The 57,671-nt window shown below is 63.9% G+C and carries 50 protein-coding genes (2 of these 50 cut by a window edge); 26 read left to right on the top strand and 24 right to left on the bottom strand.

Annotated elements, in window-relative coordinates; all coding sequences use genetic code 11:
- On the bottom strand, positions 1-1,024 hold the 5' portion of the coding sequence (locus tag LB564_RS08430; RefSeq protein WP_224536553.1) for a sarcosine oxidase subunit beta family protein. 230 nt of this gene lie to the left of the window's left edge; only the first 1,024 of its 1,254 coding nucleotides appear in the window; it begins with the start codon at positions 1,022-1,024; the stop codon falls past the left edge of the window.
- Between the two features lie 91 nt (positions 1,025-1,115).
- Complete coding sequence (locus tag LB564_RS08425) at positions 1,116-1,775, bottom strand: TetR/AcrR family transcriptional regulator (protein ID WP_224536719.1); 660 nt, start codon at positions 1,773-1,775, stop codon at positions 1,116-1,118.
- 273 nt (positions 1,776-2,048) lie between these two features.
- Here LB564_RS08425 and LB564_RS08420 point away from each other — a divergent pair, with 273 nt between their 5' ends.
- The 3 genes from LB564_RS08420 to LB564_RS08410 all read left to right on the top strand — a co-directional run bounded on the left by LB564_RS08420 (position 2,049) and on the right by LB564_RS08410 (position 5,202).
- Entirely contained in the window at positions 2,049-3,488 is a 1,440-nt protein-coding gene (locus tag LB564_RS08420; RefSeq protein ID WP_224536551.1) for an aldehyde dehydrogenase family protein, read from the top strand.
- Positions 3,489-3,548: 60 nt separating this feature from the next.
- The gene (locus LB564_RS08415) at positions 3,549-4,124 is read left to right on the top strand and encodes a DUF1349 domain-containing protein (protein ID WP_224536718.1); all 576 of its coding nucleotides are present in this window, start codon (positions 3,549-3,551) and stop codon (positions 4,122-4,124) included.
- A 79-nt stretch (positions 4,125-4,203) separates the two neighbouring features.
- The gene (locus LB564_RS08410) at positions 4,204-5,202 is read left to right on the top strand and encodes a hypothetical protein (RefSeq protein ID WP_224536550.1); all 999 of its coding nucleotides are present in this window, start codon (positions 4,204-4,206) and stop codon (positions 5,200-5,202) included.
- Here LB564_RS08410 and LB564_RS08405 read toward each other — a convergent pair.
- The 7 genes from LB564_RS08405 to LB564_RS08375 all read right to left on the bottom strand — a co-directional run bounded on the left by LB564_RS08405 (position 5,185) and on the right by LB564_RS08375 (position 14,276).
- Complete coding sequence (locus LB564_RS08405) at positions 5,185-6,759, bottom strand: glycosyltransferase (protein WP_224536548.1); 1,575 nt, start codon at positions 6,757-6,759, stop codon at positions 5,185-5,187. The genes LB564_RS08410 and LB564_RS08405 overlap by 18 nt on opposite strands.
- Positions 6,760-6,766: 7 nt before the next feature.
- Positions 6,767-8,026, bottom strand: coding sequence for a glycosyltransferase family 4 protein (locus LB564_RS08400; protein ID WP_224536545.1), 1,260 nt, complete (start codon positions 8,024-8,026; stop codon positions 6,767-6,769).
- Between the two features lie 173 nt (positions 8,027-8,199).
- Positions 8,200-9,729, bottom strand: coding sequence for a mercuric reductase (locus LB564_RS08395; protein WP_224536543.1), 1,530 nt, complete (start codon positions 9,727-9,729; stop codon positions 8,200-8,202).
- Complete coding sequence (locus LB564_RS08390; protein WP_224536541.1) at positions 9,719-11,059, bottom strand: glucoamylase family protein; 1,341 nt, start codon at positions 11,057-11,059, stop codon at positions 9,719-9,721. Before LB564_RS08390 ends, LB564_RS08395 begins: the two co-directional genes overlap by 11 nt.
- Entirely contained in the window at positions 11,052-12,530 is a 1,479-nt protein-coding gene (locus tag LB564_RS08385) for a GH39 family glycosyl hydrolase (protein ID WP_224536539.1), read from the bottom strand. Before LB564_RS08385 ends, LB564_RS08390 begins: the two co-directional genes overlap by 8 nt.
- A gap of 60 nt (positions 12,531-12,590) precedes the next feature.
- Positions 12,591-13,343, bottom strand: a complete 753-nt coding sequence (locus tag LB564_RS08380) for an SDR family NAD(P)-dependent oxidoreductase (protein ID WP_224536537.1) — start codon at positions 13,341-13,343, stop codon at positions 12,591-12,593.
- Positions 13,344-13,466: 123 nt separating this feature from the next.
- Positions 13,467-14,276: an IclR family transcriptional regulator gene (locus LB564_RS08375; protein WP_224536535.1), complete on the bottom strand. Its 810-nt coding sequence runs from the start codon at positions 14,274-14,276 to the stop codon at positions 13,467-13,469.
- 186 nt (positions 14,277-14,462) lie between these two features.
- Between LB564_RS08375 and LB564_RS08370 the strand changes: the two genes are divergently transcribed.
- From LB564_RS08370 to LB564_RS08345, 6 genes are read left to right on the top strand one after another with little or no spacing between them, the layout of a single operon-like run.
- The gene (locus LB564_RS08370; protein WP_140709429.1) at positions 14,463-15,476 is read left to right on the top strand and encodes an ABC transporter permease; all 1,014 of its coding nucleotides are present in this window, start codon (positions 14,463-14,465) and stop codon (positions 15,474-15,476) included.
- Positions 15,477-15,480: 4 nt separating this feature from the next.
- On the top strand, positions 15,481-16,323 hold the full coding sequence (locus LB564_RS08365; protein WP_224536533.1) for an ABC transporter permease: 843 nt from the start codon (positions 15,481-15,483) through the stop codon (positions 16,321-16,323).
- A gap of 3 nt (positions 16,324-16,326) precedes the next feature.
- Positions 16,327-17,397, top strand: a complete 1,071-nt coding sequence (locus LB564_RS08360; protein ID WP_224536531.1) for an ABC transporter ATP-binding protein — start codon at positions 16,327-16,329, stop codon at positions 17,395-17,397.
- Positions 17,394-18,431, top strand: a complete 1,038-nt coding sequence (locus LB564_RS08355) for an ABC transporter ATP-binding protein (RefSeq protein WP_224536529.1) — start codon at positions 17,394-17,396, stop codon at positions 18,429-18,431. Before LB564_RS08360 ends, LB564_RS08355 begins: the two co-directional genes overlap by 4 nt.
- A 50-nt stretch (positions 18,432-18,481) precedes the next feature.
- The gene (locus tag LB564_RS08350; protein ID WP_224536527.1) at positions 18,482-19,753 is read left to right on the top strand and encodes a CaiB/BaiF CoA transferase family protein; all 1,272 of its coding nucleotides are present in this window, start codon (positions 18,482-18,484) and stop codon (positions 19,751-19,753) included.
- Between the two features lie 18 nt (positions 19,754-19,771).
- Positions 19,772-21,208: an NAD-dependent succinate-semialdehyde dehydrogenase gene (locus LB564_RS08345; protein ID WP_224536525.1), complete on the top strand. Its 1,437-nt coding sequence runs from the start codon at positions 19,772-19,774 to the stop codon at positions 21,206-21,208.
- 24 nt (positions 21,209-21,232) lie between these two features.
- On the opposite strand, the gene LB564_RS08340 is transcribed toward LB564_RS08345, so the two are convergent.
- Positions 21,233-21,871, bottom strand: coding sequence for a class II aldolase/adducin family protein (locus LB564_RS08340; RefSeq protein WP_224536523.1), 639 nt, complete (start codon positions 21,869-21,871; stop codon positions 21,233-21,235).
- Positions 21,871-23,235, bottom strand: a complete 1,365-nt coding sequence (gene otnK / locus LB564_RS08335) for a 3-oxo-tetronate kinase (protein ID WP_224536521.1) — start codon at positions 23,233-23,235, stop codon at positions 21,871-21,873. Before otnK ends, LB564_RS08340 begins: the two co-directional genes overlap by 1 nt.
- A 149-nt stretch (positions 23,236-23,384) precedes the next feature.
- On the opposite strand from otnK, the gene LB564_RS08330 reads away from it, so the two are divergent.
- Positions 23,385-24,122 (top strand): GntR family transcriptional regulator, encoded by a 738-nt coding sequence (locus LB564_RS08330; protein ID WP_224536518.1) that lies wholly within the window; start codon positions 23,385-23,387, stop codon positions 24,120-24,122.
- A 32-nt stretch (positions 24,123-24,154) separates the two neighbouring features.
- Here the strand turns inward: LB564_RS08330 and LB564_RS08325 are convergent, their stop codons facing one another.
- The 3 genes from LB564_RS08325 to LB564_RS08315 form a co-directional block, all read right to left on the bottom strand.
- Positions 24,155-25,384 carry an aminotransferase class III-fold pyridoxal phosphate-dependent enzyme gene (locus LB564_RS08325; protein ID WP_224536515.1) on the bottom strand — a complete coding sequence of 410 codons (1,230 nt, stop codon included), beginning with the start codon at positions 25,382-25,384 and terminating at the stop codon, positions 24,155-24,157.
- A gap of 118 nt (positions 25,385-25,502) precedes the next feature.
- Positions 25,503-27,065, bottom strand: coding sequence for an ABC transporter substrate-binding protein (locus LB564_RS08320; protein ID WP_411910166.1), 1,563 nt, complete (start codon positions 27,063-27,065; stop codon positions 25,503-25,505).
- Positions 27,066-27,149: 84 nt separating this feature from the next.
- Complete coding sequence (locus LB564_RS08315; RefSeq protein WP_140709450.1) at positions 27,150-29,324, bottom strand: dehydrogenase E1 component subunit alpha/beta; 2,175 nt, start codon at positions 29,322-29,324, stop codon at positions 27,150-27,152.
- A 464-nt stretch (positions 29,325-29,788) separates the two neighbouring features.
- Between LB564_RS08315 and LB564_RS08310 the strand changes: the two genes are divergently transcribed.
- Positions 29,789-31,087, top strand: coding sequence for an O-antigen ligase family protein (locus LB564_RS08310; RefSeq protein ID WP_140709452.1), 1,299 nt, complete (start codon positions 29,789-29,791; stop codon positions 31,085-31,087).
- A gap of 188 nt (positions 31,088-31,275) precedes the next feature.
- On the opposite strand, the gene LB564_RS08305 is transcribed toward LB564_RS08310, so the two are convergent.
- Complete coding sequence (locus LB564_RS08305; RefSeq protein WP_224536510.1) at positions 31,276-32,532, bottom strand: polysaccharide biosynthesis/export family protein; 1,257 nt, start codon at positions 32,530-32,532, stop codon at positions 31,276-31,278.
- Positions 32,533-32,619: 87 nt separating this feature from the next.
- Positions 32,620-33,297: a sugar transferase gene (locus LB564_RS08300; protein WP_140709456.1), complete on the bottom strand. Its 678-nt coding sequence runs from the start codon at positions 33,295-33,297 to the stop codon at positions 32,620-32,622.
- A gap of 598 nt (positions 33,298-33,895) precedes the next feature.
- Here LB564_RS08300 and LB564_RS08295 point away from each other — a divergent pair.
- Positions 33,896-34,171, top strand: coding sequence for an exopolysaccharide production repressor exox (locus LB564_RS08295; RefSeq protein WP_140709458.1), 276 nt, complete (start codon positions 33,896-33,898; stop codon positions 34,169-34,171).
- 16 nt (positions 34,172-34,187) lie between these two features.
- Here LB564_RS08295 and LB564_RS08290 read toward each other — a convergent pair whose 3' ends face one another.
- The 6 genes from LB564_RS08290 to LB564_RS08265 all read right to left on the bottom strand — a co-directional run bounded on the left by LB564_RS08290 (position 34,188) and on the right by LB564_RS08265 (position 40,002).
- On the bottom strand, positions 34,188-36,029 hold the full coding sequence (locus LB564_RS08290; protein ID WP_224536509.1) for an ABC transporter ATP-binding protein: 1,842 nt from the start codon (positions 36,027-36,029) through the stop codon (positions 34,188-34,190).
- Positions 36,022-36,999 carry a serine kinase gene (locus LB564_RS08285; RefSeq protein WP_140709462.1) on the bottom strand — a complete coding sequence of 326 codons (978 nt, stop codon included), beginning with the start codon at positions 36,997-36,999 and terminating at the stop codon, positions 36,022-36,024. The genes LB564_RS08290 and LB564_RS08285 overlap by 8 nt, the downstream gene beginning before the upstream one ends.
- Positions 36,996-38,918, bottom strand: a complete 1,923-nt coding sequence (locus LB564_RS08280; protein ID WP_224536506.1) for a lasso peptide isopeptide bond-forming cyclase — start codon at positions 38,916-38,918, stop codon at positions 36,996-36,998. The genes LB564_RS08285 and LB564_RS08280 overlap by 4 nt, the downstream gene beginning before the upstream one ends.
- Positions 38,915-39,307 (bottom strand): lasso peptide biosynthesis B2 protein, encoded by a 393-nt coding sequence (locus LB564_RS08275; RefSeq protein ID WP_224536503.1) that lies wholly within the window; start codon positions 39,305-39,307, stop codon positions 38,915-38,917. Before LB564_RS08275 ends, LB564_RS08280 begins: the two co-directional genes overlap by 4 nt.
- 109 nt (positions 39,308-39,416) lie before the next feature.
- The gene (locus LB564_RS08270) at positions 39,417-39,716 is read right to left on the bottom strand and encodes a PqqD family protein (RefSeq protein WP_140709468.1); all 300 of its coding nucleotides are present in this window, start codon (positions 39,714-39,716) and stop codon (positions 39,417-39,419) included.
- Positions 39,717-39,849: 133 nt separating this feature from the next.
- Complete coding sequence (locus LB564_RS08265) at positions 39,850-40,002, bottom strand: lasso peptide (protein ID WP_140709470.1); 153 nt, start codon at positions 40,000-40,002, stop codon at positions 39,850-39,852.
- A gap of 517 nt (positions 40,003-40,519) precedes the next feature.
- On the opposite strand from LB564_RS08265, the gene LB564_RS08260 reads away from it, so the two are divergent.
- The 8 genes from LB564_RS08260 to LB564_RS08225 all read left to right on the top strand — a co-directional run bounded on the left by LB564_RS08260 (position 40,520) and on the right by LB564_RS08225 (position 48,953).
- Positions 40,520-41,650 carry a nucleotidyltransferase family protein gene (locus LB564_RS08260; protein WP_224536501.1) on the top strand — a complete coding sequence of 377 codons (1,131 nt, stop codon included), beginning with the start codon at positions 40,520-40,522 and terminating at the stop codon, positions 41,648-41,650.
- 65 nt (positions 41,651-41,715) lie between these two features.
- Entirely contained in the window at positions 41,716-42,738 is a 1,023-nt protein-coding gene (locus LB564_RS08255; protein ID WP_140709474.1) for a glycosyltransferase family 2 protein, read from the top strand.
- 287 nt (positions 42,739-43,025) lie between these two features.
- Entirely contained in the window at positions 43,026-43,421 is a 396-nt protein-coding gene (locus tag LB564_RS08250) for a hypothetical protein (protein ID WP_224536499.1), read from the top strand.
- Between the two features lie 144 nt (positions 43,422-43,565).
- A complete protein-coding gene (locus LB564_RS08245; protein ID WP_224536497.1) occupies positions 43,566-44,432 on the top strand; it encodes a glycoside hydrolase family 16 protein in 867 nt (288 codons plus the stop codon).
- Positions 44,433-44,481: 49 nt separating this feature from the next.
- Complete coding sequence (locus LB564_RS08240) at positions 44,482-45,813, top strand: UDP-glucose dehydrogenase family protein (RefSeq protein WP_224536496.1); 1,332 nt, start codon at positions 44,482-44,484, stop codon at positions 45,811-45,813.
- Positions 45,814-45,895: 82 nt separating this feature from the next.
- Positions 45,896-47,338: a GMC oxidoreductase gene (locus LB564_RS08235; RefSeq protein WP_224536494.1), complete on the top strand. Its 1,443-nt coding sequence runs from the start codon at positions 45,896-45,898 to the stop codon at positions 47,336-47,338.
- 17 nt (positions 47,339-47,355) lie between these two features.
- On the top strand, positions 47,356-47,805 hold the full coding sequence (locus tag LB564_RS08230; RefSeq protein ID WP_224536492.1) for a hypothetical protein: 450 nt from the start codon (positions 47,356-47,358) through the stop codon (positions 47,803-47,805).
- Between the two features lie 68 nt (positions 47,806-47,873).
- A complete protein-coding gene (locus LB564_RS08225; RefSeq protein ID WP_224536490.1) occupies positions 47,874-48,953 on the top strand; it encodes a glycosyltransferase in 1,080 nt (359 codons plus the stop codon).
- A gap of 8 nt (positions 48,954-48,961) precedes the next feature.
- On the opposite strand, the gene LB564_RS08220 is transcribed toward LB564_RS08225, so the two are convergent.
- Positions 48,962-49,984: a phosphoribosyltransferase family protein gene (locus LB564_RS08220; RefSeq protein ID WP_224536488.1), complete on the bottom strand. Its 1,023-nt coding sequence runs from the start codon at positions 49,982-49,984 to the stop codon at positions 48,962-48,964.
- A 52-nt stretch (positions 49,985-50,036) separates the two neighbouring features.
- Entirely contained in the window at positions 50,037-51,533 is a 1,497-nt protein-coding gene (locus tag LB564_RS08215; protein ID WP_140709489.1) for a lipopolysaccharide biosynthesis protein, read from the bottom strand.
- A gap of 184 nt (positions 51,534-51,717) precedes the next feature.
- Between LB564_RS08215 and LB564_RS08210 the strand changes: the two genes are divergently transcribed.
- The 6 genes from LB564_RS08210 to LB564_RS08185 form a co-directional block, all read left to right on the top strand.
- The gene (locus LB564_RS08210) at positions 51,718-52,890 is read left to right on the top strand and encodes a glycosyl transferase family 1 (RefSeq protein WP_224536485.1); all 1,173 of its coding nucleotides are present in this window, start codon (positions 51,718-51,720) and stop codon (positions 52,888-52,890) included.
- A gap of 15 nt (positions 52,891-52,905) precedes the next feature.
- A complete protein-coding gene (locus LB564_RS08205) occupies positions 52,906-53,895 on the top strand; it encodes a glycosyltransferase family 2 protein (RefSeq protein WP_224536483.1) in 990 nt (329 codons plus the stop codon).
- Positions 53,895-54,845, top strand: a complete 951-nt coding sequence (locus LB564_RS08200; protein ID WP_224536481.1) for a glycosyltransferase — start codon at positions 53,895-53,897, stop codon at positions 54,843-54,845. The genes LB564_RS08205 and LB564_RS08200 overlap by 1 nt, the downstream gene beginning before the upstream one ends.
- Positions 54,835-55,803: a glycosyltransferase family 2 protein gene (locus LB564_RS08195; protein ID WP_224536479.1), complete on the top strand. Its 969-nt coding sequence runs from the start codon at positions 54,835-54,837 to the stop codon at positions 55,801-55,803. Before LB564_RS08200 ends, LB564_RS08195 begins: the two co-directional genes overlap by 11 nt.
- A gap of 74 nt (positions 55,804-55,877) precedes the next feature.
- The gene (locus LB564_RS08190) at positions 55,878-56,774 is read left to right on the top strand and encodes a UTP--glucose-1-phosphate uridylyltransferase (RefSeq protein WP_140709499.1); all 897 of its coding nucleotides are present in this window, start codon (positions 55,878-55,880) and stop codon (positions 56,772-56,774) included.
- Between the two features lie 234 nt (positions 56,775-57,008).
- On the top strand, positions 57,009-57,671 hold the 5' end (the start) of the coding sequence (locus tag LB564_RS08185) for a polysaccharide biosynthesis tyrosine autokinase (protein WP_224536477.1). Its footprint extends 1,728 nt past the window's final position; the window shows 663 of its 2,391 coding nt (coding positions 1-663); it begins with the start codon at positions 57,009-57,011; its stop codon lies off the right edge, out of view.

Here is a 57,671-nt window from a genome sequence, read left to right as displayed (position 1 = left end):
CGACAATGCCCGCCCATTGCCGCATCAGCTTCAACTGGCCGAAGATCGGGAACATTTCCAACAGGCCTGATATGACTGTCTCCAGCGTCGGCAAATTGCCGCGCTGTGCATAGGAAGGGATGCGGTCGAGGCCGCCGCCAATGACGATCTCGCCCTTGTCCGACTGGCTGACATAGACGCCGGTGCCGGGCGACAGGACCACCGTGTCGAGGACCGGCTTGACCGGCTCGGACACGCAGGCCTGCAGCGCGTAGGAATTGATAGGCAGCCGGAAGCCGGCCTTTGCAGCCAGCACCGAGGAATGCCCGGCGATAGCCATGCCGATGCGCTCGGCACGGATCGCGCCACGCGTCGTCTGGACGCCGCGGCAACGGCCGCCCTCAATGATGAAATCGGTGATCTCGCAATTCTGGATGATGTCGACGCCGAGCCGGCTCGCCGCCCGCGCATAACCCCAGGCAACGGCGTCATGGCGCGCGGTGCCGGCGCGGCCCTGCCAGATGCCGCCGAACACCGGGAAACGCGCATCCGGGGAGAAATTGTAGATCGGTGCCACCCGGCGCACATCCTCGGGCGAAAACAGCTCCGCATCGATGCCGTTGATCTGCATGGCGTTGACGGTGCGTGCGCCGATCTCCATCTCGGCGATCGAGTGGCACAGATTGACCATGCCGCGCTGCGACAGCATGACATTGTAGTTCAGGTCCTTCGACAGGCCCTCGTAGAGCCGGTGCGCCAGACCGTAGAGTTCGACGCTTTCGGGATAATAATAGTTGGAGCGCACCACGGTGGTGTTGCGGCCGGTATTACCGCCGCCGATCCAGCCTTTTTCAAGCACGGCCACCCGGGCGATGCCGTGATTCCTGGCCAGATAATAGGCCGTCGCCAGCCCATGACCACCGCCGCCGATGATGATGGCGTCGTAGGATGCTTTCGGCTCGGGCGAGCGCCAGGCTTGCTTCCAGCCGGTCTGGCCGGTGAGGCCCTCCTTGAACAGCGACAAAGCGGAATAGATTCGGGTCATGGCGCGCGCGAAAGGCCTGGTTGGTCAGGGGTAGCGTAATGGCAATGTACACATATGTCTAGTTATCACGCGGGGGCCGCGGCTGCCGGCCCTAACGGTTGCGCGAAATCGTTTCCTCGACATAGCGCGAAAAGTCCTCGACATCCCCAGCCGAAGGCTCCTGACCGGTGAAGCTGCGCAGATACGCGGCGACATGCGGCAGGCGGCTGCTCATCGGCTCGTCGAGTTCCAGCGAGTAATAGCCGATCTGCATGAAATAGAGCACGCGGGCGCGCACGAACGCGTCTTCCTCATCATAGCCATGGCGCATGAACATGCCGCGGATCGCATTGACGCGTTCTTCGTCGGCCTCGTCGAGCGCGCGCCGGATGGCGGGCGAGCGGCGAGCCCAGGCCCGGATCGCGAAATCAAGCCGGGGATCGAACAGCCTTTCGTCCACCCAGCATTCGAAAATGCTCATCACCCCGCGTATGACCGTCGCGGAGGGGCGCTCGGCGCGTTCGACGATGAAGCGGGTATTGGTCTGTCGCCAGTGGTCCACCAACTGGTCGAGCAGGTCCTGGCGGCTCTTGAAATACCAGTAGAAGCTAGAGCGCGAGACGTCGAGCTGCTGGCCAAGCGTCAGCACACGGACGCGTTCGACGCCGTCCGAGATCAGGGTTTCAAGCGCGAGCTTCAGCCAGTCTTCGCGCGTGGCCTTGATATTGCCGGTGGCGCCGGCGCGCTGGGGTGTCGTGTCGGTGACTGCCATTGCACGACGCATGACACGCTGTCCCGGGCAAATCAAGGCCATGTACATATGTGTACATGGAGCCATGCAAACGAAACTGGACGATATCGGTTGAACTGAGCCGGATCAGCAGTCGATGTGTCACGATACCGGTCGTCATCCTCGGCGTGGAAGCAGGGAGGATTTTGTCGCGGCGAGCGAGCCCAGACTTTGCTTCCCCGCAAGGCATTTGTCTGGCAAATACCAATCCGACCGAATGCCGCCGCGCGGCCAAGCAGCAAGAAAGAGACCGACATGACCCTGTTTCGAAAGAACCTCATCGATGGCGAATGGACCGGGGATGCCGGCTCCCGCAACATCAACCCTTCCGATACGGGCGACGTTGTCGGCGAGTACGCCTCGGCCGATGTGGAGCAAACCAGGCAGGCGATCGCCGCGGCCAAGGCAGCGTTCCCCGCATGGTCCCGTTCGGGGCCGCTGGCGCGCCATGCGGTGCTGAAGAAGGCCTCGGACGAGATCCTGGCGCGCAAGGACGAGATTGGCCGCAACCTGGCGCGCGAGGAAGGCAAGACTCTGGCCGAAGGTATTGGCGAGACCATTCGCGCCGCGCAGATCTTCGACTTTTTCGCCGGTGAGACCTTGCGCCTCTCGGGCGAGGTCGTGCCGAGCGTGCGGCCGGGCGTCGGCGTCGAGATGACCCGCGAAGCGGTTGGCGTGGTCGGCATCATCACGCCGTGGAATTTCCCGATCGCCATCCCCGCCTGGAAGATCGCTCCGGCATTGGCCCATGGCAACACCGTCGTCTTCAAGCCGGCCGAGCTCGTTCCCGAAAGCGCCTGGTCCATCGTCGACATCCTGCATCGCGCCGGCCTGCCCAAGGGCGTGCTCAACCTCGTCATGGGCAAGGGCTCGGTGGTCGGCCAGGCAATGCTCGACAGCCCCGAGGTCAACGCCATCTCCTTCACCGGCTCGGTCGGCACCGGCAAGCGCGTCGCCGCGGCAAGCGTGGAGCACATGCGCAAGTTCCAGCTCGAAATGGGCGGCAAGAATCCGCTGGTCGTGCTCGACGATGCCGATCTCGCTGTCGCTGTCGATTGCGCGCTGAACGGCGCCTTCTTCTCGACCGGCCAGCGCTGCACGGCCTCGTCGCGTTTGATCGTCACCAGCGGCATCCACGACCGTTTCGTCGGCGCGCTCAAGGAACGCATGGATAAGCTGGTGATCGGCGACGCGCTCGACGCACAGACCCAGATCGGGCCCGTGGTCGACGCGACCCAGCTCAAGCAGGACGAAGACTATATTGCCATCGGTGTCCGCGAAGGCGCCACGCTCGCCTTCGGCGGCGAACGGCTCGACCGCAAGGCGCCGGGTTTCTATCTGAAGCCGGCGCTGCTGACCGAGGCCACCAACGACATGCGCAGTTCGCGCGAGGAGATTTTCGGGCCCGTCGCCAGCGTCATCCGCGTCAAGGACTTTGACGAGGCGCTTGCCGTCGCCAACGATACGCCGTTCGGCCTGACGTCGGGCATCTGCACCACGAGCCTCAAGCACGCCACGCATTTCAAGCGCAACTCCGAAGCCGGCATGGTGATGGTCAATTTGCCGACGGCGGGCGTCGACTTCCACGTTCCCTTTGGCGGCCGCAAGGGGTCGAGCTATGGTCCGCGCGAACAGGGCCGCTATGCCATGGAATTCTACACCACGGTAAAGACCGCCTATACGTTCGCGGGATGACCAGGCGCCGGCTGACGGGCCGGCGAACTGTCACCTCTCCGAAATCGACCGGTGCAAATGATGACATTGCAGGATCTGACCTGGCTCAACCCGCCACCGCATCACGCCATCGACGGTGATGTCGTGCGCGTGCGCACCGGCAAGGAGACCGATTTCTGGCGCGAGACCTTCTACGGGTTCTGGCGCGACAACGGTCATTTCCTGTATCGGCCGGTCGAGGGCGATTTCACCGCCGAGGCCACCGTCAAGGGCGACTACAAGGTGCTTTACGATCAGGCCGGGCTGATGGTGCGGCTGAGCGAAACCCACTGGATCAAGGCCGGTATCGAATACACCGACGGCCTTGCCTATGTCTCCGTCGTCGTCACCAACGACACCTCGGACTGGTCGCTGGTGGCCATAGCGGCCGGCCCGGATGGCGTCAGCATCCGCCTGACCCGCCACGGCGAGGCGATCCGCGTCCAGTATCTCGACGCTTCCGATGGTCGTTGGAAGCCGGTGCGGCTCGCCTATTTCCCGGTCTCGAAGGCGGTCGATGTGGGCATGATGTGCTGTTCGCCGCAGCGTGAGGGTTTCGAGGTCGCATTCACCGGCTTTTCCGTCGGTCCGCCGATCGCGCGCGACCTGCACGACTGAGGCCATGAGCCCGTATGGCCTGTGCGAACAGGTCGGCAGGACGTTGCGGCCCTGACGGCGTCTGGGCTAAGCGTTGTCCATGGGCATGTCGCGTTGGCGGGCAACACTGAAAAAAGCCGTCCGTTCCAGGGCGCTGCGGTTTCTCAGCGTCCCGTCGGTGCTTTGGTCACAAGGGATCGGGCGTTTCTGCGATTTCGCCGGGCCCGGCTGGTACCGCTGGGCGCCCACCGAATCCACGCAAAGCGAGGCTTTTTTCCGCGACCACTACAGCGGCGCGCATGGCATCGTCTGGGTGCGCTTGAGCACCTTGGCCAGGATCCCCAGAAATTGCGATCTCGATACATTCGCCAGGGTAGCCTTGCCGACCATCAAGGCTCCTTTCGTCCTGATCACGACCGACGGTGATTCCTCGGTGCCTTCGGATCTGGCCAGGGAGACTGTCGAGCGCCTTCTCGCCAACCCCTATCTGGTCTCCTGGTACAGCCAGAATTGCGATGGCGGTCATCCCAGGATCAAGCCGTTCCCGATCGGGCTGGATCTCCACACGCCACGTTCCCTGGCGACGCCTGCCGGGTTGGTGCGACAGCTGAAAACACTACGCGGCCGGCAGGGGAACGCGGATCGGCGTCCACCCAGGATATTCTGCGACTTCAGCATCAGCAATGGCTCCAGCCAGCGTCGGGAGTTGCTCGATGCCCTGGACGGATGCCCGCACGTCGACTTCTTGAAGAAACGCGTGTCGCAGCGCGCGATATGGGAGCTGTATTCGCAATACCCGCTTGTGCTGTCGACCGTCGGAAACGGCCTCGACTGTCACCGGACATGGGAGTTGCTTTATCTCGGCTGCATCGTGGTGACCAAGACCTCGCCGCTCGATCCGCTCTACGACGGCCTGCCCGTCATCATCGTCGAGGATTGGGGCGAGGTGCGGGACCCCGATGCACCGGAACGCTGGATCAGACAGGCCGCACATTTGACGGACCGCAATTACGTGTGGGAGCGTCTGCGCCCGCAAACCTATCTGAAACCTCTGCGCGAGGAGCTTCGGCAGGCAGCCGCCTCACCACGGGACGTGTAGAATTTCCAGCTTGGGCAAGCCGACAGGCTGGATGCCGAGGTCGTTGGCAAGAAGGCCAAAGGCTTCCGTCTCGATCAGATCGCGGTAGGGGATTTCGGGAAAGCGAAGGCCGCCGCGATGCAGGGCGGCATCGACCAGGAGCATGGTTCCGCCCACCGCATCGAGGCCGATCATGTCGAGATGCCTGACATCGCTCAGATGATACCGGCTTGGCGTTTGCACGGGTGGCTGATGAAGGCCGCCGCGTATCTCGCGGTAATAGCGATAGTCCTTGGTCTGCCGCCTGATGACAAAGCTGTTGAGGTCGAAACTGGCGCCACCGGCGATCTTCACGCAGTTGGGCACCGCGATGCGATGCCCCGTGGCGATCAGGCGGTTCAGCGCGTCACCGGGAAAGCGCCAGACGTCGATGTCGATCCACAGTGCCCAGTCGTCGTCCCTGTCCAGCCCGTGATCGATCAGGTAGTTGCGAACCTTGGCGATCGCGCCGCGCCTGACGCGCTGCATCCTGGGCTTCGCCCGTTTTGCCCTGTCGAGGCGGGTGCCGACCTGTCTCTGCAAGAGGACGATGTCACGATATTTGCCGGCCAACCCAGCGGTTGCGGCCTGCAGCCGCTCCCAGCTTCCGTCGAGGCTGTCGCCTTCGCAGAAGACCAGCTTGATCCTGTCCTTGGGGTAGTCGAGTCCGTCCAGCGCATCGAGGAACGGCTGGATGAGGTCGGCGGCATCGCGAAGCGGCACCAGGACGGCGACGTTTCGGCCCGACGGCGGTGGCGCTGACAGTACCGCCCTGTCGACGCCGGCTTTCGCCTCCGCTTCATCCAGATACGTGCCGCGCGACAAGTGATATCGGAGCCGGTAGGCCCAGTTGCGAAGCCTGGTGCCCCATTTTGGCGGCGGTTCCGGGGTCCACCATGTGCCGGCCCAGTGATGGATCGAAAGCGACGCCGTGTCGTCGCCGGCGTCGCGCTCCGTGCTCCCGGCCGACGTCACCGGCACGAACAGGCCGGAAGGATGAATGGCGAGGGCTGCCTGGTCACGGTACCCGCGCTGCGCGGAAGTGAGCAGGCAAGGGCCGGTCGCGTCGAGCACGTCCTTGGCGGCGGCGAGCCCGGGCATCATCGACAGGAGATGGATCCAGAAGGGATGACGGGGCGGGCTGGCTATCGTTCCATTGAACAGGAGGTAGGGCAGGCCTCGGAAATCCGCCTGGACGGCCGCATGCGAAGCCGGCTCCTTGCACATCACGACCCGGGTCTCGTTCATGATCGCGTCGAAGGGCGCGACGCATTCGCAGTCTATGTCGGCATAGACCCCGCCAAAGTGATGTAAAAGCATGTAGCGAGCCGCATCCGACCGCTGCACGCCATTGGTGTAACCACAGAACATCGGTAAGAAATCGGGATAGTGCTCGGCGACGAATTCGAGCAGCATCCGGTCGCTCCAGAACATGACCGTCCAGTGTGGATTGTGCCGTTTCCAGCTCTCGGCGTACGCCTGGAAGCGTACGGGAACGCTGTCGGTCTTCCATGTCTGGTGCAGGATCGGCGGGATCATTGGCGGCTCATGGGGTGACGGGAGATGGCTGGTCGTCATTGCCGTCATTGTCCAGTGCAAGCCCGGCGCGGACGGCATCGCGGATCGCTTGCGGGCCAAATCTTGCCCATACGGCCTGATGCGCACGCAGGCGCTGCCGTGTCCGGCGCTCGGCGTCGAGACAAAGGTCGACGGCCATGTCGGCCAGTCTCTCGTCGCTGTCCGACAGCAGCACCTGGTCATTCTCGATCAGGCCCAGGCCCTCGGCCGCTAGCGGTGTCGCGATCACCGGCACTCCCCAGGCCATCGCCTCCAGAATCTTGATGCGCGTGCCCCCGCCCGCCCTGAGCGGGATGATGCTGAGATGCGCGCCGGACAGGAGCGGCGCCACGCTTTCGGGATTCTCGACGAGTTCCACATCGGGCAACCCAGCCAGGGCCTGCACGGCCGGGTTCGGACCGCGTCCGGCGAGAACGAGTTTCGCGCCGGGCAAGGCCTGGCGGATACGGGGCAATATGGCCCGTGCCAATCGCCCGGCGGCATCGACATTCGGAGGATAGCCGAGATGGCCGATGAAAAGGATCACCGGAAAGCCGCTGTCGGCCGGCGCTTCCGCGGGCAGCACGGCGGGAATGGCCTCGACGTTGGGAATCCCATTGGGAACGACGTCGATTGGCATCTTCCGTCCGGCAAGCGCCATCAACCTCTCGCGGTCCTCGTTCGAGCAGACCCAGACTCTGTCGACAAGGGCGAGCGCCTTTCGTTCGAGATGCCTGATGCCGGGCGCGGATACGACGGTGGATAGGCGCGATGCGGTCGTGACCGCGCGTTTCATCTGCGCGGACAGGTCGGACTCGACATTGTGCATGTCGAGGATGAGCTGCCTGGCCAGTGGTCGCAAGGGCCGCAGCAGCTTGAACAGGCCGATGCTCTCGACCACGACGGTGTCCGGGCGGAATTCTAGGATCAGTGCTTCCAGCCGCGCCAGGGCCGCGCGCGAAATGCGATGCTCCGCCCTCATGCGCCACCATCCGATCGAGGCCGTCCGCGGCTCGCCCTCGATTGACAGCGCCTCGGCGCGGATCCGTGGATCGGGCGCGGCCGCCGCGATCGCCTTGGGCAGCACCGAGGCCAGACAGACTGGTCCGAACGCGGCCGCCGCCACGGCATTGCGATAATTGCGAAGATCCGCGCCGGAGGTCGGCGGAAACGCCGGCTCGTGGGACACGATCAGCACGCGTCGCCCGGTGCCGCGCGCCGGCATATCGACACCGGCCCGCGTGCTCAAAGCGGACACCCGACGCTTCGCGCCAGGAGAGACGGCGCAAGCTCTGTGGCAGACGACATTCACGAGGCCCCCGAAGCCGCAGAAATCAGCCTCGACTTGTTCAGCCGAACCGGGCTTTCGTCAAGCACTGGATCGCATTCCAACGCGGGTCCGGCCCGAACCGGACGCAAGGCTTATCGTCTGGACCACGCCAGCCAGTGCGCCGCCAGGCGCCTGCGCAACGAGGTGAGGCGTGTCCGCCTGTAGGCGTCGCCCGCCATCTTGATGCCTTGCGCCTGTGTCGGGAAGGGATGGATGACGTCGGCCAACACATGCAGTCCCATGCCCGATCTGATGGCCAGCGTCACCGCGTTGATCATCTCCCCGGCATGGCTGGCGACGACCGTCGCTCCAAGGATGCGGTCGGACCCTTCCCTGACATGGATCTTGACGAACCCTTCCTCCTCGCCATCCATCACGGCGCGGGCGACATCGTGCATCAGCACCGTATAGGTCTTGACCGGAATGCCGTTGCGCCGCGCCTCCAGGGGATAGAGGCCGACATGGGCGATCTCCGGATCGGTATAGGTGCACCAGGGAACGACGAGTTCGCTGAGCCTTTCGCGGCCACGAAACAGGGCATTGCGCACGACAATGCGCGCCGTTGCCTCGGCGGTATGGGTGAACTTGTATTCGAGGCAGACGTCGCCCGCCGCGTAGACATGAGGGTTGGTGGTCCGCAGAAAATCGTCGACCTGGATGCCTTTGGCGTCATGGGCAACGCCGGCCTCGTCGAGGCCCAGCCCATCGACATTGGGCGAACGGCCGACGCCGGTGATGATCTCGTCGACGGAGATCGTCGTCGTATCGCCGTCCCGCATCAGGTCGGCGACCTTGGCGGCACCTTCCCTGCGCACCGCCACCACTTCGGTGTTCAGGCGGACCTCGACCCCTTCGCGGGCCAGCGCGTCGGAGAGGATCTGCGCGGCGTCGCGTTCCTCGCCGGGCAGGAACATCGGATCGCTCTGCGCCAGGATGACCTTGGCGCCGAGCATGCAGAATGCCTGCGCCGTTTCGCAGCCAAGCGGCCCGCCGCCGATGACGAGTAGCCGCGGCGGGCATTGCGTCAGGTCGAACATCGTCTCGTTGCTGAGGTAACCCGCTTCGACCAGCCCCGGAATGGCAGGGAAGGCCGGACGGGCTCCCGTTGCAATCAGCGCCTTCTTGAAATGCAACGTGCTCTGCGCGACCCTGACCGTGTCGGGTCCGGCAAACCGCGCTTCGCCGAAATAGAGGTCGATCCCCTCCGAAACCAGGCTCGCGGCGGAATCGGCTCGGCTGAGCCGCCGCCGGATTTGCCGCATCCGTGTCATTGCCCGTTGAAAGTCGACGCGAAGATGGTTCGGCGGGTCGCCGCCGAAGCTCTCGGCATCGCGCATGTCGGCATAGAGCCTGGCCGTGCGGATGATCGACTTCGACGGAATGCCGCCGACATTGATGCAGGCGCCGCCGAGCAGCCCGCGCTCGATCAGCGCCACCTTCGCGCCAAGGCTCGCGGCGTCGCGCGCGGCGGTCAACCCGGCCGGCCCGGCACCGATGACGACGAGATTGTAGGGACCGTTCGGGGTCGGGTTCTTCCAGCGCGGGGGATGCGCGCTCCTGATCAGTTCGACGTCGTTGCGGTCGACCGGGAAGGCGGCGGCTCTCGTCGGCTCAAGCGCCATCGCGCCCTCCTGATGCCGGCCGCGACAGCCATCCGCCGGTGAAGCCGGCCTTGTCCAGGCCGCGGCGGATATGGGGGTTGGAACGCATCAGCTCCCAGATCAGGCCGGAACGGTGGTTCTCGATCATCATCACCGCTATGCCCTGGTCCAGACCGTAATGGCCTTCCGACACCCAGCCATCGCGGCCGAATTTCCGCCGGTTGGCCAATGTCGGATTGAACCCGCTCGGCAGCCGGAAATTGTCCATCACCTCCGGGTAACGATCGACGAGGTGGCGCATCGCCGCCAGGCAGATGTCGGGCGCGAAAGGCAATGACGCCGGATAGGACCATGGCGCGATCGTCCCGTCATCCGGTCCAAAAGGCGCGCCGCGCGCGGCATAGCCGGAAAAGCGGTGGGTCCGCCGCTCAACGCTGGCGCGGAAGCCGCCCGGTCCGTCCCCGGCCGAAAGGCCCCACAGGTTCTCGCCATAGCCGTCAAACCCGTAAGGATTGTGCCTTGCGTAATCCCGGTGAAGGTATGTCGCGCGGCGGCTGTTTTCGAAATAGTCCGAATTCTTCTCGCGCATGAAAGCGTCGCGGATGCCGGCGAAATCGATCCACGCATGCGAGAACTGGTGCATGAACAGTGGCCCGCCATAGAGCACGTCGTGGCCGTAGATGTTTTCCCACTGGTAGGTCGCCGTCCAGGCCTCGTAGCTGTCGTCCGACGTTGGGCGTTCCGGTGAGGCCATCGACAGCACATAGAGGATCGTCGCCTCGTTGTAGCCTTCCCAGCCATAATGCAGAAAGCCGCTCCTGGGCTTCCAGCCCTGGCGGAGCGTCGGGCTGCTGCCTTGCGCCCATCGCCAGTCGACGCGCCTGTAGAGCGCCTCGACCAACTGGCGGATTTCGGCCTCGTCGGCATTGTCGCCGGAAAAATAGGCGCCCGCCACCAGCATGCCGGCGATCAGCAGGGCGGTATCGACCATCGACAGCTCGCAGCGCCAGACCCGCAAACCGGTCCGCATGTCGAGGAAGTGGTAGTAGAAACCCTTGTGGCCGGTGACGTCGTGGCCACTGCCTTGCGTGCTGGCCTGGAAAAAACGTAGCGCCGCAAGGGTCAGCCGGGCAGCCGCGTCGCGTGCCATCCAGCCACGTTCGACGCCGATCGGATAGCAGGACAGGGCGAAACCGACGACGGCGATGCTGCACGGTGAATTCGGTCGCGACGTGTCGGCGACCAGCCCGTTGTCGGGGTTCACATTCTCCAGGAAATAGCCGAAGGCGGCGCGTTGATAGCGGTCCAGCAATTCGTTATCGGCCAGCGCGGCGGGATCTGCTCTAAGCAAACGACAAACACTCCAGCCTGATGGCCGCAACGCCCTGCGCAGGTACGGTGACATCGAACAGAACGGTATGATCGCTAAAGGCGATCGCTTGCGCCTGTTCCGGCATCGCAGAGGCCGCATGCAAATGCTCTACCATTGCTGGGCTCAGGTAATCTGGACTTCCCATTGTCAACCATAGCGCCTTGGGGTTGGCATTTGCTGCATCGACGCGTCGGATAGTCGCCGTCCCGGGCTGCCGTGCATTCTCAAGATGAATATGCACGGTCTCGTTCGCGATCGGATGGCGAGGCAAGGCGAAGTTGGAAATCAGCACGGTCAACGAATTTCCGTCGCGCACACACCAACTGTCGACGGTGGGGTGATTGCCTTGCGTGGATAGGATTTCGGTTCCAAGGCCATGCAGCATTTCGAAGGCACGGTAAGCCGGTTTGGCGACGCCGTGAAGGTTCATCAGGCCGAAACCGCCATGAAAGGGCCGGGATGGAAAATAATTCTCTTCGAAAATATCCGAAAACGTCCAGTAGCTGTAGCCCTGAACCAGCCCTTTCGCCTCCATGACCGTCTTGATGATGAACGCGGCGGCATAAGGCTCGTCGTGCATGTGGTCGCGCGGGTTCGACGATGTGCACCATTCGGTGTAGTAGAGCGGGCGGTCGCCTGCCTGCCGTCGCGCGGTGCGCGCTTCCTCGCGCAGGACGCTTCGCCTGCTTTTCGAGAGCTGGGCTTCGGTGTCGTCGCCAGGCTGGCCGAAGGCATCGGTTGGATAATGGTGGGTGCTGACGAAGTCCGCGGGAAGGCTGTTCTGGCCACAGTAAGCGATGAACTCATCGATCCAGGCATTGTCGGCCGTGGCTGGTCCGCCGACCTTCAACTGCGTGTCAATGGATTTGATAGCTCTTGCCGTGTAAGCGTATAGCTTGAAATAGTCATCCTGTTTGCCGCTGCCGAACGCCTTGAGATTGGGCTCATTCCAGACCTCAAAGAACCATTGCCGCACTTCGTCGAGGCCGTAGCGATCAACCCAGTGAGCGACGAGCTTCGAAATCAGCGTCGACCACTGATCGTAGTCCTTCGGTGCGCTGACATTGGCGCGATAGCGGAAGGCTATCTTTCCGGACGACGACAGCATTGTCGGCATGAAGCTCAGCTCGACGAAGGGGCGCATGCCGATCGACAGCAGGAAATCGAAGATTTGATCGGCATTGAAGAACGAATAGAGCGGCTGGTCGTCCTGGTCGATGAGCGTGCCCATGTCGTCGTCGAGCAACCCGTGAAAACGGACGTGGCGAAAGCCGAGCTCGCCGTGCGCCCGGCGCATCAGCGCCTGCCAATCCGCGCGCAGGGCGAGCGTCGCGTGGCCGCTACCGATCGTATGTTCCCAGAAATGGGGGAATTCCTCGCCCTGGACGCCGAGATCGCAGCGAAAAGTTGCCCGTGGAACTGTCTGAAATGGCTGCTCTGAACCTTCCATCGCTGACTATACGCCGGCCTGACATATTCGTTGCCTGCTCACGCGGATTTGTAGTTGCCCTCAGTAAGTGGCGCGGCCGCCGGACACGTCGAACACCGCACCCGTGGTGAACGAGCATTCCTCGGAGGCGATCCATGCGATCAGCGCCGCCACTTCCTCGACCTCACCGAAGCGCGCCATCGGTATCTTGGACAGCATGAAGTCGATGTGCTCCTGGCTCATCTGCTTGAAGATGGCGGTGCGCACGGCCGCCGGCGTCACGCAATTGACCGTCACCTTGGTCTTGGCCAGTTCCTTGCCGAGCGACTTGGTCAGGCCGATCACCGCCGCCTTCGAGGTGCTGTAGGCGGAGGCGTTGGGGTTGCCTTCCTTGCCGGCGATCGACGCGATGTTGACGATGCGGCCATAGTTGCGCTCGAGCATGTGCGGCACCAGCGCCTTGTTGCAGTAGAAGACGCCGTTGATGTTGATGTCGATGACCCCACGCCAATCCTCGGCCGAATAGGCCCAGGTCGTCATGTTCGGGCCGGTGATGGCTGCGCTGGTGACAAGGATGTCGACGCCGCCAAGGGCCTCGATCGTCGATTGCGCGGCAGCCTCCACGCTTGCCGCATCGGCAACGTCCAACGTCACCCCATGCAGGGAGGTAATGACGGCTTTCGCCTGTTCGATCTGCGCGGGATCGCGATCCCAGACGCTGACGCGCCCGCCTTCGTCGACGATCCTCTGGGCGACCGCGAGCCCGATGCCCGAGGCGCCGCCGGTAATCACCGCCGACCGGCCGGCGAAGCGTCCCGTGAAATTCATCGGCATGTTGTTCCCCTGTCCATGTTGGCTGAAGCCTGCACGCGTGATGGCCCGTCATCGGACTGTGAGGTGACCGCCGGCCGACTTCAAGCCGGCATGCGGCCGGATCGTCTGGGCCAACCGGCCCGATTACGGCGTGCTTCCCTCGAGCTGGTCGCGCAGTGCTTCCACCATCGCCACCAGCGCCGGGCCGATTTCGGCATGCGCGCGGGTCTCGGTGATGATTTCGCCGATGCCGCCGCAGGTGATGGCGACCAGCGGCGAGCCGTCACGCGGACGGAACGGCACGCCGACCGCGTGGATATAGCTGTGCCAAGCCCCGAACGAGGTCACGTAGCCGAGCCGCGCATGCTGGGCGATGGCGTCCTCGATCGCCGTCGCTATCATCGCGGCCTTGTCCGGCTCCGCCTCCTGCAGCGCCCGCACGAGACTGGCTCGCTCGTCGGGCAAAAGTCCTGCCGCGTAGGCCAGTCCCATAGAGGTCTTCCAGATCGGCAGGTACGAGCCTGGATTGAGCCGCAGCGTCACCAGGCTCTCCGACCGGCAATTGGCGAGGTAGACCATGTTGAGGCTGTCGCGCGTGCCGATCGCCACCGCCGCGCCGGTCAGGTCAGCCAGGGGCTGCATCAGCGGCCGCGCGATGTGGACCACGGCACTGGAGCTCAGCGCCGAATAGCCGAGCGCCACGGTCGCCGGCCCAAGCCTGTAGCGGCCGAGCTCCTTGTCGTAGAGGAGATAGCCGAGTGCGCTCAGCGTATAGGTGATGCGCGACACCGTGGCCTTCGGCAGACCGGTGCGCGCGATGATGTCCTGGTTGCCGAGCGAGGTGTCGCCCGGCCGGAAGGCGCGCAATATGCCGAGGCCGCGCACCAGCGACGAGGAAAGCTGCGCGCCTTCACCGTCAAGTTCGGCCTCATCCCGGGTCGCTCGCTTGCGCACGCTGGTGGTCTTTCTGGCGGAGTGTCCACCTGTCGGGCCGGTGCCTCCGGCGCGGTACGGTCAGAAATGAAATTAAATTCCATTTATATTGACAGCGGCTTTTGCAGCCTGTCAATATGTCCCCTCGATGGCATCTTCCAGCGCCTTGTGCCATCTTACGAAGCCCGTCCTTGTGAAGGTAGCCACGTGTCCCGCTATATTTTGCGCCGGCTTATCGCGATGCCGTTCCTGGTCCTCGGCATCGTCACCATCGCTTTCCTGATCACCACGGTGACCAAGGGCGATCCGCTGACCGCGATCGTCGCCGAACAGCAGATGAACAATCCCGAAGTGGTCGCCGCCGCCAAGGCGCGCTGGGGTTTGGATCGTTCCTTGCCGGAACGCTATATGATATATCTCGGCAATTTGATGAGTGGCGACCTCGGTACGTCCTTCATCACCAAGCGCAATGTCGGCACCGATATTCTCTACCGCTTGCCTGCAACGCTCGAACTGGTCTTCGCCGCCATGATCTTCGGCACCACGCTCGGCATTGTGCTCGGCGTGCTCGCCGCTTATTTCCGCAACAGCCTGATCGACCACGGCGCGCGGCTGTTCGCCTTGTTCGGCTCGTCGCTGCCGGTGTTCTGGTCGGGTCTCGGCCTGCTCTTCATCTTCTCGGTCATGTTGAACTGGCTGCCGGGGCCGGGCAGGCTGGATGCCCGGCTGCCGCTGCCGCCCGGCATCACCGGTTTCCTCACCATCGATTCGTTGCTGGCCGGCAATCTTACTGTCTTCAAGGATGCGCTGTGGCATCTGCTTTTGCCGGCCTTCGTGCTCGGCTGGACGGTGTCGGGAACCATATCGCGGCTGGTGCGCGCCAACATGCTGGACGTGATGAGCCGCGAATTCGTGCTCACCGCGCGCGCCAAGGGGGCGAGCGAATTCCGCGTCGTCATCGTGCACGCGCTGCGCAACACAATGGTGCCGACCCTGACCGTCATCGGCTACTCCTTCGCCTATCTGATTACTGGCGCGGTGCTGACCGAGACCATCTTTTCCTGGCCGGGCATGGGTTCCTATGCCGTCGAGGCGGCGCGCGCGCTCGATTTTCCGGCCATCATCGGCGTCACCATCGTCGGCGGCCTCGCTTTCCTGGTCACCAACCTCGTCACCGACATCCTCTACGTCGTGGCCAACCCGCGCGTCAGGCTGAGCTAGCGCCATGACGGCAGTCGTCACGAAATCCCGTTCCGCCGCCATTCCCGAATGGCTGACCGCGCCCTTGGTCATCGGCACGATCGTCATCCTGTTCTGGCTGTTCATGACCGTGTTCGCCAATCTGGTCGTGCAGTTCGATCCGCTCGAAATGGTGGCGCGCCGCCTGCAGCCGCCCAGTTGGGCGCATTGGCTGGGCACCGACGCGCTGGGCCGCGATGTGCTCGCCCGCACTCTTCACGGTGCGGCGCATTCGCTGCCGATCGCGGTCCTGGTCGTTGTCTCGGCCGTCGTCATCGGCTCGCTGCTAGGCGCGATTTCCGGTTTCGTCGGCGGCCTGACCGGCGCGGCGATCATGCGTCTCGTCGACGTCACCCTGTCCTTCCCGCCGATGCTTTTGGCCATGGCCGTCGCCGCCTCGCTGGGGCCGGGCCTTGGCAATGCGGCCATCGCCATGGTGCTGGTCTGGTGGCCGGTCTATGCCCGGCTGATGCGGGCGCAGGTGCTGGAGGTGAAGGAGCGCGAACATGTCGAGGCGGCGATCGCCGCCGGCGCCAGGCCGAGCCGCGTCCTGTTCAAGCATATTCTGCCGCTCTGCTGGACCCCGGTGCTGATCAGCGCCACCATGGATCTCGGCCAGGTCGTGCTGCTCGCCGCATCGCTCAGCTTCATCGGCCTTGGCGCGACGCCACCGACGCCCGAATGGGGCTCGATGATCTCCGACGGCGCCGTGCATTTCTATCAATGGTGGATCGCTTTCGGCCCCGGCGTCGCCATCCTCACCATCGTGCTCGGCTTCAATTTCATAGGCGACGGTCTGCGCGACATTCTCGATCCAAGGTCGGACTAGGCGATGAACGCACAGCTATCCTCCGTGCGCTCCGGCGCGGCCGAAATGCCAGGCGAACCGCTGCTGTCCATACGCGGATTGCGGGTCGGGTTCCGCAAGGCCGGCAGCCAGTTCGAGGCCGTGCGCGGCATCGATCTCGACGTCGCCAAGGGCGAGGTCCTCGGCATTGTCGGCGAGTCCGGCTCGGGCAAATCGGTCGGCATGCTCGCGGCCCTTGGCCTGACGTCGAAGAACGCGGTCGTCACCGGTTCCGTCCGCTTCAAGGGCGACGAACTGGTCGGCAAACCGGCGCGCGAAATGCGCAAGATCAGGGGCGCGCGCATCGCCATGATTTTTCAGGATCCGCTGTCGTCGCTGAATCCTGTGATGACCGTCGGCGCCCAGATTGCCGAAGCTGTCAGGCTGCATCAGCGCGTGACCCGCAAGCAGGCCATGGCGCGCGCGGTCGATCTGCTCAACCTGGTGTCGATCCCGCAGCCGGAACGCCGGGCCAGCCAGTACCCGCATGAATTCTCCGGCGGCATGCGCCAGCGCGCGGTGATCGCCATGGCCGTCGCCAACGATCCCGACCTCCTGATCGCGGACGAGCCGACCACCGCGCTCGACGTCACCGTGCAGGCGCAGATCCTGGCCGTGCTGCGTTCATTGCAGGAGCGGCTCGGTCTCGGCCTGGTGCTGATCACCCACGACCTCGGCGTCGTCGCCGGTCATGCCGACCGCGTCGCGGTCGTCTATTCCGGCCGTGTCGTCGAGCAGGCAACGGTCTCCGAACTCTTCGCCGATCCCCGCCATCCCTATACGCGCGGCCTCATCGCCTCGATCCCCAATTTGGAGGAAAGCCGTGAGCGGCTGTTCTCGATCGATGGCGCGCCGCCGGCCCTTGGCAGCTTGCCCGGCGGCTGCGCCTTCCATCCGCGCTGCATCCATGCCGAGGCACGCTGCCGGGAGCAGGACCCGCCATTGCTCGACCTGGGCGGCCGGTTCTCGGCCTGCCATTTCGCCACCACCTTGCCGCCCTTCCATGGCGCCTCGCTGGCGGCGGCAAGCCTGGAGACGGGAAGCCTGACCCCATGAGCGCAGCGGCCGAACACAAGACCGAAGCAGAATTGGCCCGGGCGCCCGCGCTGTCGGTCCGCCATCTCGTCAAGGATTTTCCGGTTCGCGGCGGGCTTGTCTTCGACCGCGCGGTCGCGCGTGTGCGGGCGGTCGCCGATGTCTCCTTCGACCTGGCTCCCGGCGAAACGCTCGGCCTTGTCGGCGAATCCGGTTGCGGCAAGTCGACCCTCGGACGCTGCCTGATGCGGCTGATCGAGCCGACCAGCGGCGAAAGCTGGTTTCGCGGCCAGAACCTTCTGGCGCTGAACCACGAGGACATGCGCCGGATGCGGCGTTACATCCAGCTCGTCTTCCAGGATCCATATGGGTCGCTGCATCCGCGCATGCGCATCGCCGACAACATCGCCGAGCCGCTGCGCATGAGCGACATGTCCAAGGCGGACCGCCGCGCCCGCGTCGCCGAGCTGCTCGAACTGGTCCGGCTCAATCCGGAGCACGGCAAGCGCTACCCGCACGAACTCTCCGGCGGCCAGCGCCAGCGTGTCGTCATTGCCCGCGCGCTCGCGCTCAACCCGCAAGTGGTGATCCTCGACGAGCCGGTCTCGGCGCTCGACGTGTCGGTACAGGCCGGCGTGCTCAACCTGCTCAAGGATATCCAGCAATCCTTCGGCACCTCCTATCTGTTCATCGCCCATGACCTGTCGGTCGTGCGACATATCTCGCACCATGTCGCGGTGATGTATCTCGGCAAGATCGTCGAGATCGCGCCGGCCGCCGAGCTTTATTCCAGGTCGCTGCATCCCTATACACAGGCGCTCTTGTCGGCGGTGCCGCTCGCCGATCCCGAAAAGGAACGCAAGCGTGAGCGGATCGTGCTGACCGGCGATGTGCCGAGCCCGCTCAACCCGCCGTCGGGCTGCCGCTTCCGTACACGTTGCTTCAAGGCGCAGGCGATCTGCGCCTCGGTGGAGCCGCCACTTGGGCCATCCGGCGAAAAGCACTGGGTCGCCTGCCACTTTCCGGAACCCGTCAACGCCTTCAAGGCTGCCTGACGAGCCTGCGAGGGCCGTCGCCACAATTACCCCGTGAAGGAATCTCGATCGTGACTGAAGACCAGCCCAACGACGCCGGCACGGCAAGCCGCAAGCGCCTGCCGCTGGAAGGCATCAAGGTGCTCGACCTCTCGCGCGTGCTCGCTGGCCCGTGGGCGACGATGAGCCTTGCCGATCTCGGCGCCGAGGTGTGGAAGATCGAGAACATCGATGGCGGCGACGACACCCGCGCCTGGTCGGTTCCGAGCTATAAAGGCGTCTCGACTTACTACCTCTCCGCCAATCGCGGCAAGCAGAGCATCGCGCTCGACATCAAGAGCCCGCAAGGCCTGGCGATCGTGCGCGAGCTGGCGGTCAAGGCCGATATAGTCGTCGAGAATTTCCGCGCCGGCACCGCCGACCGCCTCGGCGTCGGCTGGAAGGAACTCAGCGCCTCAAATCCGCGCCTGATCTACTGCTCGATCTCCGGCTATGGTCAGACCGGGCCCGATGCCAACCGTCCCGGCTACGACTTTGTCATGCAGGCCGAAAGCGGTCTGATGGCCATCACCGGCGAGAGCGACGGCGAGCCGATGCGGGTCGGCGTCGCCATCACCGACGTGGTCTGCGGCATGGTCGCCACCCAGTCGATCCTGGCCGCGCTTTTCGAGCGCGCCACGACAGGCAAGGGCCAGTTCCTCGACCTGGCGCTGATCGATTGCGCGCTCTCGCTGCTCATCAATGTCGGCAGTGGCTATCTCAACACCGGCCGCGAGGTCGCCCGCTACGGCAACGCGCATCCGACGGTGGTACCCTATCAGATATTCGAGGCTGCCGACGGAGGCTTCGCGCTCGCGGTGGGCAATGATCGTCAATTCGCCGCGCTCTGCGAGAAGGTGGTCGGCCTGCCGCATCTGGCTGGGGATCCGCGCTTCACCAAGGCCGGTGCGCGCGCCACCAATCGCGAAGCGCTGATCCCTGAACTGGCTGAAGCCTTCGTGACCCAAACGCGAGATTACTGGATGGCGGCCTGTGCCGCGGCGAGCGTGCCGGCTGGAACCGTGAAGTCGATCCCGGAAGTCTTCGACAGCCCCAACGTCCGCGAGCGCGGTCTCGTCCACACCTTGCCGCATCCGCATTTGGGTTCCGTCGCCATGGTGCGCCCGGCGCAGGGGCTGGCCGCGCAGCTGACCGCCGATTTCACCGCGCCGCCGATGCTCGGCCAGGACACGGCGGCCGTGTTGACCGATGTCCTCGGCTACAGCGCTCAAACCATCGAGCAACTGATCGGCGCTGGCGCCATCGGCGTTTACACGCCTGCCGCCGAGTCCGTTTCCGCCTGACCTTTTACGGAGCCTGCCATGTACCCCGACGTCCATCTCCACATTGACGGCTCATGGCGGCCGGCGCGCGATGGCCGCACCATGCCCATCGTCAATCCGGCGACGGAAAGCCAGCTCGGTTCGCTGGCCCATGCCGGTATCGATGATCTTGACGAAGTGCTCGACGCCGCCGCCAAAGGGTTCGAGACCTGGCGGCGCGTCTCGCCTTTCGACCGCTCCAAACTGATGCGCAAGGCCGCCGACATCCTGCGTGGGCGCAACGAGCACGTCGCCACGCTGATGACGCTGGAGCAGGGGAAACCGATCGCGGAATCGCGCATGGAGGCTTTCGCCGCCGCCGACATCATCGACTGGTTCGCCGAGGAAGCGCGCCGCGCCTATGGCCGCATCGTGCCCCCTCGGTTCGAGGGTGTCAGCCAGACGGTGGTCAAGGAGCCTGTCGGCCCGGTGGCGGCCTTTACGCCGTGGAATTTCCCGCTCAACCAGGCGGTGCGCAAACTTTCCGCCGCACTTGCCGCCGGCTGCTCGATCATCGTCAAGGGTCCGGAGGAAACGCCGGCTTCCCCCGCCGAACTGGTGCGCGCCTTCGTCGATGCCGGCCTGCCCGATGGGGCCGTTCAACTCGTCTACGGCACGCCGGCCGAAATCTCGGCCTATCTCATTCCCCATCCGGTGATCCGCAAGATCTCCTTCACTGGTTCGACGCCGGTCGGCAAGCAGCTGGCATCGCTTGCCGGTCTGCACATGAAGCGAGCGACGATGGAGCTTGGCGGTCACGCGCCGGTCATCGTCCTGCCCGACGCCGATCTCGACCGCGCGGCACGCTCGATGGTGGCGGCGAAATTCCGCAATGCCGGTCAGATCTGCGTGGCGCCGACGCGCTTCCTCGTCGACCATGCCGTCTATGACGAGTTCGTCGGCCGCTTTGCCGAGGCGACCGGCAAGATCAAGGTCGGTGATGGCCTGGCCGAAGGGACGACCATGGGACCGCTCGCCAATCCGCGCCGCGTGCAGGCGATGGAGGAACTGGTCCACGACGCCGTGCAGAAAGGCGCCGAGCTCGTCACCGGCGGCAAGCGCATCGGCAATTCGGGCTATTTCTTCGAACCGACAATCCTGTCTGGTGTCGGCACCGATGCCCGCGCCATGAATGAGGAACCGTTCGGGCCGCTGGCGCTGATGACACCGGTGAGCGGACTGGACGAGGCGCTCGCCGAAGCCAACCGGCTGAACTACGGTCTCGCCGCCTATGGCTTCACCCGGTCATCGGCAAGCGCCGCGAGAATGTCGTCGGGCATCGCCAGCGGCATGGTCTCGATCAATCACTATGGCCTAGCGCTACCGGAAGTGCCGTTCGGCGGTATCAACGATTCCGGCAATGGCACCGAGGGCGGCGCCGACGCGCTGGAGAGCTATCTCAACGCGAAGTTCGTCTCACACCTGCAAGTGGAATGAGGCGAAGCGTGTCCGGGGGCCGGCTTACTTCTGCTGGCCGTAGGTCTTGTAGCGGCCGCGAATGGCGGCAAGCTCGCTGCCTTCGATCAGCACCGGCGTGCCGGCACTGCGCGCCAGCAGATATTGTCGTGCCAGGGTTTCGAGCTTGATGGTGCGGATGAGCGCCGTGCCGAGGTCGCCGCCGAAAGCGATCATGCCGTGATTGGCGAGCAGGCAGGCATTGCGGTCTTCGAGCGCGACGACAGCCGCCTTGGCCAACTCGCTTGACGCGAACAGCGCGTAATCCGAACAGCGCACATCGTCACCGCCGAAGCCCGCCACCATGTAGTGGAACAGCGGCAGCCCTTCGCGCAGGCAAGACAGCGCCACGCAATGGTCGGGATGCGCATGCACCACGGCGCCGGCATCGGGGAAAGCCTTGTAGATTTCGGCGTGCATCTCCCACTCGCTCGATGGTCTGAATGGGGCGTCCCAAGACCCGTCGAGCCGCATCGGCACCATCTGCTCGGGCCGGAGCGCGCTCGTGGCGATTCCTGTCGGCGTGATCAGCATGCCGTCCGCCGTGCGCACGCTGATATTGCCTGTCGTGCCGACATTCATGCCGCTCGCGTCCAGCGTCTCGGTCGCCCCTATCAGCGCTGCGCGCGCGGTCTCGATATCCATCACGATGCTTTCCCTGTGGTGGCATTGACTGGCGGCCATGTGCCGATGGCCGGCGCGATGGCGCTCGACCGTGTCATGTCTTGCAGAACGTCCGCGAAAATGTCGGGACCGCCGAGCTTTCCCGATTTCAGCATCAGCGCCAGCGGATCCCCGGGCAAACCGGGGAGGTCGGCGATGGCGCGCGACAGACCGGGACCTTCATAGGCGCCCATGGCGATGCGGTCGATGCCGAGCGCCTTGACCACCGAGCCGGCGGTCTCGCCGCCGGCGACGACCAGCCGCCTCACGCCGAGGTGGCGCACCAGAATTCGTGCGATATCCGCCAGGATCTCTTCTGCTTTCGCGGCCACCGCCTCGCGGCCATGCGCCCGCTGCAGCGCCTCGACACTTGCCTGCGGTGCGGTCGTGGCGATCGCGATCATCGCATTGGGCAGATGCCGTTTGGCAAAGGCCCGCGCCTGCGCCACGACATCGGCGCCGGCGAAGGCGCTGGCAAGGTCGATCGTCAGCACGGGATTGCCCTGCGCGAAGCGGCAGAGCTGTTCGATGGTGCGGTCGGCGACGCTGCCGGCAAGCACCGCCGCCGGACCGTCCACGGCTGGCAGACCGGCTGGGACGAGCTCTTTCCTGTCGAGCAATTCGTGTGCCAGCCAGGCCGGCGGGAGATGCGCCGCGACCGAGGAATTGCCGGTCATCAGCGGCAGATCGAAGGCCGCTTGCGCGATTGCCGCCAGGTCGCGCTCGCGGATCGTGTCGGTGACCAGCAGCGTCTCGCCGCGCGCGCTTTTCTCCCGCATGGCGGCGCGGATCGCCTCCGGGCCGGCATCGACGGTGACGTAAGGCACCAGCCCGGCCTTGCCCCTGCTTTGCACCTGCAGGACACGCACCAGATTGGAATCGGTCATCGGCGTCAGCGGATCGAAGCGCTTGGGCGATTCGGCCAGCAATTGCGCGCCGCCGAACATATGGCCCTGATAGACCGTGCGGCCGGTTTCGCACAGCGCCGGCGTGAAGAGGGTCACGCTGCCGCCGAGCCGCTCCAGCAGCGCCTCCGCGCACGGACCGATATTGCCGGCGGGCGTCGAATCGAAGGTGGCGCAATATTTGAAGAAGATCTGCCGCGCGCCCGCTTCGACCAGGCGGTCGGCGGCCTCGATCACCTGGCGCACCGCGTCGGCGGCGGCGATGACGCGGGTCTTGAGCAGGATCACATGCGCTGTCTTGCCGGGCAGGATCGGTGCTTCCAGCCCGACCGTGCATCCGGTCGCAACGCCGCGCGCCACCAGCATGGAGGCGAGTTCCGTGCCGCCGGTCAGGTCGTCGGCGATGGCGCCGAACAGAAGGGAGGGCTTCGACGCGGTCATGCGGCTCGTTTCCTTGCCTCATTGATGTCGATGGCCTTTCTGATGTCGATGGCCTGTCTGATGTCGGTGGTCAGGCCGCACGTGATATCATATACACAGCCCGCTCGACGCGGGTGATGCCTGCGCCCCGGCAAGGACGGAGACTGGATGTGACTGCTTCCATCGCGCCGATCGCGCGCGACAATCTGACGACCCGCGTTTACGAAGAGCTTCGCCGCGCCATGATGGAAGGCCGTTTCTGGCCGGGCCATCGCTTCAAGATCCGCGACCTCGCCGCCAGCCTTCAGGTGTCCGAAACGCCGGTGCGCGAGGCGCTGATGCAGCTGGTGCGCGAGAAGGGCCTCGAGATGGAGGCCGGCCGTTCGATCAACGTCGCCCAGTTGTCGCTCGCCCAGTATCTGGAGCTGCGCAGCATCCGCCTGCACCTCGAAGGCATGGCCGGTGCCGCGGCCACAACGCGTATCGAGCCGCGCGAAATCGACCGTCTGACGGTGGTGCATGAGAAGCTGATTGCCAACGAGGACAATGGCCGCTGGTTCGAGGCCGTCCGCGACAATTGGGAATTCCACCACTCGATCTACCAGGCGGCCGGCATGCCTGAACTGCTCGCCATCATCGAGGGCATTTGGCTGCGCAACGGACCGCTGGTCAACTATCAATACCCGCATGCCAGGCCGACCTATGACGGCCGCCACCGCCATCTCGACATCTTGGATGCATTGCGCGCGCGCGACGAGAACGGCGTGCGCAAGGGTATCCAGCAGGACATGCTCGAAGGCGGCCGCCTGCTGGTCAAGGTGCTGGAACGGCTGAATGATGGCTCGGTGACGCCCGAAGAGCTGCGCGCGGCGGCCCAGAACGGCCGCCTGGTTTCGGCGGCCGGCTGAGTCTTTTCCACGCACGCGCGGCACGTGGCAGCTCACGCTGCATTCGCGGCGGCGGCCATGCCGGCGTCGGCGGCCTGCAGCACGAGGTCGATATCCCTGTCGGTATGCGCGGCGCTGAGGAACATGTTGTGCCGGGGGTGGAAATAAGCGCCCTCACGCAAGGCCGCCGAGCAGAAGGCGTTGGCCAGTTTGAATTCGGCGTCGCCATCGAAGAGCACCATCGGCATCGAGGAGGGGCCGGTCTGGCGAAGCAGCAAGCCGTGCTTTTTCGCTGCCACGTCGAGGCCTGAACGCAGCCTGTCGCCGGCCTGCGTCATGCGGGTTACCGCGCCCGTGTCGCGAAGCGTGTTGATCGTGGCGATGGCCGCCGCCATGGCGACGGCGCCATACCAGAACGAGCCCGTTACATAGACCTTTGTCGCGGCTTCGCGGAAACGGTCGGTGCCGGTGATGGCGGCAAGCGGATAGCCATTGGCGATCGCCTTCGAGAAGGCCGACAGATCCGGCCGCACGCCGAGCGGTTCCCAGCTACCGCCGAGATCGATGCGGAAGCCTGCCCGGACATCGTCAACGATCAGCGCCGCGTCGGCGGCGGTGCAGAGTTCCCGTGCCCGTTTGGCGAAATCGGCCGTCGGCAGCTCCTGGTCTCGGGCGATGTCATGCCGGAACGCGGTAACGATGACGGCGGCAAGGTCGTTGCCGGCCTGCTCGACGGCTGATTCCAGGCTGGCAACGTCATTGTAGTCGAAATGGATGAGATGGGCGCGGTCCTCTGCGGTGACGCCGGCGAGCGAGGGCGTGCACCATGGCACCGCACCATGATAGGAGCCACGCGCGACCAGCACCTTGCGTCGTCCGGTGCCGGCGCGCGCGATGGTTACGCAGGCCGTGGTGGCGTCCGTGCCGTTCTTCTGCAGCATCGCCCAGTCGGCATGGGCGAGGGTCTTGACCAGCAGTTCGGCGAGTTCAACCAGCACTTCACCGGGGCCGTTCATCGCGTCACCGAGGCGGCGCTGCCGTGCGGCCGCTTCCTCGACTGCCTGATGGTGGTGGCCGAGAATGTTCGGCCCCCAGCTGCACATCAGGTCGATGTATTCGCGTCCATCGACGTCCCAGACCCGGCAGCCGTCGGCGCGCTCGAAGAACTGCGGATAGGCGGAGCCGAGATAGCGCGTGGCCATGTGCCCCCACATGCCGCCCGGAATGACCGAGGCGGCACGCTCGCGCAGCATCTGGTCCTTGGAGTTGATCAGGGAAGGCATCGGGAGTCTCCGCTCGTTGATATATCATATATTATATTCGAATGCTGGAAGCTTCGGATTTCCGATCTTCCAAGGTGGAAACGGGGGGCGGGGGTCCCCCCCCCCCACTACCGTTTCCTCAATGGCTGAGTTCGGCCAGCGGCATGTTGCAGCAGGCGCTGTAGCGCACGCCCTTGACGTCGGACTTGTAGGCCAGGATCAGGTTCGGACTGACCAGCGGCAGGATCACCCTGTCCTTGATCATCTCCTCGCCGGCCTGGTGCCAGAGCTTGGCGGCCTCATCGCCGCTCGCCGCGAGCGCCGCCTTGTAGAGTTCGGACTCCTTCGGGTTGAGCACCGACGGCTCGCGCTCCGCGCCGGCGCGGCGTGCCCACGGGCTGCCCTTGGTCATGGCGAAATACTCGATGTACTGCGAGGTGCCGTAATAGTCCGGCGCGTAGAACACGGCCGTCATCGGGATGCCGTCGCCATTGATGCGCTCGCGCCAGTTGGCGAAGGGGATAGGCTGCAGGTCGAGCTTGATGTTGACCTTGGCCAGATCCTGCTGGACCTTTTGCATCAACAGCGACAGGTCGACGCCGTAGACGTTCATGCCCGGGAAGGCCGCTTCCATCTCGAAGCCGTCGGCGTGGCCGGCCTTGGCCAAAAGGTCCTTTGCCTTGGCGAGGTCATAGGGCTGCGCCTCAAAGCCCGAGCCGCCGGGGAAACCGAGCGGGATCGGCGCGCTGATCAGCTGGCCCTCGGAGCCGATGGTGAAGTCGAGGATGCTGGGGCGGTCCAGCGCCAGCGAGATCGCCTCGCGCACCTCGGGCGTCAGCGGCACCTTGTTGGCCTTGGCGCCCGGCGACAATGCCACGTAGATGAAGTTGTAGGACGGCACCGTCTCGATCTTGACGTCGCTGCCCGTCATCGTCTTGGCCGTGTCGGGATCGATCTGCATGGCGATGTCGGCGGTGCCGCTCTGCAGCATCTGCGCCTGCGCCACGGCGTCCTTGGTCTGACGGATGACGACTTCGCTCAGCGCCGGTGCCTTGCGCCAGTATTTGTCGTTGCGCACCAGGCGCACTTCCGAATTGGGCTCGTAGGATTTCAGCACGAACGGCGCGCTGCCGGCCGAATGCGCCAGGAACCAGGCTTCGGCATTGTCGGTGGTCGAAGCGTCCGCGCCGGCCTTGGCGCCGGCTTCGGAAGCGACCTTGCTGTTGACGACGGCCGTGTAGGGCGCGGCGGCGATATTGAGGAATTCCGAACTCGGCGCCACCATCTTGACCACGACCGTATGCGCGTCAGGCGTCTCGATCGAGGCGACATTGTCCATCAGGAACGAGGCGCTGCCCTTGAGGTTCTTCAGCCGCTCCCACGACCATTTCACGTCCTTGGCCTCGACCGGCGAGCCGTCGGCGAATTTGGCGGCCGGATCGAGTGTGAAGGTGAAGCTGGTCTGGTCGGCATTGCCTTCCCACTTGGAAGCCAGCAGCGGGATCAGCTTGTTGTCCTTGTCCAGCGTCAGCAGCGATTCATAGACGCTCGAATTGTAGATCTGGCAAGTGTCGCAAAAGGCGCGGTGCGGATCGAGCGAGTTGAGGTCGATGTTGCGCGCGATGACCAGAGGCTTCTCGCTCTGCGCGAAGGTCGCGGGTGCCCAGAAGGCACTGGTGGCCAGAAGCACGGCCGCCAGCATGGTTGCCCTGGTCTTGTGTCTCGGTAGCATCGTCATGTTCATTCTCCCATTTTCTTGTCGGATCATTGTGGCAATGCGTTCGCTCTACCCGCCCACGCCAGTGAGGGATCGAAGCGCGGCCTTGAGCTTGTCGGCGCCGCCCAATGCGGCCCGGTTCAGCGGGGCCGATACGACAGGAGCCGAGAGGCTTCCCGTCACATGCAGGATCTCGTGGTCGAGATAGTCGAACACGCGGTCCTGAATCTCCTGCGTCAATCGCCCGCCGAGCGACAGCCCGCGCTGCACCTGTTCGACGATGGCGACCCGGTTTGTCTTGCGGATAGAAGCTTCCACCAGCGGCCAGTCGAGCCCGGTCGGGTCGAGGCTGCGCAGGTCGATGATCTCGGCATCGACGCCGCTTTCCTCGGCCACCTGCATGGCCAGCGAAACCATGCTGGCGCTGGTGAGCAAGGTGCAGGCACTGCCCGGCCTGACGATCTTGCCTTTGCCCAATCGCACGCAATAGTCGCGGTCGTCGGTTGGTAAGGGACCTTCGCTCGCAAACAGTTCGACATGTTCGATGACGACGACCGGATCGTCGCATTTCAACGCCGAATTCATCAGGCCGACATAGTCGAAGGGCGTCGTCGGCGCGACGATGCGCCAGCCCGGATAGAGCGCGAACAGGCCGGACGGATCGCCCGAATGCTGCGAGCCGTAGCCGGTGTGCGGCGACACCCGCACTCGCACCACGATCGGTACCGGAAAGCCGCCGCCGAACATGTGGCGCACCTTGCTCACCGCGTTGAACAACTGATCGGCCGCGACCAGGCAGAAGTCGCCGAACATGATCTCGACGATCGGACGAAGGCCGCAGAGTGCCGCGCCAAGCGCCACGCCGACAAAACCGTTCTCCGCGATCGGCATGGCCAGCACGCGTTCGGGCCAGCGCTCCAGCGCGCCCTTGGTGGCGCCAGACACACCGCCGCGCAGCCGATGCACATCCTCGCCCATGATGACGATGCGCGGGTCCTGTTCCATGGCGCGTGCGATGACTTCCGACGCGGCGGCCATGAACTTGACTGGCCGGGTCTCGGCCGGCGGCAGGTCCTCGATTTCCAGGAAATGCTCGTCCTTCAGTTCCGACAGGTCGCCGCGGATCTGGTTGTCGACCTCTTCGGCGCTTGGCCACAAATGATCGGGAATGCGCAACGCATTGCCGCTGGTTTCGGTCAGTGTGTCAGCTGCGGTGTTGACCACCTCCATGACGCGCTGCTCAAGGGTCGCGAGATCGGACCCATTGAGCACGCCCATCGTCTTCAGGCGCGCCGCCATGGTGACAAGCGGGTCGCGTGCCTTCCAGGCATCCTCCTCGGCGCGCGTGCGATAGCCGAACTCGCTGCCCGGCCGTGCGCCGCTCTGATGCAGGAAGCGGTAGCAGAGCGCTTCGACCAGCACCGGGCCGCCTTCCTCCTCGATCGTGCGCCGCGCCTCGCACATGGCGTGGTGCACGGCCAACACATCCATGCCGTCGCATTCGATGCCGCGAAACCCCAGCATCGGACCGCGTGAGGCGAGACGCGTCTCGCGCGTCTGCTCGTTGACATGGGTGGAGACGGCATAAAGATTGTTTTCGGCGAAGAAGATGACCGGCAGCCTGTAGAGTGCGGCTATGTTCATCGCCTCATAGGCCGGACCCGCCATCATCGTGCCGTCGCCGAAAAAGGCGACCGAGATGTTGCCGGTGCCGAGCAGTTTGTCGGCCAGCGCATAGCCGGCCGCATGCGGCAGGTTGCCGCCGATGATGGCACTGGTGCCGGGAATGCCGGAGGCGTCATCACGCATGTGCATCGAGCCGCCGCGCCCGCCGCAATAGCCCGCATTGAGGCCCATGATCTCGGCCATCAGGCCGCGCACCGAGCCCTGCATGTCCGGATTGAAATCGTCGCGTAGCGGATCGAATTGCGGCGGCGTCCGCGCGTTGACCAGCTTTGCCAGCACCTGATGGTGGGCGCGGTGGGTGCCGTTGATGCGATCGCCGGTGCGCAGCATGGACATCGCGCCGACCGCCGTGGCCTCCTGCCCGATGCTGGCATGCGCCGGCCCATGCACCAACCCGGCATTGGCCAGGTCGAGCACCTTTTCCTCGAACCGGCGGATCAGCAGCATCTGGTGGTACCAGCGCACCAGGCTCGGTACCTCGGCGCTGGCCCAGTCGGACTCCCCGACCTCGAGCCGCGACCAGGGCGCCGATGGCTGGATCGCTGTCTGCTGGACCATTTACGCTAGTTCCATTCTGGTAGATGATATATCAATATTTTCTCACTCGATTGCGGCAGGTATTTTCTGGGCACCGTCATCGCTTTGCGGATCTGCCCGAACAAATGGAATTAAATTTCATTTTTCGTGCGAAGCCGAGACTAAGCCGGGACGGCGCTGTTTCGCAAGAGGGAATTTTCGGGACATCCGACCCGTCGGCACACCGTTTGGTGTCGTCTTCGGTTCGGCCGACGCTGTTTGTCCGATTGCCGTCCGGCTTGTCGATGGCCGTCCGATGGCCAGGCGATCTCTCGGCGATCGCCCGGCTGTAAGACAAGGTGACCGGATTTGCCATTGAGCGTGGGGTGCGATAGGTTATATTGCACTGCACAATGGAGACGCCGTTTCTTGTACGCCCCTGTTTGCGGATATGCCGGCTGGTTTGCGGCCTGCCGGTTCCGGGTCGTGTCGACGGGACCCTTTAGATGAAAATTCCCAAATCCCTGCTCGTCGATCCCGAGAAGAATTCGGTCTATGGCAGCTTTGCCGTTGCCGTCTCGATCTGGGCGTTCTCCTATTCGGTCATTTTCGGCCAGGTGCTGATCCTGGCTTATTATGTCGTCTGGCTTCCGCTCATCCTGGTCGACTACCGGCGCTTCCTCAGGCAATTGTCCAGTGCCTGGCTGCCGCTGCTGTTCGCGGCCTATGTCTGCTTCTCCGTGTTCTGGTCGCAGGCGCCCGGCATCACCGCCAGGACGGCGATCCAGTACTGTTCCCATATCGCCTGCGCCTATGTCGCGGCGCGCGCCATCAGCGTGCGTACCCTGACGATAGGCGCCCTGGTCGGCATATTCTTCGTCCTGCTCTATTCGCTGAAGGTCGGCGCCTATTCCGAGGATGTGCTTGACGGCACCTATAATTTCGTCGGCGCCTTTGCCTCGAAGAACCAGATCGGCTTCGTCGGCTCGCTCGGCATCTATTTCTCCGTCGTGTTCCTAGCATTTCTGCGGCGTGGTCGGCTGAGCTTCATGCTGACCGTGCCCGTCGTGCTGTTATCGGCCTATGTTCTGGTCGTTTCGCATTCCGCCACCTCGATGGCCTCGATACCGGCGGTTCTGGCGCTGGTGGCGCTGCTTGCGATGAGCAAGCTTTTGTCGCGGCGCTATCGCCGGGTGATCTTCCTGGTCGGCGCCGGCATGATCGTCGTTGTGGCCATCGTCGCCCTCAATCTGGGGCTCATGGACTTCGTGCTTGGCATCTTCGGCAAGGATTCGACGCTCACCGGGCGGACCTATCTGTGGGAGCAGGGCTGGAACGCCGCGATGCGGTCGCCGATTCTCGGCGTCGGCTACGCCGCCTATTGGGTGCAGGGCTTCGCCGAGGCCGAGCGGCTGTGGAACGAATTCTACATCAGCACCCGCACCGGCTTCCATTTCCACAACACCTATGTCGAAGCCCTTGTCGAACTCGGCTTCACCGGGGCGGTGCTGATATCGCTGATCATGCTGCGCACGCTCTTCGGCCATATCGCGGCGGTGGTCTTCAAGACATGGCAGGCCGAGTCGGTGGTTCTCATCGGCGTGATGGTGCTGCTGCTCATCCGCTCCTTCGTCGAGGTCGAGATCCTCAACCCCTACATCATGGGTTCCTTCCTGATGTATTTCAGCTTCTTCAAGCTGGCGCGGCTGCCGGTCACCCGCACGCGATGGTCCCCGTCTTTCGAGCCGGCGGATGCGAAGGGCACAGAGGCGGCCTGGCCTCACCGTACGGCGGCGGCCGAGTAAATGCCGGCCGTCCGCTAAAGCAATTCCAGGAAATGTGTAGACCGGGTTTCCATCCGGAACCGGGTCGACAGCTCTGGGTTTCGCGGCTTGCAATCCCACCAGCAAAAACTCCGCCGGGCAGGCCTGGCGGAGTTTGAAGTCTTGCGTTCTGGATCGAAAGCGCCAGGTCGCGCCAGGATTTCCGCGCCCTACTGGCTGGCGAGCGGCGCCAGCTTGATCTTGATGACATCGCCAGGCAGCACCAGCGTGTCTTCCTTGGCTGCGATTTCGCTGGTCTTGCCATCGACATTGCGAACCAGCGAATAGAGCAAGGTAGGCTGCTGGTCGTTGGTGATGGCGGCCGTCGTCGCGGGATCGCTGGCCTGGGCGATCAGGCCTTTCTGCATATTCGCCTTCAGCGCGGCCTCGTTCAGGTCGGCTTCGGTCTGCTGCCGGTCGGCGGCGAGGCTCGAGCTCAACGTGTTCTGGGCATCGATGGCGTCCTGCGTCGCCTTGCTGATCGCCTGCTTGGCGGTGAGGATGGCCGTCTCATAGTCCAGGATCTTGCCCTGCAGGTCGGTGACGGACTGCTGCGAATCCAGCAGCCGCGCATTGGCGACCAGGCCCTTCTGCGCCAGCGGACCGATGCTGGCGAGCTGCTGTTGTGCCAGGTCGACCTGCTTCTGCTGGTTGACGATCTTCTTCTGCAGCGATTCGATTTCGGCCTGCAGCACACCCTTGAGATCGTCGAGCGCCTCGAGCTTCAGCTTCAGTGCCTTCTGGTCGGCGGTCAGGATCGTCATCTCGTCGGCGATGATGGCCGGCAGCCGTGGATCGCCCTCGACCTCTTGCGGCGCTTCAAAACTCGCCTTGCCGGCCAGATCGGCATCGATACGGGCGCGTCTGATGATCAGCCGGACGCGTTGATCGTCGGAGATATCGAAATTGCCCTTGGCGGTCACCAGGTCCTTGCCGAGCTGGGGGCCGTAGTCGGTGTTGCGCCTGATGCCGCCTGCGACGCTGATCGCTTTCAGCACCGTCAGATCGGGCACAAAGGGAAACTGGCCGGGATTCTGCACTTCGCCCGAAATATAGAACGGCCGGAACTGCGCCATTTCGACCGAGGCTTCGGGCTTGTCCGACAAAGCAAGCTTGTGCTGCAACGCCTCGCCGATCGCCGTGGCGACCTCCGCCGTCGTCTTGCCGGCCGCCGGCAATTCGCCGACGAAGGGCACCGACAGCGTGCCGGCCGGGCCGACCGTGTATTGGCCGTTGACCGACGACCAGTCGCGGAAGGTGCTTTCGACGGTCTGCCATTCGGCGATGCGGATGGTGAGCTTGTCCTGGGAGCCCAGACGGTAATCGTCTGCCGAGGCGAACTGGGGAAAAGCGAGCGACATCGCAAGGCACGTGGCCACGAGCCGCGAGCGGCCGGAAAACGGGCCGCTGCCAAAGGCTTCGAACATGTCTATCTTCAACTGAACGTTCCGATCCGTTTTAGCCCCATCGCCCGATGAGCTTGCCGCCGGATGTCTGCTTACACAAGCCGCCGATCAGTAAGAGCCGCGGGACATCCAGACGGCCGGCACGGTCCGGATGATGATGCGAACGTCCTCGAACAACGACCAGTTCTCGACATAGTGGCGGTCGAACGCGACACGGCTGTCATAGGAGACGTCGTTGCGGCCGCTGACCTGCCACAGGCCGGTCAGGCCGGGCCGCGACTTCAGATAGTAGACCGCCGCGGAGCCGTAGATTTCCAGTTCGTCGCGGACCACCGGGCGAGGTCCCACCAGGCTCATGTCGCCCTGGAGGATGTTGATGATCTGCGGCAATTCATCGAGGCTGAGCTTGCGCAGGACCGCACCGACGCGGGTAACACGCGGGTCGTTCTTCAGCTTGCGGGTCGCTATCCATTCCGCATTGGCGTCTGGATTGGTCGCAAGATAGGCGGCTAGCACCTTGTCCCCGTCCGGAACCATGGTGCGGAATTTGAGGCAGGAGAACAGCCTTCCGCCACGCCCGATTCGCCGGTGCCCGTAGAAAATCGATCCGCCATCGGAGAATTTGACGAGCAGCGCTATCATGATGAACAGCGGGCTGAGCGCGATCAGCCCGGCCAGCGACCCGGCGATGTCGAAACTCCGCTTGATGAGGCCGCCGATCGGCGGCGGAAAGTCGGTGTCAGCCTGCGAAAAGCCCGCCGTGGCCGACTTGGCAATATCCCTCATACGGAAACTCCATGCGGTGAACGAATGGTTGACCGCACGATACCAAAAAAATGCTGCAGCGCAACACACAATTTCCCATCGAATTGAAATAGTCGCGTCATGAATTGACTAAATAATAAGCTCGGTCTGCACAAATTTCGAAATCTTTAGCACATTTGTGACAATAATTGGGCAAGGATAAAAAAATCGAGACCTTTTTGAGGCGTTTCGTAGGCGGCGCGTTCTAGGCTCCTGTGGTTGGGGCTATAGGGTGCTTTAGCCAGATGCCATACTCGAAACTATTCACCTAAAATACTACCTAATATTATGGAGTGTACTCACGGTCTCTGACGGCTGCAGGTTGAGTGGAGTGAGGTCGCGTGCGTTGCAGCATGGCAGAGTCGAACGCGTAAGCTCAATCAAAAATATGTGCGGTTGCCCTTGCCGCCTTCTGCTCGCCTTAATAGAATTGCAAATTATACCTGTCACGGTGGCGACAGGTTGAAAGGCCGGAAGCAACCGGTCGAGAGCGGGTGGTTAACAAGCCCGCATCACAAGGGACGGCGCTCGGGTGGGGCTATCGTTGGATATACCCGAGCCGGTTTATGGGCTGTTGGGTATGTCGCTTCCAAAATTCATAGTTGGGATGCTTTTCGCGCTCGCGATCGTCGTCGCGTGGTCCTGGCTGGGTGGGGCTTCGCTTGGCACGACGCTGTTGCGCGTCGTCATCTGCGCCGTGGTCATCCAGGCCGGCTACTTCGCGGTTGTCTACGCCATGATTGCCAGGAGCGAGCCGACGCCGGCCGACAGGCTGCGCGAAGCCGAGAGAAAGCAGAACGCCCCCGAAGTGTCCGAGGGCGAGAAGCTGGGCAGCGCTCGCCGTAGCTTGCATTAAGCCCAAGGGGCCGGCCTCAGGCCACATCGGCGGGCTCGGCCTCCGACTGTTCTCCCGACAGCATCCTGGACAACCGGCTCCCCGGCTTCGCCTTGAGGCGCTGATACTGCCCGACCTCCACGACGCGGCCGTCCTCCATCGCCACCACCCAGTCGGCGAAAGCGATCATCGATGGCCGGTGCGCGATGGTCAGGATCGTCATCGCGCCGCGCAGGCCATCGATCGACCTGGCGATCAGCGACTGGTTCTGCCAGTCGAGCGCGCTGGTGGCCTCGTCCAGGATGAGCAGCGAGGGCTTGCGCAGCAGCGCGCGCGCCAGCGCGATGCGCTGCCGCTCGCCGCCGGACAGCCGCACGCCGCGGTCGCCGACCACCGTCTTCAGCCGCAGATCCAGCCGTTCGACGAACTCGCCGGCATGGGCGGCACGCAACGCGATCCACAACTCCTCGTCGCTGGCCTGGGGCGCGGCAAGACGCAGGTTCGCCGCGATCGTGTCATGCAACAGGAACACATCCTGCGGCACATAGGCCACTTGATCGCGCCAGCGCCGGCGATTGCCGGCATCGATCTCGACGCCATCGACGAGGATCTTGCCGGCGGTCGGCTCGAGTAGGCCAAGCAGCATGTCGGCGATCGTGCTCTTGCCTGATCCGGACGGGCCGATCAGCGCCGTGACCTTGCCGGCCGGAAGGCCGAAGGTGATATCGCTCACCACCGGTTTGCCGGCATCGTCGTAGGTGAAGGAGACGTCGCGAATGTTCAGCCCCGTATCGAGGGCCAGCTTGCGGGTGCCCTCCAACCCGGCATGGCCTGGCTCCCGCTCGGCGTCGAAACGGGCCTGCAGGCTACGCATTGCCGTATAGGCGGGCAGGTTGATCAGCACTTGCTGTGCCTGCGTCTGCATGTCCATGAAGCGCGGCGCGATGCGCATGAAGACCAGCAGCAGCACGACGATCTCGGCCAGCGACAGATTGAAGCGGACCAGCGCCACATAGATGAAGACGCTCAAGCCCATCACGCTCGCCACCTGGAACACGGCCGTGCCGATCGAGGAGTTGCGGACATAGGCGATGTTGTCGGCCTTCATTCTTTCGAGCGTTGCCTGCAACTGCGCGAAATAGCTGGCCTCGACATTCAGGCTCTTGGCCACCTTGATGCCGCCGAGAAATTCCGAGACCGTCCGGTACTGGTCCTGGCGATTGCTTGTCAGGACACGGCCAAAAGCGGTGGCCCGTGCGCGAAACGGCTGCAGCGCGACAAACATCAGCATGCCGATGACCACCGCGAACAGCGTCATCACGGGCGAGATGAACATGGAAATGATCAGATAGCCCGCCAGTAGCACGGCGATCTGCACCAGCATCAGCAGCGAGAAGGCCGCCCCCTGGACGCGGTCGATGTCGCCGGTCAGGGCATGGTCGAGGTCGGAGCCGCGCATGCGCGTGAACACGCCCCAACGCGCCTTGCCGATGCTTTCGAACAGGTTCATGCGCAAGCGGTTGATGAAATCGAAGAGCAGCCTCGCCATGTAGACCGACTTGAAGCGATTGAAGGCTGCCTGAACGGCAACAAGCCCGACCAGCGCACAAAGCACCGTGGTCAGCTGCAGCGTTCCCCCCGGCACCAGCCAGCGCACGAAATCGATGTTCGGCAGCCTGACCGCGAAATCCTGGTCGGCGCGGCCGACCAGATGCAGCAGCGGCACCAGCAGCAGGATGGAAATGCCTTCCGTCAGGCTGCCGAGGATTAGGAACAGCAGCGCCGTCCAGGTTCGCCGCCCGCCGATCTGAGCAATGACGGCGCCGAACGCCGCGACGTCGCGAAACAGCGACAGGCTGAAGACCGATGACCTAGGCATCTCCAGCCAGTTCCTTTTCGATCAGCGCCACAGCCTCGCCGATCCTGTCGATGCCGGTCGGAACGTCCAGCCGGCACACGCCGACATGGTTAGCGATTGCTGAACAGTGGCGAAGATGCACCGCCGCGAAATCGCCGGAGAGCGCCGCCCGGCCGAAACGCGTCACGTAGGAGAATCTGATGATGGCCGGCAAGGCCGCGATGTGAGGCAGGGGAGTAATCCCGGCGCTTTGGCCGCGCTCGAGAATATAAATCCTGGCCGCCGGCACTCTGTTGTCGGAGAAGGCGCCGTGCAGGCGATGTTGCATCTTCTCGATCGCCGGATGCACTTGCGGCCGCACCTGCGCCTGATCGAGCGGAATCGCCGCCGCGGCATCGGCGGCAAGCTTGATCTGCGGAAAACCCGGAACGATCATCGGCTGGCTCGGCTCCGCCAGATCGAGCGCCACGACGTCGTCGGTAAGCAGATCATGTCCGGCCCGGATCAGCGCGCTTGCCGTCGTCGACTTGCCGGCGCCCTTGTCGCCCATGAAGATGGCGCCCTTGCCGGCCACCGCGATGGCGCTGGCATGCAGGACCAGCAGGCCGCGCTGGTGCAGGAGCAGCGCCAGCACCGGCCCCAGCAACGGGAAGGCAAGCAGGGCGTCGTCGACGCCCGGCGCGGGCTCGACATCGATGCGTCTGGCATCGCTGATCAGGAAGGCGCCGACGGCCTCCCAGGCCAGATATTGCCGATTGGGTTCGAAGCGGAAGATAGTCGCGGCATCGGGCGCCTGCTTCGGCATGTCGATAGTGCCGAGGGCAATCAGGATATCCGTCGCCGCCGGCTCCGCGGGCTCCAGCTCGGGCAATGATACGTCGGACGCAATGGTCAGGCCGTAGGCGCGGTAATAGCGTCGTTGTCCCGCGATCCTGCCGTGCCGGGAAAGATGATCGAGATCGCCGGCGAACGGCTCATGGCGAGACATCATGCGGGGCTCCCGCCATGCTGGACCTGCCGCAGCCACAGCGACAGGGACACCGAGCGCCAGACATACTGGACATCGAGCGGCGCCGCCTGCTCCGGCTGGCGCAGCAGCCGTGCATAGGCTGCGCTCACCTGAGGCAGGTTGACATAGGGCGCGATGCGGCCGGTGTCCGAAACGAGAAGCTGTTCCAGGAGGTCGCGATGATTGCGCACCATGCCGTTGACTAGGTTGGCGGTGAAATCGATCTTGTCGCGCCGCCACTGGACCGCCGCCGGCAGGATGCCCTCCATGGCCCGGCGCAGCACATAGCGGCCAAAGCCGTGACTGAGCTTCTCCTCGCCCGGCAGCCCCAGGCAGAATTCGACCAGCGGCTTGTCCCAGAACGGATAACGCGGCTCGACGCCGAAATTGGCGGCGGCCTTGTCCAGAACCTCGAAGGAGTGCGGGACATAGCCGTTGGACAGGATCCAGCGATGGCTGAGCGCGTCGCTGGCCTGGACGCCGGGTGGCATATAGCCAGCCCGGTGGAACCGGTCGATGAGCTCGGTTCGCCTGGCAAGGTCCGGATTGATCAGGTCGCGCCAGCTCCGGCCACGCCGCGTTTGGGCAGGTTTGCGTATTCTGTTGAGGGCCCGGTTCCCCAACTGCCTCAGCTTGGCGATGCGCCAGGCGGGCCCGTAAATAGTGAGGAACTGGAAATAGAGGCCGAGCGTGCTGTCGCCATAGGTGTTGGAGGCGCTGCGGACCTCGCGCCACAGATCCAGCCATCTGCCGCCATTGGCAAGCTCGTGCAGATGGCCATGCCCCTGCGAGACGACCTCGTCGCCGCCGTGGCCGTCGAGGAGCACCTTGATGCCCTTGGCGCCCGCCGTCCGGTAGATACCGCGGGTCAGCGTCAGGCCCGGCGCCAGGAAGGTGCCTTCCTGCTCCTCCAGCACACGGTCGAATTCAGCGAAAGGCGCATAATTGCCGACAGGGATCAGCGTCGGGTCGGTGTTCCGCTGATCGAGCACGGCATCGATGAAGAAGCGCTCGTCCATCGACGAACCCTTCTCGAAAATCAACGAAAAGGTTGGCAGTTTCGGTTTCCGCTCGGCGGCGTTCCGCAGGCCGGCCACGCACGCGATCGAGGAAGAATCGAGGCCTCCGCTCAGCATCGCGCCGACCGACGGACTTCCACGCATGCGATTGCGGACCGATTGCGAGAACAGATGGGCGAATTCCTCCGCGGCATCGGACCGCGACGCTCGCTGCGATGGCTCGATCTGCCAGTATCGGCGCAGCACCACGCGTTGCGCGGTGACGGTGAGGCTGTGACGCGCTGGCAGAGCGAAGACGTCGCTATAGGGCGTGGATTGCGGGTCGTCGGGCAGCCCGGCCAGGAATCCCGAAATCCGGTGTTCGCTGATGCGCGCGCCGACCCCCTCGGCGCCGAGGATCGGGCCGATCTCGGAAGCAAAGGTAAAGCGCTGCTCGGCCGCGTGGTAGTAGAACGGCTTGACCCCGAAATGGTCTCGCGCGCAGAACAAAAGCCGCCGCTCCCCATCCCAGATGGCAAAAGCGAAATCGCCTTGCAGATGCATGGGGCAGTCTTCACCCCAGCGCAGATAGGCCCGCATCAGCAATGCCGCATCGGCGACTGAGCTGTCCCTGATGCCGAGCCTGGCGAGCAGTTCGTCGCGGTTGTCGAGCCGGCAGTCGGCGGTGATGGCGAGCTTGCCGCCAGCCATGGTCAGCGGCCCGGGGCCGGCTCCCTCGGTCGTGTTGAGCCAGGCGTGGCCAAGCGCGATGCCGCTGTCCAGCCACCATGAGCTTCCGTCGGGGCCGCGATGGCGCATGCGCGCCAGCATCTGCTGGATGCCGCTCGCCGCTTCAGCCGGCGCGGGGCCCTCTCGCAGCAGGATTCCGGCCACGCCGCTCATCGGCTGCCGTGGTCGACCAGATGCGCGAAACCATCGACGGATCCGCCAAGCACGATGTGGTCGTCGCTGACCAGCCAGGCATGTGCTTTCAATTGTTCGCCCGTGCCGCGCTCGATGCCGATGCGGATATTCGAGGCGTTGCCCTGGCGCGCGAGCAGGTATTGGCCCGAAAGCGCCTGGGTCAGGCATGTGGCGCCCGGCACGAACCGTGCGGCCGCCGCAACCCCCCAGGCGACAAGCCGCAACTCGCCCATGCTGGCGCATTGGCGCGCGTTGAGCCGTGTCACCATCGCGCGGACGCGGTTGTAGGAGAACAATGTCAACCCAAGCCGGACGGCCGCGACCACCAGCAGGCAGCGGCACAGGAAAAATGCTTCCCAGCCGCTCAAGGACAAAATCCGGGCCAGGCTCCGCCGCCCGGGCCGCTGCTTCATCGGCGTCGGGGTTCTCTGCGTTACAGGTCTTTGCCGCGCAACCATGGCCTTTTGCGACACCTGCCTAGACGAGTGCCTCATGCTCCAGCCTCGCAAGCCCGTTTTCCGCCAGGCCCTTCAGCAGGGCGTCGACATCGGCCTTGCAGCGGTCGGGATCGACATTGTAGCGCGCAAGGACGGCGCCGCGGATATCGGCGATCGGCCTGGGTTCCTGGATGAGTTCCCAAATAAAAGCGCCGACGCCGTTGAGGCTGTAATAAATATTGGATTTCAGGTTGAGAAGCGCGAGGCCGCCGCCGAATTCACAAGCAACGGCGTCCTTGGTGGCCTTTACGCAATCGTGCTCGGATGGGTTCCAGTTCATCCTAAAACCTCGTTTAACACACGGTTTACGCGTCATCGTTTCAATGGAAAGTCGGGGATTTTCATCCCCGGCTCCATTTTATTTATCTTCGATCCTGGAGGCCCAACGTCATTCCTCCAGAATCAGGATAGTCTCAAGAGAACGTGAGGTCGCCAATTGGCGTATGCGCGGGGAACGACGCATCGATCGCCGTGTTGCCGCCGCCGCCCTGTGTGATGGTCTCGATCGAACCATGCACGGTCAGGTTTGGCGTTTCGTACTCCTGCCTTTCAACATTCTGTTCCATTTTACTCTCCTATCGGGGACTGGAAACGGCCTGTCGATTGCCGTCAGCACTTTCATGCTGCAGCGCAATAGCTGCATGGCAGCATTTATGAGTCAAGCCTGATTTACCTCTGGTTAATCAATTCCGGGTTGCGAGTGTCACCATGTGTGTGGAGGATGCTCAAAATTCGGCCGTTTTTGCGTTGAAAACGACGTAACTGAGCATTGTTGTGGCGCTTTTACTAAACTGTTGATTTTGCTTGCATAAAAAAATTGCAGAGCTGGTGCTTTTTTAGACGGGCCTGAAAAATGCCAAATTTCCTTGGCTTTCTCTGTCGGTCGCCGGCCGGCCGGCTCAACGGAGCCGGAATTTTGCTCGGTCGGCGCCGCTCTTCGGGATTGGCCAGGCAAACGCTATGGTTGCAAAACTCCGTGGTGCGAAAGGAAAGGCTTTACGGCGCCGCGGTTTTTGAGGATGCTTTGCTTCGCACTTGCAGCATACGCGTCGCGCAAACCGCTTTTTGGAGACTGTGCGCTCAATGGCCTTGCCGGAAAGCTCCTATGAAAGACTCCGCGCCGCCGACTGCGCCGACGAGATCGCCTATGTGCAAGCGTGCTTACGGGGGTATTTCGGGGGGGCGGCGGCGACGGCCGGCGACGTCTCGACGCCGGGCCTTTCCGACGCTGCCGTCGCTGATATCGCCAGGCTGAACAAGGTCGCCACCTTCGTCCTGAAGGCACTGTCGCGCGCGCCGGCGCATGAGAGGCCGGCAGAACTCTTCCAGTGGCTCGAAACCTATCGCAGGAGGACAGTCTCGATGAACGCCGCCTGCCTCATGGATTCGATAGCCATCCACGAGGCGCTGCGCGACAAGCGGATCGATTTTGTCTTTCTGAAGGGGCCGTTCCAGCAGCATTTGCTCTACGACGATCACTTCATGAAGCCTTCGGGCGATGTCGACATACTGGTTTCGCCTGCCGGCTTCTTGAAGGCGCGCGAAGCGCTGCGCGCGATCGGCTATGAGGTCTCGGGCAAGTCACGCTCGGTCTGGTGGGTCCGCTTCCTTGGCGAACAGCACATGATCCGCGGCAACGGGCCGAAATCATCCACGGTCGACCTGCATTACCGGCTCCAGCAGCCCGGCTCGCCGAGCCCGCGCGATTCCGACGGGTTCCTGCGGCGAAAACGGTTGGTCGAAATCGCCGGCGCCGAAGTCCCCTTCACCTCGGCCGCCGACACGCTGATGCTGTCCTGCATCAGCGTCGCCAAGGCGCTGTTCAACCGCGAACCTTGCGCCGGCTATGTCTGTGATATCAGGGCCAGCGCCAGCCGCCTTGGCGAGGCCGATCAGCAGCGTGTGCTCGATGCCGCGGTGACCCAGGGACTGGACGACACCTTGTTGCTCGGCCTGCGCGCCGCCGATGTGCTGCTGGGCGGCACCGGCACGCTTCTGTCGGAGCGGGCAAAGCCCATCCTGTCGCGCATCGGCAATGAGGACCTGCTCAGCATGGTCATCGCGCCATGGCTGCCGTCGTTGCGCTGGCCGCAGCGGCGGACGGTGTTGTGGGAATTGTGCGGCCGGGCACCGGTCCGCTACCTTTCCGAGGCAGGCTGGGCGGCGTCGGCCGACATCAGCCGCCGGATCTTCGAACGGCCGGCCAGTCCTTGATGGCGGTGGATATCGGACGCGTACAGGGCGAGGGCAAAACGGAACCTGTGCAAGAGGCAAATTCCATGTCGACGACGAAATCCGAGGTCTGTGTGATCATCGCGGCCAAGAACGCGGCGCGCACCATCGCGGTTGCCATCGCATCCGCGCTGCAGGAACCGGAAGTGGCGGAGGTCGTCGTCGTCGACGACGGCTCGACCGACAATACGGCCGAGGTCGCCCGCTCGGCCGACGACGGCAGCGGCCGGCTTGCGGTCATGCGTCTCGACGTCAATCGCGGCCCGTCCTTTGCCCGCAATGCCGCGATCGCCGGTTCGCGAGCCCCGTTCATCAGCATTCTGGATGCCGACGATTTTTTCCTCGAGGGCCGGTTTCGGACCCTGTTTGCCGGCGCCGATTGGGATTTCGCCGCCGACAACATCATGCTCATCAGGGATGATGCGACCGGGGACGCGACCAAAATCGTCGCCCCGGATTTTGCCGCCGAGCCGGAATTCCTCGATTTCGAACGTTTCGTGGAAGGCAACATCTCCAGGCGCCGCGTGCAAAGAGGCGAACTGGGCTTCTTGAAGCCCGTCATCAGCCGTGCCTTTCTGGACCGCCACGGGTTGCGTTACGACGAGAGCCTGCGACTGGGCGAGGACTACGAACTCTACGCGCGCGCGGTCGCCCATGGGGCGCGGTTCAAGGTCATCCGCTCCTGCGGCTACGGCGCCATCGTGCGCGCCGATTCGCTCAGCGGCCGCCACAAGACGCAGGACCTGAAGCGGCTGGCCGATGCGGATCTGGCGCTACTGGCCATTGACAGCCTGCCGGAAGGGTCCAAGGCGGTCCTGAGGCGGCACGAGCGGCATGTGCGCGACAAATACCGGCTGCGCAATTTTCTCGACGTGAAGGCCGAGCGGGGCCTGGCGTCGGCCGCGGCCTATGCATTCGCAAGCCAATCCAACCTCGTCCCCATCGTCCAGGGCGTGGCATCCGACAAGATCGAGGCGCTGTTGCGAAGTGTCGGTCTCGTGTCCAGGAACAAGCACGTGCCGCCGCTGCGTTTCCTGATGGCCGGAACCAGCACGGGCAAGGGGTCCTGAGGCGCCGGGAGCATTCGGGTTGCCTGCCGGCCACGAGCCCCCTCGCAATCATTTCGATCGGATTTATGAGTTTACGAATTGGGTGGTTGCCTCGCGGCTCCGGGGATGGCAGTCTATGCTGCGGTGCAGCAAATTGAACGACCAGCCGAACTGGCCCCCGATCGGACTGGTCCGAAGTCTCTCTTCGTCAGAGGAGACGGACGGCGCGGTACGAGTTTTTCAGCCCCCGTTGCGGGGATTGGCCAGAAGCCGGCCCAGAAAGCCGGCGATGACGGGAATTTAAGTTCATGGCCTCGATATTCGGCTTCAGATCAAGGGATCCGGCCCGCGACAGGCACACCGACGTCGCGCGCCTGGACCGGTTGGCGAAGCTGTTCGAGCAGATCGCGGCCGAAATCGATGCCGAGAAAACTGGTCTGGAGGTCCGCTACCGCAAGGAGGCGACCAACGCGGCCTTCCTCGTCGAAGCGATGGAAAACGGCTCCGCCTCCGACCGCCGCTCGTCCGAAGTTGGTGCCTTGACGCAGTCGATCTTGAACAGCGAGCGCCGCATCGCGGCATTGGCGCGCCAGGGCGGCGCAATGCGCGAGCTCCGTCATTCGCTGGATATGGTCTTCGACCATGCGGCGGACGATTCGACGACGGTGGGCCAGATCAGGCAGCAGGGAGCCGGCCGAGGGTGAAAGTGGCTGCGCGGGACTGTTACGATAGAGTTGATGCGGGGCTGGAAGTCGGGAGGGGGGATTGAAGAGGTCAAGGTTGGCCCGTTTGGAAGCGGTTCAAACGTCGACTTTGGGTTGGGGACACAGCGCAAAGGTGAGTTTGTCATGAGTTCGGAACCAAAAACCATGTCCACGACAGCAATCGAGCCCCTTTCAAGCCCGCATTTCGGCCGGCGGTCCGGTCTGGCGGTTGCTTTGCTGCTCGCCGTGCTTGGCAGCCTGTCGGCAAGTCCGTCTCATGCGCAGAACATCCAGTCCGCGCCCTCTTTCGTCGACGACTTCAAGAGCCTGGATCGTGGACGCTGGTACGTTTCAGACGGCTGGACGAACGGCAGCCATCAGAATTGCACATGGTCGAAAGGTCTGGTCGAGCTTTCCGATGGCGTTCTTTCGCTCGGTTTCGCGAAGCAGAAGACCAAGGATCGCGAGTTCGCCTGCGGCGAGATCCAGACCAAGCAGCGTTTCGGCTACGGCACCTATGAGGCGCGGATGAAGACCGGCGCCGGCTCCGGCCTCAACGCGGCTTTCTTCACCTATATCGGTCCGTCCGACAAGCAGCCTTGGGACGAGATCGACTTCGAGGTCCTGACCAAGGATACGTCGAAGGTGCAGGTCAACGCCTATATCGGCGGCAAGGGCAAGAACGAGAAGCTGGTCGACGTGCCCGGCGGTACCGACAGCGCCTTCAACGACTACGCCTTCGTCTGGGAGAAGGACAGCCTGCGCTGGTACGTGAACGGCCAGCTGGTGAACACCATCACGGATCCGGCGAAGCTGCCAAGCCATGCCCAGAAGATCTTCTTCAGTCTTTGGGGCAGCGACACGATGAAGGGATGGATGGGGACGTTCGCCGAGCCGGACGGCAAGGTGTCGCTCCAGGTCGAACGCGTCGCCTTCACCGCGCTCGGGCAGCCCTGCCAGTTTCCGGAATCGCTGGTATGCAGCGTAAAAGAGTTGGGAAAGACGAATTGAACCGGCCGGACCGGAAACGGCTCCACGCCCTGGACAGGAATGAAACCGAATGAACTTGACGGTGTTTGGAATTGGCTATGTCGGCCTAGTGCAGGCGGCGGTGCTTGCCGAGGTTGGCCACCAGGTTGTCTGCGTCGACGTCGACGCAAGCAAGGTGGAGCGGCTCAACCAGGGCTTTGTCCCGATCTTCGAGCCAGGCCTTGAAAGCATCGTCAGGGAGAACCACGCCGCCGGCCGCATCAAATTCACCACCGATGCGGCGGCCGGCGTCAGGCATGGCGAAATCCAGATGATCGCGGTCGGCACACCGCCCGGCGAGGACGGCTCGGCCGATCTCAAATATGTGCTGGCGGTCGCCGAGACCATCGGCCGCGAGATGGATACCGCCAAGATCGTCGTCGGCAAGTCGACCGTGCCGGTCGGCACCTGCGAAAAGGTAAAGGCCAGGATCGCCGAGACGCTGAAGAAAAGAGGCCGCGAGGATTTGAGCTTCGATGTCGCCTCCAATCCCGAATTCCTCAAGGAAGGCTCCGCGGTCGCCGATTGCATGAAGCCGGACCGCATCATCGTCGGCACCGACAGCGAGGACACCGAGGCGGTGATGCGCGAACTCTACGCGCCCTTCAACCGCAACCACGAGAAGATGATCGTGATGGACGTGCGCAGCGCCGAATTCACGAAATACGCCGCCAATTGCATGCTGGCGACCAAGATCAGCTTCATGAACGAGATGGCGAACCTCGCCGAGCAGCTTGGCGCCGACATCGAGGAGGTGCGCAAGGGCATCGGCAGCGATCCGCGCATCGGTTACCACTTCATCTATCCGGGTCTCGGCTATGGCGGCTCGTGTTTCCCCAAGGACGTCCGCGCCCTGATCAAGACCGCCGAGGGCGTCAAATTCGACGCCAAGCTGCTGCGCGCCGTCGAGGAGCGCAACAACGACCAGAAATCCGTCCTGTTCGACAAGGTGCACCGCTATTTCAAGGGCAACCTCAAGGGCAAGACCTTCGCGCTCTGGGGCCTGGCCTTCAAGCCCAACACCGACGACATGCGCGAGGCGCCCGCGCGCGTGCTGATGGAGGCGCTCTGGAACGCCGGCGCGACCGTCCAGGCCTATGACCCCGAGGCCATGCAGGAATGCCAGGCCATCTACGGACTGCGCGACGACCTGATGCTGTGCGGCACCAAGGAAGCGGCGCTGCGCGGCGCCGACGCGCTGCTGATCGCCACCGAATGGAAGAGCTTTCGCGCACCGTCCTTCGATGCGCTGAAGGATGCACTGACCACGCCGGTCATCTTCGATGGTCGCAACCTCTATGATCCCAAGGTCGTGGCGCGCCACGGCATCGAATATCACTCGATCGGCAGGCTGGCGGCATGAGGCCCGAGACGGATAAGTCCGAAACAGGATCGGATGGGACAGTCAAGACGAACGCGCCCGGCGCGGAAAGGAGTCGCAACTGATGGTGTTGGACGTAAAGCCCGAGCAAGTCACCAAGGATCATTTCGATGTTGTCGCGATCGGTTCCGGCTTCGGTTCGGCTTTCTTCCTGCATGAGTTCGCCAATCGGCGTAAGGCGCGCATCCTGATCCTGGAATGGGGACGCCACAACACGCATGAATGGCAGCTCGACCAGAACGCCAACACCGACATAGACGACGAGACGACCTACAAGACCAATTCCGACAAGCCGTGGAATTACACGATCGGGCTGGGCGGCGGGACCAATTGCTGGTTCGCGCAGACGCCGCGGTTCCACCCCAATGATTTCAGGCTGAAGAGCACCTATGGCATCGGCAATGATTGGCCGATCAGCTACGACGATGTCGAGCCGTTCTATTGCGACGCCGAAGACATCATGTCGATCTCGGGCGATCCCGACATGGCGGCGATGCTGCCGCGCTCGAGGCCGTTTCCGCAGCCGCCGCATCGCATGTCGACGCCGGACAGGATGATGAAGGCGGCCCAGCCCGATCAGCACTTCGTCATGCCGACCGCGCGCGCCCGCGTGCCGACCGCGCAGCGCACCTCCTGCTGCGCCAACCTGCGCTGCTGGCTGTGCCCGGTCGATGCCAAGTTCACCGCCAACAACGGCTTGATGCATGTCTTCGAGCATCCCGACGTTTCGGTCTGCCTCGGAGCCGAAGTGCGGCGGCTCGATCACGCCGGCGGCACGGTCCGTTCGGTTGCCTTTGTGAAGGATGGTAAGGAATATCAGGTCAGCGGCGACCTTTTTGTTCTCGGCGCCAATGCCATCCAGAGCGCGGCGATCATGCTGCGCTCCGGCCTCGGCGATGAATTCGTCGGCCGGGGCCTGCACGAATCCTATGGCTGGAACTTCGAGGTCTATCTCGACGGCGTCGACAATTTCGACGGCAGCACCATCACAACCGGCCTGAATTTCGGCCTCTATGACGGTCCGCACCGGTCCGAGCACGCGGCGGCCCTGGTCTATTTCGAGAACCGCTGGCAGCACGGGATGCGCGCCGAGAAGGGGCGGGTGCGCCAGGCGCTGCCGCTGGTCGTGGTCACCGAAAACCTGCTCGATCCCGAGAATTTTGTCACTCTCGACGAGGATGACAACGCCTTCGTCTCCTTCAAGGCGCCGTCGGATTATGCAGTCAAGGGCATGGCCCGGGCCCTGGACAAATTGCCTGGACTGCTCGCCCCGCTGCCGGTGGAACGTCTCTTCGACCGTGGTATCCGGCCGTCGGAATCGCATGTCCAGGGCACGCTGAGGATGGGCACCGGTCCCGCCGATTCGGTCATCGACAGCGACATGATCCATCACCGCTTGAGAAACCTGGTTGTCGTCGGCACCAGCACCTATCCGAGCTGTTCCTGCGCCAATCCGAGCCTGACCGCCGCTGCCTTGTCCTTGCGGGCGGCGAGCCGGATCGCGTGAGAAGAGGGAGCTAACTGATGATCGAGATCACGCGGCGTTCTGTACTGGCCATCATGGCTGGCGGAGTTGCGTCGACGGGCGTGGCCTACGCGGCCGTGTCCTCGTTTTCGGACGAGGATCTGATTCGCGTCACGCTCGAAAAATATCTCGGCAGGTTGAACATACGCATCGAGCATCTGCAGCAGTTCGTGCTGGAGTTCCGCAACCGCAATCCGTGGATGTTTCCCAGCGAAAAACTCGGCGACGCCGTCACCTTGCTCGAGACGGCGAAGCTCGGTCATGCACGCCAGTTGTTGCCGAAACAGAAGCAGCGCGACCTTCGGCATTTCGACCGCTGGGTCGTCGCCGAATTCCACATGTTGACGGACTACGCCTGGCGCAGTTCACCCAATGATCCCATCCGGTTCACCGGATGGCAGTCATGCACGAATCCGTTCGCGACGCTTGATCCGCCAAAGACTGCCTGAGGCGGTCTTCGACGCGGCCCTTCATCGAGCCGGGGGCAATGAAACGCGAAAAGACAGGAGTGACGACCATGAAAGTTCTTTTTGCAGGCGGCAATGGCTACCCGCCGGAGTTCAGCGGCGGCGTCCAGTCGAGCACCCATCATCTGGCCGAGCAACTGATCGAGCATGGGCATGAGGCCGCGGTGCTTGCCGCCCTGTTCGGCGACGGTGTCTTTGGCTTCAAGGCGCGCGCCAAGATGAAGCTCTTGCGCCAGCCCGCGGTCGTCGACAGCTTTCCCGGCTATCCGGTGATCCGGGCATGGTTCCCTTGGGAGGCGGCAAGCTTCGCCGTCAACCGGGTGAAGCCTGATGTGGCGGTGGTCCAGTGTCACAAGTCGGTTCCGCTCGGCAAGGCGCTGCAGGCCAAGGGCGTGCCGCTGGTCGTTTATCTCCGCAATGTCGAATTTCACGAGCTGGGCGGCGATCTGCGCGAGCTGGGCTCGGCGCTTTACATAGCCAATTCCGAGTTCACCGCGCGCACCTATGCCAGAGAGTTCGGCATCGAGGCGGCGGTGATCCCGCCGACCATCAATCCGACGCACTACAGCACGCCGACCACGGGCCAGTTCGTCACCCTGATCAATCCCTATGAGGAAAAGGGCTTCGAACTTGCGGTGCGCCTTGCCGGCGCATGCCCCGAAATCCCGTTCCTGTTCGTCGAAAGTTGGAAGCTGGAGGACGACCACCGGGCGCGCATCGAACAGACGATCGCGCCGCTCGGCAACGTCACCCTGGAAAGCCGCACCAGCGACATGAAGACGGTCTATGGCCGCACCAGGATCCTGCTGGCCCCCAGCAAGTGGGAAGAGGCCTGGGGCCGGGTGGCGTCGGAAGCCCATTGCAGCGGCATTCCGGTCGTCGGCTCGCGCCGCGGCGGCCTGTCCGAAGCGATCGGCCCCGGCGGCGCGGTGCTAGACTATGATGCTCCGCTAGCCGACTGGGTCGCGGCCGTCAGGCTCCTGTGGAACGACAACAAGGAATATGAGCGCGTCTCGGCTCTCGCGCGCAGCTTCGCCGGCCGGCCGGAACTCGATCCGGACCGCCAGTTCGTCACCTTCTTCTCAATATTGGACAAGGCCGTTCAGCAGCGCGCGCGCCAGGCCGCGTAGCAACCGCGTCAGGCCAGGCGCTTGACCCGGTTCTTCAGCGTTTCATAGCCGCGCGCGCCAAGCAGGGTGCGCGCAATGGTCTTGGCGGCGCTCTTGCGGCCTTCCTGCGAGTTGATCTGCCGCAGCCTTGCCGGCAGGTTTCGCGCGGCCTGGCCAAGTGCCGGCAGCGACAACGCATCGGGAAAACTGACCATGTGCGTTTCGACGCACAGGACCGGTTTGCCCGACAGTTCCGTGATCCTCAACGCCTGGGCATGCTCGCTTTCGATGAACAGGATGGCATCGGATTTGCGGTAGAAATCGGCCTTGAAACTGCCATGCGCGCCAAGCCGCTGGCGCTCCGCCTTGCTCGGCAGATCGAGCATGATGAGCTTGTCGTACCGGATCTCGTGCTTGGCCAGCCACGCCTCGGTCAACGCGCGGTATTTCTCGAGCCGGCTGGTGACCAGCCAGCCGATCTTGTGGGTCGCGGCATGAAGCGGCCGCGCCTCGCTGAGGAACTTTTCATAGGCCGGACCGTCGTCGTTCTCGGCCTCGGTCGGATCGAGGCACAGCACCCCGTCTATGTCGACGCAGCATTGCGCCAGGAATTTGTGATGCATGAAGTTCCACTGGAACATGCGCGGATGCGGCACGACCTCGAAGACAATATCGGTCTCCTGATGCTGCGGCTCGAGGCCGAAGACGGCGGAGAAGATGAAGTCGGCCTCGATGCCGGCGCCCTTGATGCGGGCACGGGCGTCGCGCATTGCATTGCCGCCGGCGACGCTATCGTCGATCACCAGCACCTTGCGCATGTCCGAGACCTTGCGGTCCAGCGCGGCGCGGCGCTTGGTGATGCCGGACGTGTAGACCCGGCCTTCCAGGAAACTGTCCAGATCGGTCATCGGGATGTTGGCCGCGAGGCTGACCAGCGTCGCCGCCAGCACGCCGCTTCTGGGAATGCCGACCACAAGGTCGATATCGCGCGGCAGCCGGTGAAGGTTGCTTACGATGGTGTCGTTCATGTCGGAGATCGATCGGTAATGCATGGATCGGACCTGATGCTCGGGTGGATATTGGTAACGGTCGAAAGCGCCGAAATTATTGCGCCTCGCGCGGCGTCGCAGCCGGCGTTCTTGCCGGCAGCATTTTCAAGGCCTCCCGCAAGGCTTCGCGGCCGGCCGGGAAGGCCATGGCGATGACGATCGTGATCGCGTAGGCCAGGACGGCGCCGCTGGCCAGGGCGACGACATGCTGCTGCGGCAGCATCGGCTTGACCAGCCAGACCGCGCCCAGCGCCAGATGTGCGCCAAGCACGAACGGCGTTGCCGCGTGCAGCACATGGCTGGCTTGCAGCGGTCCGCTCCTGCCGACATAGAGCCACAGGAAGGGCGTGCGCAGATACTCGCTGACCGCATAGGCGACCGCCACGCCGAGCGCGCCGTAGGGCAGGCCGAGCGCGAAGGCGAGCACCGACGTCACCGCCGTGACGATGCCCCAGCGCATGAAGTCGCCGGAGCGGCCCTGGCTGACGAAAAGCCATCCGGCGGGATTGTTGAGCGGCTGCAGCAGGCCCGCAAAGCCGAGCGCCAGGAAGATCGAGGCGCTGGCGCGCCATTGTTCGCCGAGCACGAAGGGAATGAGCACGTCGGACATGGCGGTGGCGAAGGCGACGCCGGGCAGCGCCACCAAAAGGATCAGCGGCATGACGCGCAGATAGGCGCTGCGATAGCGGTCCGGCTCGTCCTTCAGCCGCGACAGCGCCGGCACCATCACCTTCGACAGTGGATTGGTGATCTGGCTGAGCGGGAACAGGAGCAGCTTGTAGGCGCGGTCGTAGAGGCCGAGCTGAGCTTCACCCCAATATTTGCCGATCAGCACATTGTCGAGGTTGCGGGCGAAGAAATTGGCGAAATTGAAGCCCGTGATGCCGGCACCGAAATTGATCAACTCGCTGATGCCGGCGACCTTGCGCGGCATGCCCGGGCGCCAGCGCGAGCTTGCCCAGTAGCAAAGCGTCGGCAGCACCGCGCCGGTCAGCGTGCCGGCAAACAGCGCCCAGTAGGAGCGGTCGATGAAGGTCCAGGCGATCGATACCGCCAGCCCCGCGACGGCGCCGGCGACGTCGATGATCGCCAGGCGGCCGAACTGCATGCGGCGCGTCAGCAGCGCCAGGTGCTGGGCGCCCAGGCCGTAAGCCAGGATCTGCAGCCCCAATGCCGCCACCAGGCCCGTGACGCGCGGCTCGCCGTAGAAGGCGGCGACAAGCGGGGCGGCGCCGGCGAGCACGCAGGCCAGCACCGCGCTGACGGCGACGTTGATCCAGAAGAGGTAGTTCACCTCCTCATGCCGGATGCCTGACTTCTGGATCGTCGCCTGGGTCAGGCCGAAATCCTGGAACAGGGCGATGAAGGCGAGCACCGGCGCGCACATGGCCACGACGCCGAAATCCTGCGGCGACAAGAGCCGCGACAAAACGATGACCGATATGATCTGGGTCGCGACCCGCACCGATTGCGACAGAGCGGTCACGACGGCGCCGCGGCCGACCGATTTGCGCAAGGAGCCTTCTGGCGGATCGAATGGATTGGCTTCCAAATTCAGGATTCCTGATCTTTGCGCGGATTCCGGAGCCCGAAATCCACAACCGCCGCCGACCACAAACTACGGCAATAATTTTGCAGTGCAACAGAAAACGTCGATCGTCGCGCCAAAAATGTTGCGATGCAGCAAGAGCTGTACTAGGCTTCCCCTGGGTGGGTCAAACAGCGGTCGAGTTTTCATGCTGCATGTCTTGTACCTGGTGCACGATGTTTCCGATCCGGCGGTTCGCCGGCGGATCACGATGCTTCGGACAGGTGGCGCGCGGGTCACCCTGGCGGGCTTTCGCCGCACCGCCACCCCGATCGCCGATATCGAAGGATTGCGGCCGATAGACCTTGGCGCGACGCGCGATGGCCGATTCGCCCAGCGCCTGGCGGCCGTTGCGAAAGCGGCGGTTTCGATAGGTTCGAAGCTGGGCGGCATGCCGAAGCCCGATCTCATCATCGCACGCAATCTGGAAATGCTGGCGCTGGCCCGCCGCGCCCGGTCGGCCTTCGGCGCTACGGTGCCGATCGTCTATGAATGCCTCGACATTCACCGCCTGGTGCTTCGCGACGATGTCCTGGGCAAGGCGCTACGCGCCAGCGAGCGCCATCTGGCGCGGGACGTGAAATTGCTGGTGACCAGTTCGCCCGCCTTCATCGCCAACTATTTCAAACCCTTCCGCCAGGTCGCGGCGCCGGTCGAACTGGTCGAGAACAAATATTTCGAGGCGGCGGCCATTCTGCCTGGCGAGCGTGAGGCGATGGAAGGACCTGTCGCCCCGCCATGGCGGATCGGCTGGTTCGGGGCGTTGCGTTGCCGCCGCTCGCTCGAACTGTTGGCCGGTTTCACGCGCCGCATGGAGGGCCGGTTCGAGATCGTGCTGCGCGGCCGCCCCGCATTGTCCGAATTCCCGGATTTCCATAGCTTCGTCGATGCCGAACCGTATTTGTCGTTTCGCGGGCCCTACCGCAACCCGGAGGACATGGCGGCGATCTACCAGGACGTCCATTTTTCCTGGGCGATCGATTTCTTCGAGGAGGGGCAGAACTCCGAATGGCTGCTGCCCAATCGCCTCTATGAAGGCTGCCGCTTCGGCGCGGTGCCGATCTCGATGGACAACACCGAGACCGGACGGTTCCTGCGGCAGCGCGATATCGGCGTTCTGTTGCCGCAGGCCACGCCCGAGGCTCTCGAGACCGCGCTAGGCGGCATGGAACAGCACCGCTTCGCCAGGCTGAAGGCGCGCGTGCTGGCCCACAATCCGAGGATGTGGAGCTACGATCGCGGCGACTGCAGCGCCTTGGTCGAAAAACTGCGCCGCCTGACCACCGTGCGCGAGCCGCTCGCGACCGAGGCCCTGGCATAGGATGAACATCGCCCGATGACGCAAGCGCATGCCTCCAGCCTGATCGTGATCCCCTGTCTCAACGAGGCAACCCATATCGGTGCGCTGCTCGACCAGCTTTGCCCGGCGGCGGCACGGCTTGGCGCGCGGATCGTCGTTGCCGATGGCGGCAGCACCGACGGCACGCTGGCCATTGTCGGTGAGCGCCAGAACAACGATCCGCGCATTATCCTGCTTCACAACGAAAAGCGCATCCAGAGCGCGGCGATCAACCTGGCGGTGGCCAGATTTGGCGAGGGCGCCCACTATCTGATCCGTATCGATGCCCATGGCGGCTATCCCGACGACTATTGCGACCGGCTGGTCGAGGAGGCGCAGGCCACCGGCGCCGATTCGGTCGTGGTGTCGATGCTGACCAGCGGCAGCGGCACCGTGCAGAAAGCGGCGGCGGCGGCGCAGAACTCCAAGCTCGGCACCGGCGGCTCCAAGCATCGCCACCTCTCCGCAGGGGAGTGGGTCGACCACGGCCATCACGCGCTGATGCGGATCTCGGCCTTCCGGGCCGTCGGCGGCTATGACGAGACGTTCAGCCACAACGAGGATGCCGAACTCGACTATCGGCTGAGGCAGGCCGGCTATAGGATCTGGATGAGCGGCAGGACGCAGATGGTCTATTATCCGCGCACTTCGCTGCGCGGCCTCTATTTCCAGTATCTCGGCTATGGCCGCGGTCGGGCCAAGAATGTGCTGAAACACCGTGTGATCCCGAAGGTTCGGCAAATGGTGCCGCTGGCCGTCTTCCCCGTGGTTCTTCTGGCGGCTTTCTCCTTCGTGCACTGGATCGCGGTGCTGCCGCTACTGCTGTGGGCGGCGGTGTGCCTGGGCTACGGCGTGGTAACAGCCATCAGCCAGCGCAATGCCGACATCGCGCTTGCCGGCGTTTCGGCGATGGTCATGCATTTCGGCTGGTCCGTCGGCTTCTGGCTGCAGCTTCTCGGCCTTAACGCGCGGGGGAGGGCGGCGTGATGGCGGTTCAGGCCGGGAATCGCGGCATCGACATCGGCGTGTGCACGTTCCGGCGGCCGGAACTCGCCGACACGCTGCGTTCGCTCGCCGCCATGGAGATGCCCCGAGGTTTCGATATCAGTGTCATTGTCGCCGACAATGACGACACGCCAAGCGCGCAGGCATTGGTGATGGCGCTGTCGCAAGAATTGAAGCTGCCGCTCCGGTACCGGCATTGTCCGGCACGCAACATCTCGATCGCCCGCAACGCTTGCCTCGATGCAAGCGAGGCGGAATTCCTGGCCTTCATCGATGACGACGAGACCGCCACCGCCCGCTGGCTCGCCGAACTGGTGACGACAGCCGAAGAAAGCGGCGCCGACGCGGTTCTCGGCCCGGTGCGTGCGCTCTATCGCCCGGATGCGCCGGACTGGATGCGCCGTGGCGATTTCCATTCGACCTTGCCGGTCCGCGTGGGTGGCGAAATCCGCACCGGCTACACCTGCAACGTCCTCCTGCGCATGGGATCGGACAGTCTGCGCGACCGCCGCTTCAGCCTGGCGCGCGGCCAGACCGGCGGCGAGGACACCGAATTCTTCGACCAGATGCACAAGGCAGGCGGCCGGATCGCCTTTGCGCCGGAGGCATGGGTGGACGAGGCCGTACCACGGGCCAGGGCCGCGTTCGACTGGCTCAGCCGCCGTCGCTTCCGGGTCGGCCAGACGCATGGCCGTCTGCTCGGCCAGAACACCGGTGGCCTCGGTTTGGTGAAGCAGCTAGGCCTTGCCTCGGCCAAGGCGCTCTACTGCTTTGCCGCCGCCCTTCCTGTTCTTGTCAGCCCCGTGCCCAGGAACCGCTCCGTACTGCGCGGCATCATGCATGTCGGCGTCGTCAGCGGCCTTGTCGGCATCCGCGAACTGCGCCTCTACGGCCAGCCTTCGCCTGGGGAAGGAGGCAAGCATGCGGCCTGAACCCTCCTTCGTCCCCGATGTTTCTTTCGTGATTGCCGCCTACAACGCCGAGGCGACCCTTGATCGGGCGATCGCCAGCGCCATCGCCCAGAAAGATGTCAGCGTCGAGATCATCGTCGTCGACGACAAGTCGCGCGACGCCACGCTCGACGTGGCGCGGGCCTATCCCGAGCACATCGTGCGTGTCGTGGCCCTGGAAAAAAACAGAGGTCCCGGAGGCGCCAGGAATGCCGGGGTCAACGCCGCACTTGGTAGATGGATCGCGGTTCTCGATTCCGACGACGCCGTCTTTCCCGGCCGCATCGCCGCCATGATCGATCGCGCCGAGCGGGCGGATGCCCAGATCGCCGTCGACAATCTCCAGGTCGTCCGTGAGGACGGCGTGGTCGAGGACGCGATGTTCCCGCGTCAATATCTGGAAGACCTGCGCGAGATCTCGCTGGCCACCTACATCGCCGGCAACGTCGTCTTCGAATCGAAGTTCAATCTCGGCTACCTCAAGCCGATCTTCCTGCGCCGTTTCCTTGATGAAAACCGGCTGCGCTACGACGAGAAACTGAGGATCGGCGAGGACTACATCTTGTTTGCCGAAGCCCTGGCCATGGGCGGCAGATGCGTGGTCGAGCCTGATGTCGGCTATGCCTATCATATCCGCAGCGGTTCCATCTCGCGCGTGCTCGAGCCTCATCATGTCGAGGCGATGCGCAAGGCGGATGCCGAATTCGCTCAAACCCATCGGATGGACGAGGCGGCCCAGGCAGCCTTCGCCCGGCGCGGCCGCAGCCTGCGCAAGGCGGCGTCGTTCCTGGCAATGGTCCAGCACATCAAGGCGCGGTCCCCGCTCAAGGCGATCCGGACGGCGCTCAGCGACCCGGCGGCGGTCAGGCATATGGGCATGCCGATCGCCGTGCGGTTGCGAAGAGTAGCGGCACAGTTTGCCGTGGGGGTGGGGAGGTGAAGATGCAGGCACATGGAGGGATTTTTCGTGGCTTGTGAATGGACTGTAGTCGATCTCCTCAGAAGGAATTTGCGATGAAGAAAATCAGGAAGGCCGTGATACCGGTGGCGGGGCTTGGAACACGGTTCCTGCCGGCGACCAAGTCGATGCCGAAGGAAATGCTTCCCGTCGTCGACAGGCCCGTCGTCCAATATGCGGTGGACGAGGCCTTCGAGGCCGGCATCGAGCACATCGTCTTCGTCACCGGCCGCAACAAGGCGGTCATTGAGGACTATTTCGACCTGCATCCGGAATTGATCGGAACCCTGGAGCAAACCGGCAAGAAAACCCAGTTGGAGGCGCTCGAAAGCATGCTGCCGGTGGCCGGCGCCACCTCCTTCATCCGCCAGCAGTCGCCGCAAGGACTCGGCCATGCCGTCTGGTGCGCCCGCGAGGTGATCGGCAACGAGCCCTTCGCCCTGCTTTTGCCTGACATGGTCTCCTTCGGCGGACGCGGATGCCTGGCCGAGATCACCGACCTCTATGCGCAGACCGGCGGCAACGTCATCGCCGTCGAGCGCTGCGAGCCGAGCGAGACCAATAAATATGGCATCGTCGGCCGTGGCGCCGACATTGGCGGCGGCTTCGAGGTGACGGCCATGGTCGAAAAGCCGGCACCGGCCAACGCGCCGTCGAACTTCTACATCAACGGCCGCTATATCCTGCAGCCCGAGATATTCCAGCTTCTGGGCAACCAGCAGCGTGGCGCGGGGGGCGAGATCCAACTGACAGACGCCATGGTCCGCCTGTCGAAGGACCAGCCGTTCTTCGCCCAGCCTTTCAAGGGCCGCATGTTCGACTGCGGTTCGAAGGAAGGCTTCATCCAGGCCAACATCGCCTTCGCGCTTGCCCGCGACGACATGAAGGGCCCTGTCTTCGAGATGCTTCAGGAGTTCGTCCAGTCGCATGAACGCCAGGAAGAAGCCGCATAATGCCCATCTTTCGGGAGTATTGCCGGATGGCTGGCGGCGAGGGGCCGACAGGCCCCGCCGTCTGGCACGAAGCTTGCGTTGCCTCGGGGCAATACTCCCGATCTTCGAGGCGCCTGGGAGCCAAGGCATGATCCCGAAACGCGGAATGCGTTTTTAAGAAAAGATCGTGCTCAAACAGTGAGATAGAGCCATACCGACCACCGGAATGGAACCCACTCTAGAATTGGACCGAAGATGAATTACGCCAACTTTCCTCTCGACAAGAGGATGCCATTGCCGAATTCGGACGCAGGAGACGGCGACGACTTCATCGACGTCGAGCGGCTGCTTGGCATGGCCGCGCGGCAAGCCAAGGTCGTTGGCGTGTGCGCCATCATCGGTCTTTTCCTGGGCGTGCTCTATCTGCAGACCACGCCGCCCAAATACGTCTCGATCTCCAGCGTGCTGATCGACGAGGGCCTGAACAAGATCGTCGACGACATCTCGGCGGCGTCCACGACCATGCAGACCGATTCGGCGATCCTGAGCCAGATCGAGATCCTGACCTCGACGCGGCTCGCCGCGGTGGTCGTCGACAAGCTCAAGCTCGACCAGAACGATACGTTCATGAACCCGCCGCAGTCGGCCCTTGCCCAGGGCGTCGGCATGGTCCGCGGCCTGATCCAGTATGTTCGTCCGAGCAGCCCGGTCATGCCGGGTGTCGGCGACGTCTCCAAGCTCGACCCTGCCGCGCGCGATGCGCTGATCGCCGCGTCGCGCCGCGACTATGCCATCCTCAAGCTGCAGAACGAAATCCGGGCCGACCGCGTCGGGCGAAGCTACGTCATCGCGCTTGGCTACCAGGCGACTGATCCGGCGCTGGCGAAGGCCATCACCAAGGCCTATGCCGACGCCTAT

Origin of the sequence: Mesorhizobium sp. ES1-6, from assembly GCF_020164775.1 — a bacterium.
In the GTDB taxonomy this organism is placed as follows: domain Bacteria; phylum Pseudomonadota; class Alphaproteobacteria; order Rhizobiales; family Rhizobiaceae; genus Mesorhizobium.
Note: the sequence above shows the minus strand (reverse complement) of the source record. Positions and strands in the feature narration are given on the sequence as shown.

What these genes read in the sequence shown, in the direction of transcription:
- LB564_RS08425 (WP_224536719.1), bottom strand. Translation starts at nt 1,775, where the DNA reads ATGGCAGTCACCGACACGACACCCCAGCGCGCCGGCGCCACCGGCAAT.
- LB564_RS08420 (WP_224536551.1), top strand. Translation starts at nt 2,049, where the DNA reads ATGACCCTGTTTCGAAAGAACCTCATCGATGGCGAATGGACCGGGGAT.
- LB564_RS08415 (WP_224536718.1), top strand. Translation starts at nt 3,549, where the DNA reads ATGACATTGCAGGATCTGACCTGGCTCAACCCGCCACCGCATCACGCC.
- LB564_RS08410 (WP_224536550.1), top strand. Translation starts at nt 4,204, where the DNA reads ATGGGCATGTCGCGTTGGCGGGCAACACTGAAAAAAGCCGTCCGTTCC.
- LB564_RS08405 (WP_224536548.1), bottom strand. Translation starts at nt 6,759, where the DNA reads ATGATCCCGCCGATCCTGCACCAGACATGGAAGACCGACAGCGTTCCC.
- LB564_RS08395 (WP_224536543.1), bottom strand. Translation starts at nt 9,729, where the DNA reads ATGGCGCTTGAGCCGACGAGAGCCGCCGCCTTCCCGGTCGACCGCAAC.
- LB564_RS08385 (WP_224536539.1), bottom strand. Translation starts at nt 12,530, where the DNA reads ATGGAAGGTTCAGAGCAGCCATTTCAGACAGTTCCACGGGCAACTTTT.
- LB564_RS08380 (WP_224536537.1), bottom strand. Translation starts at nt 13,343, where the DNA reads ATGCCGATGAATTTCACGGGACGCTTCGCCGGCCGGTCGGCGGTGATT.
- LB564_RS08365 (WP_224536533.1), top strand. Translation starts at nt 15,481, where the DNA reads ATGACGGCAGTCGTCACGAAATCCCGTTCCGCCGCCATTCCCGAATGG.
- LB564_RS08360 (WP_224536531.1), top strand. Translation starts at nt 16,327, where the DNA reads ATGAACGCACAGCTATCCTCCGTGCGCTCCGGCGCGGCCGAAATGCCA.
- LB564_RS08355 (WP_224536529.1), top strand. Translation starts at nt 17,394, where the DNA reads ATGAGCGCAGCGGCCGAACACAAGACCGAAGCAGAATTGGCCCGGGCG.
- LB564_RS08345 (WP_224536525.1), top strand. Translation starts at nt 19,772, where the DNA reads ATGTACCCCGACGTCCATCTCCACATTGACGGCTCATGGCGGCCGGCG.
- LB564_RS08340 (WP_224536523.1), bottom strand. Translation starts at nt 21,871, where the DNA reads ATGGATATCGAGACCGCGCGCGCAGCGCTGATAGGGGCGACCGAGACG.
- otnK (WP_224536521.1), bottom strand. Translation starts at nt 23,235, where the DNA reads ATGACCGCGTCGAAGCCCTCCCTTCTGTTCGGCGCCATCGCCGACGAC.
- LB564_RS08325 (WP_224536515.1), bottom strand. Translation starts at nt 25,384, where the DNA reads ATGCCTTCCCTGATCAACTCCAAGGACCAGATGCTGCGCGAGCGTGCC.
- LB564_RS08320 (WP_411910166.1), bottom strand. Translation starts at nt 27,065, where the DNA reads ATGCTGGCGGCCGTGCTTCTGGCCACCAGTGCCTTCTGGGCACCCGCG.
- LB564_RS08315 (WP_140709450.1), bottom strand. Translation starts at nt 29,324, where the DNA reads ATGGTCCAGCAGACAGCGATCCAGCCATCGGCGCCCTGGTCGCGGCTC.
- LB564_RS08310 (WP_140709452.1), top strand. Translation starts at nt 29,789, where the DNA reads ATGAAAATTCCCAAATCCCTGCTCGTCGATCCCGAGAAGAATTCGGTC.
- LB564_RS08305 (WP_224536510.1), bottom strand. Translation starts at nt 32,532, where the DNA reads ATGTTCGAAGCCTTTGGCAGCGGCCCGTTTTCCGGCCGCTCGCGGCTC.
- LB564_RS08300 (WP_140709456.1), bottom strand. Translation starts at nt 33,297, where the DNA reads ATGAGGGATATTGCCAAGTCGGCCACGGCGGGCTTTTCGCAGGCTGAC.
- LB564_RS08295 (WP_140709458.1), top strand. Translation starts at nt 33,896, where the DNA reads ATGTCGCTTCCAAAATTCATAGTTGGGATGCTTTTCGCGCTCGCGATC.
- LB564_RS08290 (WP_224536509.1), bottom strand. Translation starts at nt 36,029, where the DNA reads ATGCCTAGGTCATCGGTCTTCAGCCTGTCGCTGTTTCGCGACGTCGCG.
- LB564_RS08285 (WP_140709462.1), bottom strand. Translation starts at nt 36,999, where the DNA reads ATGATGTCTCGCCATGAGCCGTTCGCCGGCGATCTCGATCATCTTTCC.
- LB564_RS08280 (WP_224536506.1), bottom strand. Translation starts at nt 38,918, where the DNA reads ATGAGCGGCGTGGCCGGAATCCTGCTGCGAGAGGGCCCCGCGCCGGCT.
- LB564_RS08270 (WP_140709468.1), bottom strand. Translation starts at nt 39,716, where the DNA reads ATGAACTGGAACCCATCCGAGCACGATTGCGTAAAGGCCACCAAGGAC.
- LB564_RS08265 (WP_140709470.1), bottom strand. Translation starts at nt 40,002, where the DNA reads ATGGAACAGAATGTTGAAAGGCAGGAGTACGAAACGCCAAACCTGACC.
- LB564_RS08260 (WP_224536501.1), top strand. Translation starts at nt 40,520, where the DNA reads ATGGCCTTGCCGGAAAGCTCCTATGAAAGACTCCGCGCCGCCGACTGC.
- LB564_RS08255 (WP_140709474.1), top strand. Translation starts at nt 41,716, where the DNA reads ATGTCGACGACGAAATCCGAGGTCTGTGTGATCATCGCGGCCAAGAAC.
- LB564_RS08250 (WP_224536499.1), top strand. Translation starts at nt 43,026, where the DNA reads ATGGCCTCGATATTCGGCTTCAGATCAAGGGATCCGGCCCGCGACAGG.
- LB564_RS08245 (WP_224536497.1), top strand. Translation starts at nt 43,566, where the DNA reads ATGAGTTCGGAACCAAAAACCATGTCCACGACAGCAATCGAGCCCCTT.
- LB564_RS08240 (WP_224536496.1), top strand. Translation starts at nt 44,482, where the DNA reads ATGAACTTGACGGTGTTTGGAATTGGCTATGTCGGCCTAGTGCAGGCG.
- LB564_RS08235 (WP_224536494.1), top strand. Translation starts at nt 45,896, where the DNA reads ATGGTGTTGGACGTAAAGCCCGAGCAAGTCACCAAGGATCATTTCGAT.
- LB564_RS08230 (WP_224536492.1), top strand. Translation starts at nt 47,356, where the DNA reads ATGATCGAGATCACGCGGCGTTCTGTACTGGCCATCATGGCTGGCGGA.
- LB564_RS08225 (WP_224536490.1), top strand. Translation starts at nt 47,874, where the DNA reads ATGAAAGTTCTTTTTGCAGGCGGCAATGGCTACCCGCCGGAGTTCAGC.
- LB564_RS08220 (WP_224536488.1), bottom strand. Translation starts at nt 49,984, where the DNA reads ATGCATTACCGATCGATCTCCGACATGAACGACACCATCGTAAGCAAC.
- LB564_RS08210 (WP_224536485.1), top strand. Translation starts at nt 51,718, where the DNA reads ATGCTGCATGTCTTGTACCTGGTGCACGATGTTTCCGATCCGGCGGTT.
- LB564_RS08205 (WP_224536483.1), top strand. Translation starts at nt 52,906, where the DNA reads ATGACGCAAGCGCATGCCTCCAGCCTGATCGTGATCCCCTGTCTCAAC.
- LB564_RS08200 (WP_224536481.1), top strand. Translation starts at nt 53,895, where the DNA reads ATGGCGGTTCAGGCCGGGAATCGCGGCATCGACATCGGCGTGTGCACG.
- LB564_RS08195 (WP_224536479.1), top strand. Translation starts at nt 54,835, where the DNA reads ATGCGGCCTGAACCCTCCTTCGTCCCCGATGTTTCTTTCGTGATTGCC.
- LB564_RS08190 (WP_140709499.1), top strand. Translation starts at nt 55,878, where the DNA reads ATGAAGAAAATCAGGAAGGCCGTGATACCGGTGGCGGGGCTTGGAACA.